Source organism: Bacteroides sp. ET225 (assembly GCF_024733745.1).
In the GTDB taxonomy this organism is placed as follows: Bacteria; Bacteroidota; Bacteroidia; order Bacteroidales; family Bacteroidaceae; genus Phocaeicola; species Phocaeicola excrementipullorum.
Genome location: NZ_JANRHN010000025.1, coordinates 1 through 49,296, shown reverse-complemented (window position 1 = coordinate 49,296; position 49,296 = coordinate 1). Strand labels below are relative to the sequence as shown.

General features: G+C 49.6%; 45 protein-coding genes, 2 tRNA genes and 1 pseudogene. 30 read left to right on the top strand and 18 right to left on the bottom strand.

Annotated elements, in window-relative coordinates; genetic code table 11:
- Nucleotides 1–67 precede the first annotated feature (67 nt).
- The gene (locus NW212_RS11110; RefSeq protein WP_258338708.1) at nucleotides 68–1,522 is read right to left on the bottom strand and encodes a TolC family protein; all 1,455 of its coding nucleotides are present in this window, start codon (nucleotides 1,520–1,522) and stop codon (nucleotides 68–70) included.
- Between the two features lie 187 nt (nucleotides 1,523–1,709).
- On the opposite strand from NW212_RS11110, the gene NW212_RS11105 reads away from it, so the two are divergent.
- Nucleotides 1,710–3,077 (top strand): sigma-54 dependent transcriptional regulator, encoded by a 1,368-nt coding sequence (locus NW212_RS11105; protein ID WP_258338707.1) that lies wholly within the window; start codon nucleotides 1,710–1,712, stop codon nucleotides 3,075–3,077.
- Nucleotides 3,074–4,348: a PAS domain-containing sensor histidine kinase gene (locus NW212_RS11100; protein WP_258338706.1), complete on the top strand. Its 1,275-nt coding sequence runs from the start codon at nucleotides 3,074–3,076 to the stop codon at nucleotides 4,346–4,348. Before NW212_RS11105 ends, NW212_RS11100 begins: the two co-directional genes overlap by 4 nt.
- On the opposite strand, the gene NW212_RS11095 is transcribed toward NW212_RS11100, so the two are convergent.
- The 8 genes from NW212_RS11095 to ruvX form a co-directional block, all read right to left on the bottom strand.
- A complete protein-coding gene (locus NW212_RS11095) occupies nucleotides 4,326–5,090 on the bottom strand; it encodes an EFR1 family ferrodoxin (protein ID WP_258338705.1) in 765 nt (254 codons plus the stop codon). The two genes, NW212_RS11100 and NW212_RS11095, sit on opposite strands and share 23 nt — an antisense overlap.
- A 359-nt stretch (nucleotides 5,091–5,449) precedes the next feature.
- A complete protein-coding gene (gene rplT / locus NW212_RS11090) occupies nucleotides 5,450–5,800 on the bottom strand; it encodes a 50S ribosomal protein L20 (protein WP_258338704.1) in 351 nt (116 codons plus the stop codon).
- A gap of 104 nt (nucleotides 5,801–5,904) precedes the next feature.
- Nucleotides 5,905–6,102: a 50S ribosomal protein L35 gene (gene rpmI, locus NW212_RS11085; protein ID WP_258338703.1), complete on the bottom strand. Its 198-nt coding sequence runs from the start codon at nucleotides 6,100–6,102 to the stop codon at nucleotides 5,905–5,907.
- Nucleotides 6,103–6,157: 55 nt separating this feature from the next.
- The gene (infC, locus tag NW212_RS11080) at nucleotides 6,158–6,745 is read right to left on the bottom strand and encodes a translation initiation factor IF-3 (RefSeq protein WP_258338702.1); all 588 of its coding nucleotides are present in this window, start codon (nucleotides 6,743–6,745) and stop codon (nucleotides 6,158–6,160) included.
- A gap of 101 nt (nucleotides 6,746–6,846) precedes the next feature.
- Nucleotides 6,847–8,790: a threonine--tRNA ligase gene (thrS, locus tag NW212_RS11075; protein ID WP_258338701.1), complete on the bottom strand. Its 1,944-nt coding sequence runs from the start codon at nucleotides 8,788–8,790 to the stop codon at nucleotides 6,847–6,849.
- Between the two features lie 70 nt (nucleotides 8,791–8,860).
- Nucleotides 8,861–10,870 carry a tetratricopeptide repeat protein gene (locus tag NW212_RS11070; protein WP_258338700.1) on the bottom strand — a complete coding sequence of 670 codons (2,010 nt, stop codon included), beginning with the start codon at nucleotides 10,868–10,870 and terminating at the stop codon, nucleotides 8,861–8,863.
- A complete protein-coding gene (gene def / locus NW212_RS11065; RefSeq protein ID WP_258338699.1) occupies nucleotides 10,867–11,421 on the bottom strand; it encodes a peptide deformylase in 555 nt (184 codons plus the stop codon). The genes NW212_RS11070 and def overlap by 4 nt, the downstream gene beginning before the upstream one ends.
- A 28-nt stretch (nucleotides 11,422–11,449) precedes the next feature.
- A complete protein-coding gene (gene ruvX / locus NW212_RS11060; RefSeq protein ID WP_258338698.1) occupies nucleotides 11,450–11,866 on the bottom strand; it encodes a Holliday junction resolvase RuvX in 417 nt (138 codons plus the stop codon).
- A 123-nt stretch (nucleotides 11,867–11,989) separates the two neighbouring features.
- Between ruvX and NW212_RS15300 the strand changes: the two genes are divergently transcribed.
- The gene (locus NW212_RS15300; RefSeq protein WP_309148252.1) at nucleotides 11,990–12,442 is read left to right on the top strand and encodes a DUF362 domain-containing protein; all 453 of its coding nucleotides are present in this window, start codon (nucleotides 11,990–11,992) and stop codon (nucleotides 12,440–12,442) included.
- A gap of 16 nt (nucleotides 12,443–12,458) precedes the next feature.
- Complete coding sequence (locus NW212_RS11050) at nucleotides 12,459–12,737, top strand: hypothetical protein (RefSeq protein WP_258338697.1); 279 nt, start codon at nucleotides 12,459–12,461, stop codon at nucleotides 12,735–12,737.
- Nucleotides 12,738–12,867: 130 nt separating this feature from the next.
- Here the strand turns inward: NW212_RS11050 and nhaD are convergent, their stop codons facing one another.
- Complete coding sequence (gene nhaD / locus NW212_RS11045; protein ID WP_258338696.1) at nucleotides 12,868–14,205, bottom strand: sodium:proton antiporter NhaD; 1,338 nt, start codon at nucleotides 14,203–14,205, stop codon at nucleotides 12,868–12,870.
- 223 nt (nucleotides 14,206–14,428) lie between these two features.
- Between nhaD and NW212_RS11040 the strand changes: the two genes are divergently transcribed.
- On the top strand, nucleotides 14,429–15,235 hold the full coding sequence (locus tag NW212_RS11040; protein WP_258338695.1) for an MBL fold metallo-hydrolase: 807 nt from the start codon (nucleotides 14,429–14,431) through the stop codon (nucleotides 15,233–15,235).
- A gap of 140 nt (nucleotides 15,236–15,375) precedes the next feature.
- Here the strand turns inward: NW212_RS11040 and NW212_RS11035 are convergent.
- Nucleotides 15,376–15,451: transfer RNA gene (locus NW212_RS11035), tRNA-Lys, on the bottom strand.
- Between the two features lie 33 nt (nucleotides 15,452–15,484).
- A tRNA-Lys gene (locus tag NW212_RS11030) sits at nucleotides 15,485–15,557 on the bottom strand.
- Nucleotides 15,558–16,100: 543 nt separating this feature from the next.
- On the opposite strand from NW212_RS11030, the gene NW212_RS11025 reads away from it, so the two are divergent.
- Both NW212_RS11025 and NW212_RS11020 read left to right on the top strand, forming a co-directional pair.
- Complete coding sequence (locus NW212_RS11025; protein ID WP_258338694.1) at nucleotides 16,101–16,868, top strand: carboxymuconolactone decarboxylase family protein; 768 nt, start codon at nucleotides 16,101–16,103, stop codon at nucleotides 16,866–16,868.
- Between the two features lie 240 nt (nucleotides 16,869–17,108).
- Nucleotides 17,109–17,795: an SGNH/GDSL hydrolase family protein gene (locus NW212_RS11020; protein ID WP_258338693.1), complete on the top strand. Its 687-nt coding sequence runs from the start codon at nucleotides 17,109–17,111 to the stop codon at nucleotides 17,793–17,795.
- 14 nt (nucleotides 17,796–17,809) lie between these two features.
- Here the strand turns inward: NW212_RS11020 and lipB are convergent, their stop codons facing one another.
- Nucleotides 17,810–18,493: a lipoyl(octanoyl) transferase LipB gene (gene lipB, locus NW212_RS11015; protein ID WP_258338692.1), complete on the bottom strand. Its 684-nt coding sequence runs from the start codon at nucleotides 18,491–18,493 to the stop codon at nucleotides 17,810–17,812.
- 174 nt (nucleotides 18,494–18,667) lie between these two features.
- Here lipB and NW212_RS11010 point away from each other — a divergent pair, with 174 nt between their 5' ends.
- The 6 genes from NW212_RS11010 to NW212_RS10985 all read left to right on the top strand — a co-directional run bounded on the left by NW212_RS11010 (nucleotide 18,668) and on the right by NW212_RS10985 (nucleotide 25,651).
- Entirely contained in the window at nucleotides 18,668–19,525 is an 858-nt protein-coding gene (locus tag NW212_RS11010) for an RsiV family protein (RefSeq protein WP_258338691.1), read from the top strand.
- 4 nt (nucleotides 19,526–19,529) lie between these two features.
- Nucleotides 19,530–20,153, top strand: a complete 624-nt coding sequence (rsmG, locus tag NW212_RS11005) for a 16S rRNA (guanine(527)-N(7))-methyltransferase RsmG (protein ID WP_258338690.1) — start codon at nucleotides 19,530–19,532, stop codon at nucleotides 20,151–20,153.
- 15 nt (nucleotides 20,154–20,168) lie between these two features.
- Entirely contained in the window at nucleotides 20,169–20,807 is a 639-nt protein-coding gene (locus NW212_RS11000) for an MBL fold metallo-hydrolase (RefSeq protein WP_258338689.1), read from the top strand.
- A 42-nt stretch (nucleotides 20,808–20,849) separates the two neighbouring features.
- Nucleotides 20,850–23,699, top strand: coding sequence for an aminomethyl-transferring glycine dehydrogenase (gene gcvP, locus NW212_RS10995; protein ID WP_258338688.1), 2,850 nt, complete (start codon nucleotides 20,850–20,852; stop codon nucleotides 23,697–23,699).
- Nucleotides 23,700–23,897: 198 nt separating this feature from the next.
- Nucleotides 23,898–25,196 carry a phenylacetate--CoA ligase family protein gene (locus NW212_RS10990; protein WP_258338710.1) on the top strand — a complete coding sequence of 433 codons (1,299 nt, stop codon included), beginning with the start codon at nucleotides 23,898–23,900 and terminating at the stop codon, nucleotides 25,194–25,196.
- Between the two features lie 26 nt (nucleotides 25,197–25,222).
- Complete coding sequence (locus NW212_RS10985) at nucleotides 25,223–25,651, top strand: amino acid-binding protein (RefSeq protein ID WP_258338687.1); 429 nt, start codon at nucleotides 25,223–25,225, stop codon at nucleotides 25,649–25,651.
- Here NW212_RS10985 and NW212_RS10980 read toward each other — a convergent pair.
- On the bottom strand, nucleotides 25,648–26,037 hold the full coding sequence (locus tag NW212_RS10980) for a GtrA family protein (RefSeq protein WP_258338686.1): 390 nt from the start codon (nucleotides 26,035–26,037) through the stop codon (nucleotides 25,648–25,650). The genes NW212_RS10985 and NW212_RS10980 overlap by 4 nt on opposite strands.
- A 19-nt stretch (nucleotides 26,038–26,056) precedes the next feature.
- Entirely contained in the window at nucleotides 26,057–27,814 is a 1,758-nt protein-coding gene (aspS, locus tag NW212_RS10975) for an aspartate--tRNA ligase (RefSeq protein ID WP_258338685.1), read from the bottom strand.
- Nucleotides 27,815–28,292: 478 nt separating this feature from the next.
- Here aspS and trxB point away from each other — a divergent pair, with 478 nt between their 5' ends.
- The 6 genes from trxB (at nucleotide 28,293) to NW212_RS10945 (ending at nucleotide 35,891) form a co-directional block, all read left to right on the top strand.
- Nucleotides 28,293–29,240 (top strand): thioredoxin-disulfide reductase, encoded by a 948-nt coding sequence (gene trxB / locus NW212_RS10970; RefSeq protein ID WP_258338684.1) that lies wholly within the window; start codon nucleotides 28,293–28,295, stop codon nucleotides 29,238–29,240.
- A gap of 34 nt (nucleotides 29,241–29,274) precedes the next feature.
- Nucleotides 29,275–32,088 carry a pitrilysin family protein gene (locus tag NW212_RS10965; RefSeq protein WP_258338683.1) on the top strand — a complete coding sequence of 938 codons (2,814 nt, stop codon included), beginning with the start codon at nucleotides 29,275–29,277 and terminating at the stop codon, nucleotides 32,086–32,088.
- 6 nt (nucleotides 32,089–32,094) lie between these two features.
- The gene (locus NW212_RS10960) at nucleotides 32,095–33,585 is read left to right on the top strand and encodes a DUF5687 family protein (protein ID WP_258338682.1); all 1,491 of its coding nucleotides are present in this window, start codon (nucleotides 32,095–32,097) and stop codon (nucleotides 33,583–33,585) included.
- Nucleotides 33,586–33,606: 21 nt separating this feature from the next.
- Nucleotides 33,607–34,338 carry an ABC transporter ATP-binding protein gene (locus NW212_RS10955; protein ID WP_258338681.1) on the top strand — a complete coding sequence of 244 codons (732 nt, stop codon included), beginning with the start codon at nucleotides 33,607–33,609 and terminating at the stop codon, nucleotides 34,336–34,338.
- Between the two features lie 81 nt (nucleotides 34,339–34,419).
- Entirely contained in the window at nucleotides 34,420–34,953 is a 534-nt protein-coding gene (locus tag NW212_RS10950) for a C40 family peptidase (protein WP_258338680.1), read from the top strand.
- Nucleotides 34,950–35,891, top strand: coding sequence for a DUF4858 domain-containing protein (locus NW212_RS10945; protein WP_258338679.1), 942 nt, complete (start codon nucleotides 34,950–34,952; stop codon nucleotides 35,889–35,891). Before NW212_RS10950 ends, NW212_RS10945 begins: the two co-directional genes overlap by 4 nt.
- Nucleotides 35,892–35,896: 5 nt before the next feature.
- Here NW212_RS10945 and NW212_RS10940 read toward each other — a convergent pair whose 3' ends face one another.
- Both NW212_RS10940 and NW212_RS10935 read right to left on the bottom strand, forming a co-directional pair.
- Nucleotides 35,897–36,271 carry a DMT family protein gene (locus NW212_RS10940; protein ID WP_258338678.1) on the bottom strand — a complete coding sequence of 125 codons (375 nt, stop codon included), beginning with the start codon at nucleotides 36,269–36,271 and terminating at the stop codon, nucleotides 35,897–35,899.
- 37 nt (nucleotides 36,272–36,308) lie between these two features.
- Nucleotides 36,309–37,043 (bottom strand): tRNA 2-thiocytidine biosynthesis TtcA family protein, encoded by a 735-nt coding sequence (locus NW212_RS10935; RefSeq protein ID WP_258338677.1) that lies wholly within the window; start codon nucleotides 37,041–37,043, stop codon nucleotides 36,309–36,311.
- A gap of 312 nt (nucleotides 37,044–37,355) precedes the next feature.
- Between NW212_RS10935 and NW212_RS10930 the strand changes: the two genes are divergently transcribed.
- From NW212_RS10930 to NW212_RS10880, 11 genes are all read left to right on the top strand, one after another.
- Nucleotides 37,356–38,774 (top strand): CDC27 family protein, encoded by a 1,419-nt coding sequence (locus tag NW212_RS10930; protein ID WP_258338709.1) that lies wholly within the window; start codon nucleotides 37,356–37,358, stop codon nucleotides 38,772–38,774.
- 13 nt (nucleotides 38,775–38,787) lie between these two features.
- Entirely contained in the window at nucleotides 38,788–39,258 is a 471-nt protein-coding gene (locus NW212_RS10925) for an NfeD family protein (protein WP_258338676.1), read from the top strand.
- A 51-nt stretch (nucleotides 39,259–39,309) separates the two neighbouring features.
- Complete coding sequence (gene floA / locus NW212_RS10920; protein ID WP_258338675.1) at nucleotides 39,310–40,314, top strand: flotillin-like protein FloA; 1,005 nt, start codon at nucleotides 39,310–39,312, stop codon at nucleotides 40,312–40,314.
- 71 nt (nucleotides 40,315–40,385) lie between these two features.
- A complete protein-coding gene (locus NW212_RS10915) occupies nucleotides 40,386–41,270 on the top strand; it encodes a nucleoside phosphorylase (RefSeq protein ID WP_258338674.1) in 885 nt (294 codons plus the stop codon).
- Between the two features lie 22 nt (nucleotides 41,271–41,292).
- The gene (locus tag NW212_RS10910) at nucleotides 41,293–41,778 is read left to right on the top strand and encodes a GAF domain-containing protein (protein ID WP_258338673.1); all 486 of its coding nucleotides are present in this window, start codon (nucleotides 41,293–41,295) and stop codon (nucleotides 41,776–41,778) included.
- 73 nt (nucleotides 41,779–41,851) lie between these two features.
- The gene (mnmE, locus tag NW212_RS10905; RefSeq protein WP_258338672.1) at nucleotides 41,852–43,255 is read left to right on the top strand and encodes a tRNA uridine-5-carboxymethylaminomethyl(34) synthesis GTPase MnmE; all 1,404 of its coding nucleotides are present in this window, start codon (nucleotides 41,852–41,854) and stop codon (nucleotides 43,253–43,255) included.
- A 281-nt stretch (nucleotides 43,256–43,536) separates the two neighbouring features.
- Nucleotides 43,537–44,442 (top strand): helix-turn-helix domain-containing protein, encoded by a 906-nt coding sequence (locus tag NW212_RS10900; protein ID WP_258338671.1) that lies wholly within the window; start codon nucleotides 43,537–43,539, stop codon nucleotides 44,440–44,442.
- Nucleotides 44,443–44,567: 125 nt separating this feature from the next.
- A complete protein-coding gene (locus tag NW212_RS10895; RefSeq protein ID WP_117699877.1) occupies nucleotides 44,568–45,677 on the top strand; it encodes a site-specific integrase in 1,110 nt (369 codons plus the stop codon).
- A gap of 461 nt (nucleotides 45,678–46,138) precedes the next feature.
- Nucleotides 46,139–46,762, top strand: coding sequence for a mobilization protein (locus tag NW212_RS10890; protein WP_258338670.1), 624 nt, complete (start codon nucleotides 46,139–46,141; stop codon nucleotides 46,760–46,762).
- Between the two features lie 91 nt (nucleotides 46,763–46,853).
- A complete protein-coding gene (locus NW212_RS10885; RefSeq protein WP_012055862.1) occupies nucleotides 46,854–47,228 on the top strand; it encodes a helix-turn-helix domain-containing protein in 375 nt (124 codons plus the stop codon).
- Nucleotides 47,213–48,436, top strand: coding sequence for a primase-helicase family protein (locus NW212_RS10880; protein ID WP_258338669.1), 1,224 nt, complete (start codon nucleotides 47,213–47,215; stop codon nucleotides 48,434–48,436). The genes NW212_RS10885 and NW212_RS10880 overlap by 16 nt, the downstream gene beginning before the upstream one ends.
- Nucleotides 48,437–49,101: 665 nt before the next feature.
- On the opposite strand, the pseudogene NW212_RS10875 reads toward NW212_RS10880, so the two are convergent.
- Nucleotides 49,102–49,296: pseudogene (locus NW212_RS10875) on the bottom strand (hypothetical protein); the annotation flags it as partial.

Genomic DNA, 49,296 nt, shown 5'->3' with positions numbered 1-49,296 from the left:
GTGAAGAGGTGATCGCAACGGCTTGGAATCCTCATTCCAGCCGCCTGTCCCTCTCCGCCCATCAGAATCATATTTCGGGCAGACGCTCCGTCAGAGGGCAGTCATGCTCGAAGTCGTATTGCGTCATGCTGCGCAAACCGTAATAAAGCGTCCAATAGATTTTCATCGCTTCGATGCAGTTGCGCCGTGCCGTATCCTTTTCGCTGATAGCCGCATTCAGATCAAGAACGGTCGACTTTCCCATCAGATACAGGCGGAGAGCCACTTCATAACGGCGGCGGGCTGTTTCGTCCGTGCGCGCTGCCACCTCTACCTGACGGGCCTGCAAGTTGAACTGACGCACCATCTTGCGCACGTTCAGCTCAAAGTCGTTCATGCCCTGCTCTGTCTGCGTTTCCACCAGCGACACGTTCGACTTGGCCACACGCACCTTTCCCCGTCCGCGCCCCCAGTCGAGAATGGGAACGACAAGCGAGAGACTCACGTATTGCTGGTCAAGCGGATCGCGCCACGAATCAGCCAGCCGTCCGGCAGTCTGCGACAGGCCGAACCGCAGATACAGATCGGCTTTCAGTCCCCTGTCCGCCCGCGCCTGAGCCAGCGAGCTTTTGCTTTCGAGATTCATTCTCCGGTAGGTGTCAGGCTCCGGACTGTGGCGGTACGCCTGTTCCATCGCTTCGGTCAAAGGCACCTCGAACCGGGGTATGCTGTCCTCAGGCACAGCCTCAATAACGGTTTCTTCCCTGATTCCCAAAAACGAACGGAAGGTGAGCATGGCATCCTCTACCTCAATCTGCGCCTTCATCATGTTCGTTTCCTCGTTCAGCCTGTTCACTTCCAGCTGAAGCATTTCATTTTCCGTGATGCTCCCGATGTCGTACCGTCCTTTGGCATACCGGTAGAGCGTATCTGCCGAGGCATAGTTCGATCGGGCAATGTCGAGGTTCGCCTGTGCCGCAGCCAGGCTGAAAAACAGTTCGCACGTTCTGGCGGCAATCAGCTCCAGCGTTTCGGCATACGTCTTTTTCGCTTCCCGAAAGCGCACCGGCTCGATGCGGCGGTTCCATTTCAACGAATTGTATCCGAAAAGCGACTGCCGGTAGCCAATGGTTACAGGCAACGAATTGTATGCGGTTGTGTGGCTTCCGAACTCGTCCATCCGCTGGGTGGAGGTCTGCACAAACAGGTTGCCGCCCGTAAACCATACGTTCTGGCTGATTTGCAGTCCCAAATCCGTAATCAACTGGTTCTGCCGCACAAACAGCTCCGTTCCGTCGGGTTGCGTCACCCGGTTGATCTGGCGGTTCAGGTAAGGCTCCGACACCAGATTCACTTCCGGAAGATAGTTGGCACGGAACGAACGGTAGCTCCAGTAGGCGGCCCGGTAAGTATGTTCGGCCGCCTGCGCTTCCGGCGAATGGGCTTGGGCCATACGTATGGCATCGCCCAGCGTCAGCCGTTCGGCTCCGGCATTCCCCGAAAGGGAGGCGGCAAAGAATATCGTCAAAAACACATGCTTCATATCCTGCTGATAATAAACCTCTTTCAGACAATCAAAACCTGTGCCATAAGTGCAATATACTGTAATTCAGCGAAATGTTCTGAAAAGGGATTGACTTCCGGTGTGCGCAACCACACATTTTCCGTGCGGAAACGCACATACAGCGCAAGCAGAAAATCGCTATCTTTGCATATCAATATCATGCAAAATGGAAGAGAAAGGAAAAATATTGATCATAGACGACAACGAGGACGTGCTTTTCGCCCTCAATCTGCTGCTTGAGCCTTATATGGAAAAGATAAAGGTGACCACGCAGCCTTCGCGTATCGAACACTTCATGACTACTTTCCGTCCCGACGTCATCCTGCTCGACATGAATTTCCGGCGGGACGCCATCAGCGGGCAGGAAGGCTTCGACTGTCTGGCACAGATCCTGCAAACCGACCCTCAGGCGGTGGTGGTGTTCATGACTGCCTACGCTGATACCGACAAGGCGGTGCGGGCCATCAAGGAAGGAGCCACTGATTTTGTGTCGAAGCCGTGGGAAAAAGAAAAGCTGCTTGCCACACTCTCCTCGGCCTTGAAACTGAGCCGCTCGCGCAGGGAAGTGGGAAAGTTGCAGGCGCAGATGCTCGCCCTTAAAGGCGATGACGGATTGCCCGAACTCATCGGAAACTCACCTGCCATGCAGAAAGTGAAAGAAACTGTCGGCAAGCTTTCAAATACCGACGCAAATATTCTTATATTGGGGGAAAACGGAACGGGAAAGGATCTCATCGCGCGGATGCTGAAGTATTTCTCTCCCCGGCAGGATGCGGCTTTCGTGGCCATCGACCTGGGAAGCATACCGGAACAGCTGTTCGAAAGTGAACTGTTCGGCTATGAAAAGGGGGCTTTTACGGATGCCCGGAAAGCCAAACCGGGAAGGATGGAAATCGCTTCGGGAGGCACGCTCTTTTTGGACGAAATCGGCAATCTTTCGCTCCCGATGCAGGCCAAATTGCTGACAGCCATCGAGAAGCGGCAGATTGTACGTCTGGGGGCGATAGAGCCGACTCCCATCGACGTGCGGCTGATCTGTGCCACCAATGCCGACTTGCATCAGCGGGTGGCCGAGGGCGGTTTCCGACAGGACCTGCTCTACCGCATCAATACCATCGAACTCCGCATACCGCCGCTGAGGGAACGGGGAGAAGATATCTTGCTGCTGGCTGAACATTTCCTGACAGGATATAACCGGAAATACCACAAAGAAATAAAGGGACTGACCCGCGAAGCGAAAAACAAGCTGCTGAAATACAGCTGGCCAGGCAATGTGCGCGAACTGCAACATACGCTGGAACGGGCGGTGATACTGAGCGAGAATCTTCTGCTCCGCCCAAGCGACTTCTTTTTCCCTTCGGCCGCAAGCGAGGTTCATGAGGAGGCTGGCGAAGAACTGAATCTGGAGAAACTGGAACGGAAGGCAGTGGAAAAGGCGTTGCGCGCCAGCAACGGCAACATGAGCCGTGCCGCAGAATTGTTGGGCATCACCCGCTTTGCCTTATATCGGAAAATAGAAAAACTGGGATTATGAAAAGTTACGCTTCTTCACTTGTTCTGCACATCCTCAGTCTGGTGCTGCTTGCCGCGTCAGGCGTATATGCGGCAATGCACGGCCTGTGGTTCTGCACCGCGGCTTCTGCCGGAGTCATTGCCGGAATCGGAATCAGTCTTTACCGGATGCAGACCCGGCAGGTGCAGACCATGAAGCGCATTGTGGATTGCATGAAAAACAACGATCTCTCGCAACTGGCCTGCCCTGCCTTCAGCGACAGGAACATGCAGATGCTGGCAGAGGATCTTTCTGCCGCCCTGAAAACAATCCGCACGCATTTGAATGAGGAAGAAACAAAACATCAGTATTACGAAAGTCTGCTGAACAGGGTTGATACGGCGGTGCTGGTCTGCTGCGAGAATGGCCGCATGGAGTGGATGAACAAAGCCGCGCAGAAACTGGTGGGCAACTGCAACATCCTGCCCGAGGAAATCAGTGGAGCGCTCAAGAATCAGCAGGCTGTAGCCCGCCTGCAGAGCCGGCCCATACCGGCTGAACTGGCAGTAACGGCCACGCAAATCCAACTGAAGGGAAAAACATTTTGGCTCGTCAGCCTGAAAAATATCCATACCGCACTGGAACAGACCGAAATGGAGGCATGGCAAAAGCTTATCCGGGTGCTGACTCATGAGATCATGAATTCCATCACGCCGATCATCTCCCTGGCCGATACGCTGAGCGAACGCAACATGACAGACTCAGCCGACAACTTTACGGGCCGGCAGATGCAGCAAGGACTGCAAGTCATCCGCCGCCGCAGCAAGAGCCTGCTGGAATTCGTGGAAAACTACAGGAAACTGACCCGCATCGCTCCTCCGGCAAAAACAGACATTGACGTGCATGATTTCTTCAACGGCCTGCAGCAGCTTTTCGCCGGCAAACCCTTTCTCTCCTTCAAATTGCCCGACAACCTCCCCCGCTGGAAAGCCGACAGGGGACAGATGGAGCAGGTGTTCATCAATCTGATAAAGAATGAACTGGAAGCTTGTGAGCATACTGCCGACGCATCAGTCTGCATCAGCGTTTCGGCAACAGGAAAAGAATGGAACTTTCAGGTAACCGACAACGGCGAAGGCATACTCCCTGAAGTCACCGAACGGATTTTCGTCCCGTTCTTCACCACCAAATCCGGCGGTTCCGGAATCGGACTGGCGATTTGCAAGCAGATTGTCCTGCTTCACGGCGGTCAAATCTCCGTGGAGTCACAACCGAACAAGGGAAGCCGCTTTATCCTTTCTTTTCCGGCGTAAACTGTCCCTTGCCTCTTGTCATGCCGCCGTATGCAACAGCGTGTTTCGGACAATGATGGTAACAGGCGAGGCAGAGCGCACAGTCCGCTCCCCAGACAGGACGTCTGTCAACCAGCCGGATATTGTGCATCGGACACACTTGCTCGCACTTGCCGCACGATATGCAAATATCTTCCGCATGGAAAGGTTTCGGAGAAGTCATGTAACGGTTGAAAAGCGGACGTATCACATAAGACTTCAGGCGGGGAAATGCCCCTTCATGGCAATCCCACTTGCGCTCGCGGTTCCTGATGCACGATGCGACAAATTCCACCCTGCCTTTCATGCTGTTCAGCTTCAGGTTTGCCAGACGGCTGGAGTCTACATTAAAGCCTGGCAGACAGACATATGTATTGGGCATCGTCACAGAAAAGCCGGCATGACACTCCCACCCTTTGCGCCTGACAGCCTTTCTGAATATGTCGGCTGTCTTTCCGGTATCATCCCCGCAGGTACAGATAAAATACACATATGCCGGAATGGAAGACAGATGCAGCCTCTCCAACGCGCCGAGCACCACGGCCGGCGGTCCCCATGAGTAGACCGGAAACACAAAGCCCAAAGTCTCATTAGCCTGAAGAACAAGGGCATCTCTTTTATTGCCAACAGCTTCTGTCAGCGGAAAAACAGTTTCGCCCAACATCTTGCCCGCACATTCAGCGACCTTGCGCGAATTGCCGACACCGGAAAAATACAGAATCATAACAGCCAGAATTAAAAGGGCGAAGAACCTTGACCACATGAAAAACAAGATTCTTCGCCTTACAATTAAGAAAAAGAGAAGCCGCACCCGAGGCGTGACGAAACTCCGATAAACAAGATTTGAGTGCTCACCCCCTTTGTAATCCACCGGCATAAATGCTACCCGAAGGCGTGGCCCGCCATTGGAGGTTGAAGCTGTTCTCGGTATTTCATATAATTTGATGAGTTTCCCGATTCTGCAAGTACGGCTTCAATTTTGTATTACAAATGTACGACAATTATTTGAATAAACAAAATATCAGCCATAAAAAAAGGTACCGCAATACGGTACCTTTTATAAAATCATTACTTTCGGCCTTATCAAGCGGCTTTAGCTTTTGCAACTACTGCCTTGAATGCTTCAGGGTGGTTCATCGCTAAGTCAGCCAAAACCTTGCGGTTGATTTCGATGCCTGCTTTGTGCAGCGCACCCATCAGCTTAGAATATGACATACCTTCCAGGCGTGCAGCAGCGTTGATACGCTGGATCCACAATGCGCGGAAGTTACGTTTTTTGTTCTTGCGGTCACGATAGGCATAAGTCAAACCTTTTTCCCAAGTATTCTTGGCAACGGTCCAAACATTTTTTCTTGCACCAAAGTAACCTCTGGTCAATTTCAAAATTTTCTTTCTTCTTGCTCTAGAAGCAACATGATTTACTGATCTTGGCATAGTTTTAATTAGTTTTTGAATGATAGCGCCGAATATCGCATCCGGACTTAAAGCTAATGCATTCGGTTAATAAATTAAATGATACTTTTACGCTTCTCAAAGACTCAACGCAGACACAGAAGTTCCTTAACAGCTTTCTTGTTGGCATCGTTTACCAATCCCATGTGAACAAGATTTCTTTTCTGCTTTTTAGTCTTCTTAGTCAGGATGTGACTGTGATAAGCATGTTTTCTCTTAATTTTACCCGTTCCGGTAAGAGCGAATCTTTTTTTGGCACCGGAGTTAGTTTTAACTTTTGGCATTTTGTTTAATATTTAATTATTACTAAATATAATGGCAACGCACTATACCGGCGCGTTACTCATTTGTCTTTTCTGTTTTCTGAACAGGCTCAGCGGCCGGTTTCGAAGGCTTCTTTGCCCCGGGCTTCTTGGGAGAAAGGGCGATGGTCATACGCTTTCCTTCCAGCAGCGGCATTTGCTCAACCTTCGCATAGTCTTCCAGATCATTGGCAAAACGCAGCAGAAGCACTTCACCCTGTTCCTTGAACAAAATCGAACGGCCCTTGAAGAACACGTATGCCTTTACCTTGTCGCCGTTCTGAAGGAAGCCAATCGCATGTTTCAGCTTGAAGTTGTAGTCGTGTTCGTCCGTCTGAGGACCGAAGCGGATTTCCTTCACATTTACTTTAACCTGCTTTGCTTTCTGTTCCTTTGCACGTTTCTTTAACTGATAAAGGAATTTAGAATAATCTATAATTCTGCAAACCGGAGGAACAGCGTTGGGTGAAATTTCAACTAAGTCGGCTTCATGTTCCTCAGCAATCTTTAAAGCTTGAGCTATCGGATACACTGCCGATTCAATGTTATCTCCAACGATACGTACTTCTTTGGCGCGAATCTGTTCATTGATTCGATGTTGCCCTTTCAAAGAGTCATTTTTCATTAAAATCTTTTCTTCCTGTTTGTTTTTAAGAGTTATAAATTATTTTGCTCACCGCCTTGCAGCAAAGATTTTTTACCTTTTTCCACAAAGCGGTTGCAAATTTACCATTTATTTATCATATTATGAACTTCTTCTGCAATATTTTTTGCAAAATCTTCGATTTTCATCGAACCTTGGTCGCCTTCACCCTGCTTGCGAACCGAAACTTCGCCGTTTTCGGCTTCTTTTTCGCCCACAATCAACATGTAAGGGATGCGTTTCATTTCATTGTCGCGGATCTTGCGGCCAATCTTCTCATTGCGTTCGTCTACGATTGCACGAATGTCATATTTCTTGAGTTCTATGCGCACCTTATCCGCATATTCGTTGAACTTTTCTGAAATCGGCAGAATAGCTACCTGATCGGGAGTCAGCCACAGCGGGAATTTTCCGGCTGTATGTTCGATAAGCACGGCCACGAAGCGCTCCATCGAACCGAACGGCGCACGGTGAATCATTACCGGACGGTGCTTCTGGTTGTCAGACCCCATATATTCCAGTTCAAAACGCTCCGGCAAGTTATAGTCAACCTGGATTGTACCCAACTGCCAGCGGCGGCCGATGGCATCCTTCACCATGAAGTCCAGTTTCGGGCCATAGAATGCAGCCTCTCCGTATTCAACCTTTGCCTTCAGACCTTTTTCCTGGCAGGCTTCCACAATCGCCTGCTCAGCCTTTTCCCAGTTCTCGTCGCTTCCGATGTATTTCTCGCGGTTCACTTTATCACGCAAAGAAATCTGTGCCTCGAAGTTTTCGAAATTCATTGACTTGAACACGATTGAGATGATGTCCATCACGCGGAGAAATTCATCCTTCACCTGATCCGGGCGGCAGAAGATGTGCGCATCATCCTGTGTAAAGCTGCGCACGCGAGTCAGCCCATGCAGTTCGCCGCTCTGTTCATAACGGCAGACCGTACCGAATTCTGCGATACGCAACGGCAGGTCGCGGTATGAGCGGGGAGAATTCTTATAGATTGTACAGTGGTGAGGACAGTTCATCGGTTTCAGGAAGTACTCTTCTCCTTCTTCCGGCGTATGAATCGGCTGGAACGAATCCTTGCCATATTTGGCATAGTGCCCGGAAGTCACATACAGCATCTTGTTTCCGATGGGCGGACACATCACTTCCTGATAATCGTAGCGGGCCTGGATGCGGCGCAGAAAATCCTGAAGGCGAATGCGCAGCGCAGTGCCTTTCGGCAGCCACATCGGCAGTCCCTTGCCCACCATGTCGGAGAACATGAACAAATCCATTTCCTTGCCGATTTTGCGGTGGTCGCGCTTCTTGGCTTCCTCCAGCAATACCAGATACTCATCAAGCATCTTCTTCTTAGGGAAAGTGATGCCGTAAATGCGGGTCATCTGCTTGCGGTCTTCCTGTCCCCTCCAATAGGCTCCGGCCACCGACAGCAGCTTGACAGCCTTGATGGGAGCGGTAGACAGCAAGTGAGGTCCACGGCAAAGATCGGTAAAGCTGCCCTGCGTATATGTGGTGATGTGGCCGTCTTCCAGTTCGGAAATCAGTTCACACTTGTAAGTTTCGCCTCTGTCGCCGAACATCTTCAAAGCATCTGCCTTGGCTATGCTCTTGCGCACAAGCTCCTCCTTGCGTGCAGCCAGTTCAACCATTTTCTTTTCGATGGCAGGCAGATCGCTCTCTTTGATTGCCACGCCATCCCCCGGATCAACGTCGTAATAGAATCCGTTCTCAATGGCAGGACCGATACCGAACTGAATGCCCGGATAAAGTTCCTGCAAAGCCTCTGCCAGCAGGTGCGCGCTTGTATGCCAGAAAGCGTGCTTGCCCTGCTCGTCTTCCCATTTATAAAGAACGAAGTCGGCATCTTCGTTTATCGGACGATTCAAATCAACCGTTTCGCCGTTCACGCCGCAGGCCAGTACATCCTGTGCCAGACGCGAACTGATGCTTTCTGCAATCTGCAGACCGGTAACTCCGTCATTGTATTCACGGACGGAGCCATCAGGAAAAGTTATCTTTACCATAATGTTCAATATTTATCTGTTATTGTGTACAAAATTATATAAAACTTTTTATTTAACCTCGGCTTCAACCTTATTTTTCCGGAACAGACGTAAACCGCTTGATGATATTATATGCCGAGAATATTCCAAGCTCGCCCGCCTTGCTCAGGTCACGTATGCCCTGCGCATTGTTCCCGAGGAAGATGTTTGTCAGCCCCCTGTTGAAGTAAGCGTCGCCGAAACGCGGATCAATCTCAATCGCCTTCGAGTAATCGGCAAGCGCCGCACGGTAATCCTTCATGGCAGTCAGGATATTTCCGCGGTTATAGTAGGCGTGAACAAAATCAGGAGCCAGGCGTATCACTTCATCCAGATCCTCCTTAATCCGATTGTAGTCGTAAGCATGAACCTGCATGTCGCCGTCGGGCATCTTGACTTCCACCTCATAGTTCTTGTCGCGCTTCATATACTCCAGCTGCTTATAATGGATAAGCGCACGGCTGAAATAAGCAGGCATGAAGGTCGAATCCCGGCGAATCGCTTCATCCAGGTCGCTCAACGCATTGTCGAAATCCTGAACCAGATAGAAGTCGATGGCACGCGCGTAATAATGGAGCACGTTCTCCGGTTCCTTCACGATGACCGCACTCTGCGCGTCGATCGAAGCGAAGTGCTGCTTCACCTGTTCCTCGTCCAGCGAAGCCTCGCTGTTGGTGATCAGCAAGCGCTGCGGAAGTTCGTGACGGGCATTCATGTCGTCAATCCCCTTGTAGTAGTTCACCTGGCGTTTCACTTCATCCTGCCGCTCGTAATAAGTAAGGGCAAACATCGGCTGCGGAAGAATGTTCACGTTGCGGTCCTGCACACGTCCGCGGTAGTCTGTCTTATACTTGCTGCTGTCGTCTTCATCGTCGGCCACCATAATCTTGCGGTAATTCTCAACGTTCTTGTCCGACTGCTTGCGGGTCTTTTCGTCGTTCGAGGCAGTCTGCGGCTTCTTTCCGTTCTGCGCGTCAAGCTGTGCCTTCAGCACCTTGAACTCGTCGGCATCGGCTCCCTTCAGGTCACCGATTTTCCGGCGCGCGGCAGCACGGTACTGGTATCCGGCCAGGAAATTCGGATATTCATCCAGCACAGCCGTATAATCGTCGATTGCCCCGGAATAGTCGCCGGTACGGTCGCGCAGCAGGCCGCGGTTGAACGTAGCCATCATGTTGTCCGGCTCCACCTTGAGCACAAAGTCGAAGTCCTCGATAGCCCGGTTGTCATCGCCCACCTGCGCACGCAGCAATCCGCGGTTGTAGTGTCCGATAAAGTTGTTAGGGTCTACATCCAGAGCCAGGTCATAATCCGACATCGCCCCCCGCAGGTTGTTCTGGTGGTAACGCGCCAGCGCGCGGTTGATATAAGCGCTTGAGTTGCGCACCGAAAGGCGGATGGCCTCGGTCAGGTCCGATTCGGCGTCACTGTATTTTTCCCGCTGAAGAAAAAGCATCCCCCTCGAAGTCCAGGTATCGGGATTGTAGCGGTCAATTTCAATCGCCTTGTCGGCATCCGTCATGGCCTGCAGCGTATCCTTCTGCTTCAGGGAAACCTCCGTGCGCATCAGGTAAGCGTCGGTATAGCGCGGCGCTATCCGGATAAGCGTATCCAGTTCGGCACGCGCCACAGGATATTCTTCTTCATGCATCCGGCACAAGGCAAGATTATGCCAAAGGCTGATGTTCTCAGGATCCAGCTTCAAGGCCCTCTGATAATCCCCGATGGCATCCTTGTATTTCCCCTGGCGTATGCGCGAGATGCCTCTTACCTGATAGGCGTTCACCACAAACGGGTTTCTCTTCAACGCTTCGCTGCAGTCCGACTCAGCGCCCTGATAGTCGTCAAGATTCATCTTGGCAAGACCGCGGTAGAAGAAAGGCTCCGCCATGTAAGGCTTTGCGTTAATTACTTGATTGAAATATTGAATGGACAGCACATAGTCCTCAAAATAGAGCGCGTTCTTTCCGATGGTCATCACCCGTTCGGCATTGATCTGTGCCGCTGATGCCACCGGAAAGCACATACCTATATATAATATGTATAGGAACTTCTTTATCATTTTACAGTTTTCACCTTATACGAACAGCGGGCTTTTCCTTTCACCATACTGTTCAGTTTTCCGCGGATCATCTGCTTGCGGAGAGCAGACAGATGGTCGATGAACATCACTCCGTCCAGATGGTCGAACTCATGCTGCATCACGCGGGCCAAATAACCTTCCACCCATTCGTCGTGGGGTTTCATCTCTTCGTCAAGATACTGCACATGGATGCGGTCCGGACGCTTTACGCTTTCGTGAATGCCGGGCAGACTCAGACACCCCTCCTCCATCGCAACCAGATTGTCGCCGGCTTCAAGTATGTGCGGATTGATATAGGCGCGACGGAAGCCCTTGAACTCAGGCATGTCGTCGGCAAGCACATCAAGATCCACCACCACCACGCGGATGGGCAGACCGATCTGCGGAGCCGCAAGCCCCACCCCGTCGGCACGGTCCATCGTTTCAAACATGTTGGCGATAAGTTCTTTCAGGTTCGGATAATCCGGAGTAATGTCTTGTGCCTCTTCACGCAGGACAGGCTGACCATATACATAAATAGGTAAAATCATTTCGTTTCTGTAGTTTTATAATTCAGTTTTACATTCGTTTCGATTCCAGATAAGACTGCAAAATGATAGTCGCGCTGATTTCATCGACCAGTGCCTTGTTCTGGCGGTCTTTTTTCTTGAGTCCTCCCGCCAGCATAGCCTGATGCGCCAGCACGGAAGTGAAGCGTTCGTCCACCATTTCAAGCGGAACGTCGGGCAGCACCTTCTTGAGGCGGTTCACGAAAGGCACGATATACTTCATGCTTTCAGAATCCTGATTGTTCATCTGCTTGGGATGTCCGATAATGATACGCTCCACCTTCTCCCGCTTCATATAGTCCAGCAGGAAATCCATCAATTCGCCTGTCGGGACAGTAGTCAGTCCGTTCGCGATAATCTGCATCGGGTCGGTAACGGCAATCCCCGTGCGCTTCCTTCCGTAATCAATAGCTAAAATTCTGCTCATACGGCACAAAAGTACAAATTTATTCCTTTCCAGTTTCTATATAATGCTTAAAATATTTAAGGGCCCGGGCATTTCACCCGCAGCTTCCCCTGCCATTTCCCGGGCAACGGAGAAAAAGACTTCATCTCCAGGCTGAGGATATGTATCTCTAAGCTAAAGACATGTATCTTCAGGCTAAAGATTTGTATCTCTAACCTGGAGATAAAGAAATTTCCACGGCGAGCGGAAGAAGAAACACTGCCATTTCCTTCTAAACAGCCTGACTGCCAGACAGAAGCATACAGCGAAGCATATCAGGAGATCTGCATCAACGTGATGAACAACCTGTCGGTGGATTGCGACTGTGACTCCAGTCCTGCCGCGCCCGAAATGCAGGACATTGGCATCCTTGCCTCCGCCGACCCCGTGGCACTGGAGCAAGTCTGCCTTGATCTGGTCTACGCCGTAACGCCTGCGGACGGCAACAACAACCGCCCGCTCATCCAGCGCATTGAAAGCCGCGGAGAAGCGCACGTGGTGGAATATGCGGAGCGAATCGGACTGGGAAGCAGAAACTATGAAATCGTCCGGGTGTAAGCAAAGGGCCGGCAAGATGAAGAAAAATCCGTTTCAGATGCAACTGGCGGCGCAGGCTGTTCCCACCTCGTATGCAGTCGTTTCAGAAATGGTGGTGACAGACATCAAGCCCTCTGCCGACGCTATTCCTGTCCGCGAAGCCTTCGGCACGGAGCAGGCGCTCTCGGATGACGCAACCCTGTTTTTCGACAAAGACTTTTGGGGAAACTACAACATCATCAAGCCGGAAGAGTCGCTGGAGAAAGCTGTTGGGAAATTGAAGAAGATGCAAGGCGCGGAATCCGAAGGCAAATAAGCGCTGCATTTCTCTGAGCGGAAAGGGAAAAAAGAACCGTTCGGGGAACGAAGGAAAAGAAGTTGCGCCGTCCTCCCGTCTGACGGAGCGGCCGCATGGTGAAGTTGCGCCGCTCCCGGAACAATGATTGTCACAGCCCGACAACAGCCTTTTCGAGCCAGTAGGCCAGAATGCCGGCTACATAGCCGATAAAGGCAACCCATGTGATGCGCTTCATATACCAGCCGAAGGTGATCTTCTCCAGTCCCATCACAACGACACCTGCCGCCGAACCGATAATCAGCATCGAACCGCCCACTCCGGCACAATAAGCCAGAAGCTGCCAGAATATTCCGTCGCGGGCCATGTCGCCCACTTCGGCCAGCGGATACATGCCCATGCATCCGGCAACAAGCGGAACATTGTCGACAATGCTCGAAAGCACGCCGATGATGCCTGTAATGAGGTAATAGTTTCCGTTGAACGCATCGTCAAGCCCCTGGCCCACCGTTGCCAGGACACCCACTTCCTGCAGGCAGGCCACCGCCATCAGGATGCCGAGGAAAAACAGGATGGTGCTCATGTCAATGCGCGAGATGATGCCCGAAAGACGCTTCTGCGTGCTTTCGTCATGTTCGGCCTGCCCGCGGTAGAACAGTTCGGTCACCAGCCACAGCAGTCCCAAAACCAGCAGGATGCCGACAAACGGAGGCAGATGTGTGACCGACTTGAATACCGGCACAAACACCAGTCCGCCGACACCCACCCAGAACACGGTCTTGCGCTGCGCATCGGTAAGTCCGTTGCCGGTGGCAGACGTTTCCGGTTCTGCCGCGCCGGACACATTTCCCTTCAGCGACAGGGACAGGATATAGGCAGGCACAACAATCGATACAAGCGAAGGCACAAACAACTCCTTGATGACGCCCCCCGCGGTAATCAGACTCTTGTTCCAGAGCATGATGGTAGTCACGTCGCCGATGGGAGAAAACGCACCGCCCGAGTTGGCTGCAATGATGACGAGCGAGGCATAGATCAGACGGTCTTTGCGGTCGTCAACCAGCTTGCGCAGGATCATCACCATCACAATGGCCGTAGTCATGTTGTCGAGGATGGCCGAAAGGATGAACGTCATCGCCGTGATGCGCCACAGCAGTCCGCGCTTGCTCTTTGTCTTGAGCATGTTGCGCACGAAGTTGAAGCCGCCGTACTGGTCCACGGTTTCTACAATGGTCATCGCCCCCATCAGAAAGAACAGCGTTGTGGCCGTGCTTCCCAGATGTCCCTCAATGACCGAACCGGCAGCCGCGGCGATTCCGCCTGAAGAGATGCCGGGAAAGTTTCCGGGGTCGAACATGTAGAGCGTCCAGCACACTACCAGCATCAGCAAGGCTACAGCGGCCTTGTTGACCCGGGTTAAGGTTTCTAAAGCGATACATAAGTATCCGGCAATGAATGCGATGATGATTGTTACGGTTAAGGCTGACATAAAATTTATCTTTAAAAGGTCTTCAAATGGTTTTCCGAATCACAAATGTAATGGATTTTTCGACATCCGCCCCCTTCCCCGGCCGAAATATTTGACAGCAGGGCACTCCTTTCGCCTTTTCCGTCAGCTTTGTCAGAAACTTGCCTCCCGCCGCGAACGCATGAAGCCATCTTTTTAGTATATTTGCATTCCGTTTTTAAAAAGAAAGGAAAACAGAAGACCGATGAAAATAGAATTCATGAGCCTGGCAAGCGGAAGCAGCGGAAACTGCTATTACCTTGCTACAGACAACAACGCGATACTGATAGATGCAGGAATAGGCATACGCACCATAAAGAAAGTGTTCAAGGAACACGGGCTCAGCCTGGGAAAAGTGCGGGGCGTGCTGGTGACACACGACCATGCCGACCACATCAAAGCCGTAGGGCATCTGGGAGAAAAATACAACATTCCAGTCTATTCGACGGAAGAGATTCACGGCGGAATGCGCAAAAGCTACTGCATGACCGAGAAGCTCAGCGGAGAACACATACGCTTCATCCGGAAAAACGAAACGTTCCAACTGGCAGACTTCAACGTGACCTGCTTCGAAGTGCCGCATGACGGAACGGACAACGTGGGATACTGCATCACTGCGGAAGACAAGGTGTTTTCATTCCTCACGGACATCGGACACATCACTCCCGAGGCGGCGCGCTTCATCAGAGAGGCAAACTACCTCATCATCGAGGCAAACTATGACGAAACGATGCTTCAGATGGGACCGTATCCTCCGCACCTGAAAGCGCGCATAGCTGGCCCGAACGGGCACCTGAGCAACAGGGAGCTTGCCGACTATCTGGCGGAGAACTTTACGGACAGGCTGAAATATGTGTGGCTGTGCCATCTGAGCAAAGACAACAACCACCCCGAACTGGCACTGAAAACAGTAGAGCTGGCACTGAAAGAGAAGGGCATCACCGTCGGCAAAGACCTCCAGGTGGTTCCGCTGCGCCGTGTGCTTCCCTCAGACATGTATCATTTTGAATGAAAAGCAAGACATGCCGGGGATGCGCATGCGTGCCCCGGCAAAAAAAAGGAAGAGGAGAAAGAAAAAAGGCTCTCCAGGTCTGCACGACTTGAAGAGCCTTGTCTTTTTGGAGTTCCCTCACACCTCACGGCCGGGTCCTCTGGTACACCCTCAGGGATTCGAACCCTGGACCCACTGATTAAGAGTCAGTTGCTCTACCAACTGAGCTAAGAGTGCATCCATTAAATTGTCAAACTTTCCGAAAAATCGTACACCCTCAGGGATTCGAACCCTGGACCCACTGATTAAGAGTCAGTTGCTCTACCAACTGAGCTAAGAGTGCTTTTTCAATTGCGAGTGCAAAGGTAAGCTTTTCGGTTGAATCAGCCAAATAATTTCAAGAATAATTTGCAGATATAAATATTCATTTTTTGATAGTGGCTATTTCTCAGCGGTTTATGCCACACATAAAATACACGCATCTCCGCTGCCGCATAGCCTCCGAAGCCATCATCCGGCTTTTCTGAAAACGTGACGGGACATTTTGATGTGGATGATGGGACAAATAAAAAAAATGAGCCGTCATCCGCATCAAGATAACAGCTCATTTTTTCGGCCTCCGCCGGGATGCCTGAAGACACGCAGGCATTCCGGCGCATGAATGAAAACGCAAATCTGTAAATAAGGTACGATTATCCGTAATTTGGTTATGGCTGCATACAGCCCGAAACGCTACTTTTGTATCAGAATTATAAAAGCAGAATCATTTATGAATACGACCAGCAATCATGAAAATCGCTCCCACGGATGGCGCATCTTTGGGACAGACACAAAAAAACTTGTATTTTTAGTTCTGACTATTCCAGTATTTAACATTTATGCAACTATGGCACAAGAAAAAATTACACAGACCGCAGGACATGTGCAGTTGGGCGACTTCGCCCCAAAGTTCGCGGAACTGAACGATGATGTCCTCTTTGGAGAAGTGTGGAACCGCAAAGGGCTGAACCCGCACGACCGCAGCATGATAACGGTGGCCACGCTGATAGGAAAAGGTATCGTAGACTCTTCGCTGACCCACCACTTGCAGTTTGCGAAAAGCAACGGAGTGACGCGGACCGAAATTTCTGAACTGCTCACCCATATCGCCTTTTATGCCGGATGGCCCAACGCATGGGCTGCATTCCGCATGGCAAAAGACGTGTGGGCGGAAGATGTGTCTGCCGACGACAACGGGAAGGCGGCTTTTCAGAAAGAGATGATTTTCCCCATCGGCGAGCCTAATACGGCCTTCGCCAAATACTTCATCGGAAACAGCTATCTGGCACGGGTTTCTACCGAACAGGTTTCGTTCTCCAACGTCACCTTCGAGCCTCGCTGCCGCAACAACTGGCACATTCATCACGCAACGAAGGGCGGCGGGCAGATGCTGGTATGCGTAGCCGGACGGGGCTGGTATCAGGAAGAAGGAAAGCCGGCCGTTGAGATGCGCCCGGGCGATGTCATCCACATTCCGGCCAACGTAAAGCACTGGCATGGCGCGGCAGCCGACAGCTGGTTTGCGCATCTGGCATTTGAGATTCCGGGAGAAAACACTTCCAACGAATGGCTGGAGCCGGTCACCGACGAGGCTTACGACAAGCTCGGAAAGTAACTGTCCCAAATCCACAAGAAAAAGCCGCACAGGCAAACGCGGAAGCGCAGCGCACAAACGCTCTGTGCTTCCACGCTTTCGCATCTGCCTCACCGCCCTGTTGCCTGCAAGTATTCCTTCCTGAGGCGCATGCAGCTTGCCCTTCATACAAAAAACGCCGCCGGCGAAAAGAAAACGGACATGTCTTTCCGCATCTTGGATTTTATTCGTACCTTTATCGGCAGTTAAACGTTAGAAAACATGAAAAATATTTGCCTCTTCTTCCTTCTTTCATTGCTTGCATGCAGCCACAGCTTTGCACAGTACAAGAAATCCGTTTCCATCCTCGGCGACTCTTACTCTACATACGAGGGATATATTCCTGCGGGCAACGTTCCATGGTATTTCGACGCGACCCAACAGGGAAATGACGTGAACGACGTCACGCTTACATGGTGGCACAAATTCATCTCCGGAAACGGCCTCCGCCTCTGCATGAACAACTCTTATTCGGGGGCTACCGTCTGCAACACCGGATATGACAAGAAAGACTACTCCGACCGCTCGTTCATCACGCGGATGAGCAATCTGGGCGATCCGGATGTCATCTTCATCTTCGGAGGAACAAACGACAGCTGGGCCGGATCGCCTCTGGGAGAATACCAGTATGGAAAATGGAAGAAGGAGGACCTCTACAAATTCCGCCCGGCAATGGCTTACATGCTTGACTACATGACCAAACGGTACATCAATGTGGACATCTATTTTCTGATCAACACAGAGCTGAAGGAAGAGATAGACGAATCCGTCAAGACAATATGCAAGCATTACGGAGTGGAATACATCGAACTGCAAGATATCGACAAAATAGCAGGACATCCTTCTGTAAAAGGGATGCAGGAAATCAGCCGGCAAATAGAGGCCTATATGGCAGCCGCCCGGAAATGAAGCGGAAACCGGGCTCACCCCTTCACAGCCGCCGCTTCCTGCAGAAGGCTGCGCAACTCGTTCTCGAGCCTCGCTTCAACTTCTTCCAAAGGCACTTCGCGGCCTGTTTCCTGAGCCAAGGAAGTCACCCCTTTATCGATGAACCCGCAAGGATTGATATAACCGAAATACCGCAAGTCGGTATTCACGTTCAAGGCCAGACCGTGCATCGTGACGAAATGGCTGCTCCTCACTCCCATCGCGCAGATCTTCCGCTCGCGGGGAGAGCCGACATCCAGCCACACGCCCGTCGCTCCTTCCGCACGTCCGGCAGAAACGCCATACGAAGCGCACACACGGATCACCGCCTCCTCAAGCAAATGAAGATAGCTCTTCAGTCCCAGATGAAAGTCTTCCAGATTCAGCACCGGATAGCAAACCAGCTGCCCCGGTCCATGGAAAGTGATATCTCCTCCCCGGTCAATATGAAACAGTTCCGCGTGTACGGCAAGCAACTGTTCGCGGTTGAGCAGCATGTTCTGCTCTTTCCCGTGCTTTCCCAAGGTATATACGGGAGGATGCTGGCAAAAAACAATCCGGTTGACATACGCTGCGCCCTCCTGCTTTGCACGGACCAGCCCGTCAAACAGCGATTTCTGTCTGTCCCACGCAACGGCATAAGGGACCACTCCCCATCGTTCAAATTTGATCGTTTCCATCGTTTTATAAGATTGATGCAGACAAAGTAACAATTTTTCACCCAAAAGACAAAGGAAAACAAAAAAGAAGTGGCGTTTTATAGCTACAATACCCGATTTATACTATATTTGTAAGACAAAACGTTGATATGTGCGGGGCAGACCCGCACATGTCAGACAAAATTATCAAACGACATGAAAACAGAAAGAATTGTTCTCTCATCTCTTATCGCCTGCACGGGAGCCGGCATGCTGGTTACAGGATGCACCGACGGACAGGGCTATGGAGAGGCTGCGGTGAATGCCTGCATCACCGATACGACCGTATATCTGCTGGGCAATGACAAAGCGTCGCCCAACTGCCACATCAAGCTCAGCTTTGCCTACCTGAACCCTCATTCGGAAAAAGACACTGTTTCAGAAGCGGTCAACCACACGCTGAAGCAGATGTATTTCGGCGACCTCTATGCCAAACTGGCTCCGCAGACGTTCATAGATACCATCACGCACAATCTGATAAGCGACTACAGGCGCGATGTGCTCGAATCATACCGCACCGACCTTGAAAACGGAGTCAGTCCCGAAGACATGCCGTCGTGGTACAACTATGACTTTGAGATCACTTCCGAACTTGAAAAAGGACGCGACAGCATCTGGAACTACAAGGTGGTCACCTCGCAATATATGGGAGGAGCTCACCCCAACACGTGGGCGAAATGGGCGAACATCAACGCGCGGACAGGCAGACAGGTGAGCGAAAACGAAATTTTCGGAAAAGCGGACAAGAAAGGCATCTGCAAACTGCTCCTCGAAAAGATTATCGGCTCTGCCAACGAACGCCTGGAAACGGACACCATCACCTCGGTCGAAGGACTGCATGCCAACGGCATCCTGCTTGACGAAGAGGTGTTCATCCCCGAAAACTTCCTGTTGAAGGCCGACGGCATCGAATTCCTATACAATCCTTACGAAATAGCTCCCTATTATCTGGGAAGCTTCAAGCTGACAATATCAAACGAAGAAATAACACCTTATCTGAACGTAAAAAAATAAGGCAATGGAACTGATAAACAAATATTTTCAGGAACTTACCGACGAACAGAAGCAGCAGTTCGCTGCCCTCTACGACTTGTACACAGACTGGAACAGCAAAATCAACGTGATTTCGCGCAAAGACATCACGAACCTTTACGAACATCACGTGCTCCATTCGCTGGGTATAGCCAAAGTGATCAAATTCAGGCCGGGAACGGAAATTATGGACTTGGGTACCGGCGGAGGATTCCCTGGAATACCGCTCGCCATCATGTTTCCGGATTCGCACTTTCATCTCATCGACAGCATCGGGAAAAAAGTGAAAGTGGCAACAGAAGTAGCACAAGCTATCGGCCTGAAGAATGTAACCACCCGCCACTGCCGGGCTGAAGAAGAAAAGCAACAGTTTGACTTTGTTGTCAGCCGCGCAGTAATGCCGTTGGGAGATTTGATCAAGATCGTGAGGAAAAATATCAGGAAAGAGCAGAGCAACTCTTTCCCCAACGGCGTGTTCTGCCTGAAAGGAGGCGACCTCACACACGAAGTGGCGCCATTCAAGCACCGGGCGGAAGTCATTGCCCTGAGCGACATCTTCAGCGAAGAGTATTTCAAGACCAAGGAAGTGGTTTATGTCACTGTAAACTAAAAAACAGACACTGCCATGAAAATCAAACGCTTTGAATTCAATATGTTTCCGGTCAACTGCTACGTGCTGGCCGACGAATCATGTGAAACTGCCATCATAGACGCAGGATGCTATTACAAGGAAGAGCAGCAACGGCTGAAGGAATTTGTTGAGGGAAACAAACTCACGGTGAAGCATTTGCTCAACACACACCTGCATGCCGACCATCAGTTTGGAAACGCTTTTGCAGCACGCGAATTCGGCGTAAAGCCTGAAGCAAGCCAGCGTGACGAGTTCCTGCTCGCAGGACTTGCGACATTCTGCAAGTCATTCGGCTTCCCTATCAACGAAGACCCGGAACCATTGGGGCACCGCATCACCGACGGAGAAATCATCCGCTTCGGCGAAACGGAACTGGAAGCAATTTCCGTTCCGGGGCATTCGCCGGGAAGCATGGTCTTCTACTGCAAGAAAGAGCGCTGCCTTTTCAGCGGGGACACCCTGTTTAAAGGAAGCATCGGACGCGCAGACCTGGAAGGAGGAAACTTTGACGACCTGAGAGAAAGCATCGCGACCAAACTTTTTGTCCTGCCGGACGATACCGTAGTATATCCCGGACATGGAAACGAAACGACTATCGGCTATGAAAAGATGAACAATCCTTTCTTCCGCTGATAGCAGAAACTTGAAAAATCTGAACCTTAACATAAAATCGTTATGAGAACAACAACTTTTGCCAACAGACATATAGGCATAGGCGAAAAGGATCTTGCTGTCATGCTGGAAAAAATCGGCGTGGAGTCATTGGACGAACTGATAAACAAAACCATCCCTGCAAACATCCGACTGAAAGAAAAACTGAAACTTGAACCTGCAATGACCGAACGGGAGTTCTCCGAACACATCGCCCGGCTCGCATCGAAAAACAAGATATACAAGTCATATATCGGTGCCGGGTGGTATGATACCGTAACTCCCGCAGTAATCCAGCGCAATGTCTTTGAAAACCCGGTGTGGTATACTTCTTATACTCCCTACCAGGCCGAAATCTCTCAAGGCCGCCTGGAAGCGCTGCTGAACTTCCAGACCGTTGTATGCGATCTGACAGCTATGCCGCTGTCCAACTGTTCATTGCTGGACGAAGCGACAGCAGCAGCCGAAGCAGCCACCATGATGTTCGGTCTGCGCAGCCGCGCACAGCAGAAGGCAAATGCCAACACACTGTTTGTAGACGAAGAAATTTTTCCGCAAGTGCTGGCCGTTATCCGCACACGCGCCGTTCCGCAGGGAATTAACGTGAAAATCGGCAGCTACAAGACAGCCGCTTTCACTCCCGACATTTTCGGCTGCATCATCCAGTATCCAAACAACAGCGGCAGCGTGGAAGACTACCGTGCCTTTACAGAGCAGGCACATGCCGCCGGCTGCAAGGTTGCGGTAGGAGCCGACATCTTGTCCCTTGCCCTCCTGACACCTCCCGGCGAATGGGGCGCCGACATCGTTTACGGAAGCACACAGCGCCTGGGAATACCCATGTTCTATGGCGGACCTTCGGCTGCGTACTTCGCTACCCGCGACGAATACAAACGGAACATGCCGGGACGAATCATCGGGCTCTCGAAAGACAAGTACGGCCACATTTGCTACCGGATGGCCTTGCAGACACGCGAACAGCATATCAAGAGAGAACGCGCAACGTCGAATATCTGCACGGCGCAAGCACTGCTCGCAACAATGGCAGGATTCTATGCCGTATACCACGGAGCGGAGGGCATCAGAGAAATAGCCGGAAAGATTCATGCCAACGCCTCATGGCTCGCAACACAGCTGGCCGGACTGGGATATGCCATAAAGAATGAAACATTCTTCGACACCCTGCGGATTGGACTGCCTGAGCAGGTCACCGTACAGAAGCTGCGCACAATCGCATTAAGCAAAAACATCAACCTGCGCTATTTCGGAAACGGCGACATAGGCGTAAGCATAGATGAAACGACCACTCTGGCCGACTCGAACCTCCTCGTAACCGTTTTCGGCATTGCAGCGGAAAAGTCAACCCACGACGCAGCCGAGATACCAGACTCGGCATCTATCCCGGAAGGGCTGCGAAGACAGTCATCGTTCCTTACGCACGACATATTCAAAAAGTACCACACCGAAACGGAAATGATGCGGTACATCAAACGGCTTGAACGCAAGGATATTTCTCTGGCTCATTCCATGATTTCACTCGGTTCGTGTACGATGAAGCTGAACGCTGCCGCCGAAATGCTGCCGCTGAGCAATGCCGCGTGGATGAACATACACCCGCTGGTTCCGGAAGATCAGGCCGAAGGCTATCAGATCCTGATAAAAAACCTCTCCGCCCAACTGGAAACGATTACAGGATTCGCCGGCGTCACCTTACAGCCCAACTCAGGCGCGGCGGGAGAATACACCGGCTTGCGGATAATCCGCAGTTATCTTGAAAGCATCGGAGAAGGCCACCGGCATCTGGTGCTTATTCCGGCATCGGCTCATGGAACCAATCCGGCATCAGCGGTCCAGGCAGGCTACGAACCGCTGACCTGTGCCTGCGACGAGCACGGCAATGTCGACATCGAAGACCTGAAGGCAAAAGCGGAAGCCAACAAAGAGAATCTGGCCGCACTGATGATCACTTATCCGTCGACCCATGGCATTTTTGAAGAAGACATCGCCGAAATCTGCCGGATCATCCACCGCTGCGGGGCGCAGGTATACATGGACGGAGCAAACATGAATGCACAAGTCGGACTGACCAACCCTGCCACTATCGGCGCTGATTTGTGCCATCTGAACCTCCACAAGACATTTGCCAGTCCGCACGGAGGAGGAGGCCCGGGCGTCGGTCCCGTCTGCGTTTCAGAACATCTGCTGCCATTCCTTCCGGGACACGTGTCTTTCGGGAATGAACAAAACGAAGTTTCGGCAGCTCCCTACGGAAGTGCCGGCATTCTTCCGATCACCTATGCATATATCTGCATGATGGGCGAAGAAGGGCTGCGGCATGCAACAGAAGCAGCAATACTTAACGCAAACTATCTGGCCGCCTGCCTTAAAGACACCTACGGCATCGTTTACCACGGAAGCAAAGGCTTTGTAGGACACGAAATGATTCTTGAATGCAGAAAAATCCACGAAGAAAGCGGAATATCAGAAAATGACATATCCAAGCGTCTGATGGATTTCGGCTACCATGCCCCTACCCTGTCATTCCCCGTACATGGAACGCTGATGATCGAACCCACAGAAAGCGAAAGCCTGGCCGAACTGGACCGCTTCGTAAACGCTATGCTGACCATTTGGGATGAAATAGAAGAAATCAAGAATGGCGACGCATCAAAAGAAGACAATGTGCTTCTCAATGCCCCGCATCCGGAATATGAAGTGGTGGGAAACAAATGGCAGCACATGTACAGCCGCGAAAAGGCTGCTTATCCGACAGAAGATGTACGCGAAAACAAATTCTGGATCAATGTGGCGCGCATAGACAACACATTGGGAGATCGGAAACTGCTGCCGACACGCTACGGTTCGTTTGACTGACCCTGCGGTCATTTTAAAAGCGAAAATCCGCATCCGGTAAATATTTGAAAGTTTTTGTTGGCTCTATCTTAATTATTTCTATATTTGCAGCTAGAACAACAATATAAATGACAAATGATTCTGGTCGGATGCAGCAATGGAAAAACGGCTGCATCCGACACAGACAATTTTACCGCAGAACCCATGAAAAACGAACAGATGTATTTGCATCCGGAGCTGGAAACCATGTCCCGCCCGGAGATAGAGAAGCTTCAACTGGAGAGATTGCAGCAAACAATCCGCCGCTGCATGCATTCTCCCTTCTATAAACAACGCTTTGATGAAGCAGGACTGAAACCGGAAGATATCCGGTCATTGGACGACCTGCAGAAAATCCCCTTCACCACCAAACAAGACTTGCGCGATCATTATCCCTTCGGACTTTCAGCCGTGCCGCTGGAGAATGTCGTGCGCCTGCATTCGTCAAGCGGAACAACCGGAACACCGACGGTCATCCTGCATACGCAGCACGACCTCGACGAATGGGCCAACGCTGTGGCGCGCTGCCTCTATATGGTAGGTCTGCGCAAGGGGGACATCTTCCAGAATTCGTCAGGATACGGCATGTTTACAGGCGGACTGGGATTTCAGTACGGAGCCGAGCGTTTGGGTATGCTGACTGTCCCTGCTGCTGCCGGAAACACCAAACGGCAGATCAAATTCATTACTGATTTCGGAACAACCGCCCTGCACGCCATTCCCAGCTACGCAGGAAGGCTTTACGAAGTGATGGAAGAGATGGGAATAGATCCTCGCAGAGATACCAGGCTGCATACGCTGATAATCGGAGCCGAACCTCACTCCGACAAGCAGCGCAAGCGCATCGAAGAAATGCTGGGAGTGAAAGCCTACAATTCGTTCGGCATGTCTGAGATGTGCGGACCGGGAGTGGCTTTCGAATGTCCGGAACAGAACGGACTGCATATATGGGAAGATTATTATATCGTGGAAATCGTGGATCCGAACACACTGGAGCCCGTACCGGAAGGAGAAGTGGGCGAACTGGTTCTGACAACGATCAACAGGGAGGCCATGCCGCTGCTCAGATACAGAACGCGCGACCTCACACGCATACTGCCCGGCGACTGCCCGTGCGGAAGACACCACAAGCGCCTCGACCGCATGAAAGGAAGAAGCGACGACATGATGATTCTGAAGGGGGTAAACATTTTCCCGATACAGATTGAGAACATCCTCATGCAGTTTAAGGAACTGGGCAATGAGTATCTGATTACCCTCACCAATCTTGAAGCGAATGACGAGATGACGGTAGAGGTTGAGCTCAACGACTTTACCGACGACTATGCATTCTTGCAGAATCTGACAAAAGAAATCACGCGGCAACTGAAAGACGAGATCCTCATCACTCCGAGAGTCAAGCTCATCCCTAAAGGCAGCCTGCCCAAGCAGGAAGGAAAAGCCGTCCGCGTGAAAGACCTGCGAAAAACATTAATCTAAGCATAATCTCAAAAAGAATGATACCTATGACCGTACATCAATTGTCTGTATTTATAGAGAACAAGTCCGGAACACTTCTGCGAGTGCTCGAACTGCTTAAGGAAGCGAGAATCCAGCTGATCGCCTCCACCATCTCGGACACGGTGGAATATGGAATTTACCGCATCATCTGTTCTGAACCGATGCGGGCTTACGAAACGCTCAGGCAGGCAGGAATATCCGCGAATCTGTCTGACGTGTTCGCCATCATGCTCGACAACCGTCCGGGACGGGCCGCCGACGCCATACGCAGCTTCAGTGAAGCCGGCATAGGGATTTCTTATCTCTATTCATTCCTGCTGTCGGGCAAAGGAATACTGGTGTTCCGCACCGACAATCCGGATCTGACACGTCAGGTGATTCTGGAAAAGGGACTGAACTACATCGAAGAACAGCACCTCATTGAAATGGCCTAACGGAACGTAACGTGCTTGTTGGTCATGAAGTTGACTGCACCGTAGATGAAAAGACCGAGAAACTGCGCCAGGTATTCATTGCAATGCAGCAGCTCGACAAGCATGAGAAGAAACAAGAACTGCGCGCTGTAGGCCAGCAGGAAAGCTCCGGCAAAAAATAGCATCTGATGCCAGATGCTATTTTTTTTGTCGCCGGACTCCAAAGGAAATATCCAGTATTTGCACCAGATAAAATTATGGATCTGCGCAATGACATATGCAATGATGTTGGCGGTAATGTAGCTCTCTCCCTCAATGTGCATCAGCAACCATACGACCAGGGCCGTGATCAAAGCATTGAGGGTGCCCACCATTGCAAAGCGGAAAATACGCACAGATTCTTTCATCCGGTATTTCGGTTTCTGATTATTCTTCAATATCCACTTTCAGGTGCAGCTCATCCAACTGTTTCTGGTCGAGATAACCCGGAGCATCCAGCATCACGTCGCGGCCCGAGTTGTTCTTCGGGAATGCGATGCAGTCACGGATCGAGTCAAGGCCTGCAAACAGAGAAACCCAACGGTCAAGGCCGTATGCCAGACCTCCGTGAGGAGGAGCACCGAACTTGAAGGCATTCATCAGGAAGCCGAACTGCTCGCGGGCCTTTTCCGGCGTGAATCCCAGAATCTCGAACATCTTTTCCTGAAGCGCGGAGTCGTGGATACGGATAGAGCCGCCTCCCACTTCTACGCCGTTCACAACCATATCGTATGCGTCTGCACGCACGGCAGCCGGATTTGTATCCAGCAAAGGAATGTCTTCATCCTTCGGATGAGTGAACGGATGATGCATGGCCATCAGGCGGCCTTCCTCTTCGCTCCATTCAAACATCGGGAAGTCAACAACCCACAGGCAGGCAAACTTGTTCTTGTCGCGCAGTCCCAGCTGGTTGCCCATTTCCAGACGCAGCTCGCACAACTGCTTGCGCGTCTTCATCGCATCGTCGCCGCTAAGGATGAGAATCAGGTCGCCCGGCTTCGCGCCGAAGGCTTCCTTCATCTGCTGAAGCACATCCTGGCTGTAGAACTTGTCGACGCTTGACTTAACCGTGCCGTCAGCCTCGATACGTGCATAGACCATGCCCTTCGCGCCGATCTGCGGCCGCTTGACGAAATCGGTCAGATGGTCAAGCTGCTTGCGCGTATAGTGTGCCGCGCCTTCCGCACAGATACCTCCGATATAGGCAGCATTGTCAAACACTGAGAAGCCGTAGCCCTTCAGCACATCCATCAGTTCCACGAACTTCATGCCGAAACGCAGGTCGGGCTTGTCGCTTCCGTAATATTTCATCGCGTCCGCCCACGGCATCCGCTGGAAAGGCTCTGAAAGCTCAACGCCGCGCAGTTCCTTGAAAAGATGCTTGGCCATGCCTTCGAACGTCTGGATAATGTCTTCCTGTTCAACAAAGCTCATTTCGCAGTCAATCTGGGTAAACTCCGGCTGGCGGTCGGCGCGGAGATCCTCGTCGCGGAAACATTTCACGATCTGGAAATAGCGGTCGAAGCCCGAAACCATCAGCAGCTGCTTGAGCGTCTGCGGAGATTGCGGCAGCGCATAGAACTGCCCCGGATTCATGCGCGAAGGAACGACAAAGTCGCGGGCGCCTTCGGGAGTCGACCCGATAAGCATCGGGGTTTCCACTTCAAGAAAGCCTTTGCTGTCGAGATAACGGCGAACCTCCATCGTCATGCGGTGGCGGAGTTCCAGGTTCTTGCGCACTGCCGTACGCCGCAAGTCCAGATAACGGTACTTCATGCGCAGGTCATCTCCGCCGTCCGTATTGTCTTCGATAGTGAACGGAGGAGTCTGAGCGGCATTCAGCACATTCAGTTCCGAAACGATGATTTCGATTTCCCCGGTAGGAATATTGGCATTCTTGCTTGAACGTTCGCTTACAGTCCCTTTTGCCTGAATCACAAATTCACGGCCCAAGTGATTGGCGCGTTCACAAAGTTCGGCATTCACTTCCGCATTGAAAACAAGTTGGGTGATGCCGTAACGGTCGCGGAGATCCACAAAGGTCATCCCTCCCATTTTACGCGAACGCTGCACCCATCCGGCCAGCGTCACGTTTTTGCCTGCATCGGCAAGTCGCAACTCGCCGCAAGTATGACTTCTGAACATATTATTTTATAAATGTTGGTTTTTTTAATTTTATTGACCGACAAAGTTAGCATCATTTTTTGATTTATGCAACATGCGGCAGCCACTTTGTGCGATTCCCGCACGAGGCACAGGCCCCGGCAAGCCGCACCGGAGAAACCGGATGCCAAACACGGGAAAGGCCGGAATGTTCCGAAACATTCTTCATCTCCAGCCTGAAGACAGACATCCTCAAGCTAGAGATGTGCATCTTCAGGCAGGAGATATACATTTCCAGGCTAGAGATACAGAATCTGTCACGAAAACCGGCCTTCCCGCCTGCTCCGGAAAACAATCCCGGCTATCAGAAACACAAAGAAAAAGGAAGGAAAAACAACAAATCTCGCCTCCCTCCTGAACAAAATGCGCAAATTATTACATTCTAAAGCAAAAAAAGACCTATTTTTGTCATAATTTTCCATACGGAAAAGAACATCAACATTAAACATTCAAACGAATTATGGCAACAGAACATGTAAAATGCTTGATTATCGGTTCGGGACCTGCCGGATATACAGCAGCAATCTATGCGGGACGTGCAAACATCGCTCCCGTCATGTACGAAGGTCTTCAGCCCGGAGGGCAGCTGACCACCACAACCGAAGTGGAGAATTTCCCGGGTTATCCGGAAGGTGTAACCGGTCCTGTGCTGATGGACGACCTGCGCAAACAGGCCGAACGTTTCGGAGCAGACATCCGGCGAGGAATCGTCACAAAGGCCGACCTCAGCAAAGCTCCCTATACCTTTATTATAGATGAGGAAAAAGAAATCACGGCCGACACGGTTATCATCTCGACCGGCGCCACAGCCAAATACCTCGGACTGGAAGACGAGAAGAAATACGCCGGCATGGGAGTCAGCGCCTGCGCCACCTGCGACGGATTCTTCTACCGCAAAAAGACGGTAGCTGTCGTGGGCGGAGGGGATACTGCCTGCGAAGAGGCTGTCTATCTGGCCGGACTTGCCAGCAAGGTGTACGTGGTGGTGCGCAAGCCCTATCTGCGCGCGTCCAAGATCATGCAGGAACGGGTGATGAACCATCCGAACATCACCGTGCTCTTCGAACACAATGCCGTAGGGCTTTACGGCGACAACGGCGTGGAGGGAATGCATGTGGTGAAACGCATGGGACAGCCCGACGAAGAACGCTACGACGTAGCCATCGACGGATTCTTCCTCGCCATCGGCCACAAGCCCAATTCGGACATCTTCAAGCCGTGGGTAAAGACTGATGAAACCGGATACATCATTACAGAACCGGGCACCCCGCGCACCGGCGTTCCGGGCGTTTTTGCAGCCGGCGACGTGGCCGACCCGCACTACCGCCAGGCCGTTACAGCAGCAGGAAGCGGATGCAAGGCCGCCATCGAGGCCGAACGTTACCTTTCGGCCGAAGGAATGCTCTGAACCAAAGAACGGAAAACTAACCATCATTTGTCATATGAAAAACTTTTTTAGAAAAACTCTCATCGCCGTCTTCCTTATGGGAAGCGCGGGAGCGGCATTTGCCCAGCAGATGCCTCCGATTCCGACAGATCCGAACGTGCGCATCGGCAAACTCGACAACGGGCTGACCTACTATATCCGCCACAACGAACTGCCGGAAAACCAGGTTGACTTTTACATCGCCCAGAAAGTGGGCTCTATTCTTGAAGATGACAACCAGAGGGGACTGGCTCATTTTCTGGAACACATGTGCTTCAACGGGACAACGAACTTCCCGGGAGATCTGCTCCGTGAATATCTTGAACAGAACGGCGTAAAGTTCGGAGTAAACCTCAACGCCTACACGTCGGTAGACGAAACGGTCTACAACATCACGAACGTGCCCGTCCGCGAAAGCCTCGTTGACTCCTGTCTGCTCATCCTGCACGACTGGGCCAACGACCTCACCCTCGACCCGAAAGAAATCGACAAGGAGCGCGGCGTGATCCATGAAGAATGGCGCACCCGCTCAAGCGCCATGATGCGCATGTACGAAAAGGTGTTCCCCGTGATCTACAAAGGCAGCAAATATGCCTACCGCCTGCCTATCGGAACGATGGAAGTGATAGACAACTTCCCCTACCAGGCTCTCCGCGACTACTATGAGAAATGGTACCGCCCCGACCAGCAGGGAATCATCGTTGTCGGCGATATCGATGTGGACAAGATCGAGCAGAAAATCAAGTCCGTCTTCTCCTCCATCGAAATGCCAGCCAATGCAGCCACGCGCGAATACTTCCCCGTGTCGGACAACGACGAACCGATTGTGGCCATCGCAAAAGACAAGGAGCAGGTGGTTCCCATCATCTATCTGTTCCACAAGCACGATGCGTTCCCGAACGACCAGAAGAGCAACATGAGCTACCTGGTTGTGAACTACATGAAGTATATGATCGCCAGCATGCTGAACGCCCGCCTGAGCGAACTGACACAGCAGGCAAACCCGCCCTTCCTGCAAGCGCAGGCATACGACGGAGAATTCCTGGTGGCCAAGACGAAAGGCGCATTCATCGGACTCGCCGTAGCCAAAGAAGACGGGGTGCTGACCTCAACAGAGGCTCTCATGAAGGAAATCGAACGTGTCCGCCAGTTCGGGTTCACTGCAAGCGAATATGCACGCGCCAAGGCCGACTATCTGAGAATGCTGGAAGTAGCCTACAACGAGCGTGACAAACAGAAGACAGGCACATACGTACAGGAATATGTCAGACACTTCATCGACAACGAGCCGATTCCGGGCATCGAGAATGAGTATGCCATCATGAACCAGATTGTCCCCAACATTCCGGTTGAGGCAGTCAACGAATTCATGAAGCAGCTCATCAAGGAAAACAACATCGTGCTCTGCGCCTTCTGCCCCGAAAAAGAGGGCATGAAATATCCGACTGAGGCCGAACTGAAAGGCGTTATCGACAAAGTGCGCGCCGAAAAGTTGGAACCGTATGCCGACAAAGTATCCGACGAACCGCTCATGAAAGAGAAACCGCAGGCTGGCAAGGTGGTGAAGACAGAAGCGGGACAGTTCGGATCGACTGTCCTGACCTTGAGCAACGGCGTGCGCGTCATCGTGAAGCCGACAGACTTCAAGGCCGACGAAATCCGCATGAGCGCATACAGCCCGGGCGGAAACTCCCTGTTCAACGACAGCGACGTGCTTCAGTACAGCCTGCTGAACGATATCGTATCAGTGGGCGGCCTCGGCAACTTCAGCAGCGTTGACCTCGACAAGGTGCTGGCTGGCAAGGTAGCTTCTGCCAATGCCTGGGTAAACACGCTTACCGAAACCCTTTCCGGAAGCTGCTCGCCGAAAGATCTGGAAACGATGCTCCAGCTTACCTATCTGCGCTTCACGGCGCCGCGCATGGACCAGGCTGCCTACACTTCGTTCATCCAGCGTATGAAAGCTTCTCTGAGCAACCAGGAGGCCAACCCGATGGCTGCATTCAGCGATACATTGAGAGTGGCTCTCTACAACAACCACCCGCGTGCGCTCGACTTGCAGGCTGATATGCTCGACAAGATTGACTATAACAAAGTCATGTCGCTCTATAAAGACCGTTTTGCCGAAGCGGGCGACTTCACCTTCGTTCTGGTCGGCAACATCGACCTCGCCGCGGCAACCCCGCTCATCGAGCAGTATCTTGGCGGACTGCCTACCATCAAGCGTCAGGAGAGTTTCCGCGACAACAAGATGGATATCCGCCAGGGCATCTACAACAACGACTTCGTGCGCAACCTGGAAACCCCGAAATCAACCGTCATCATCCTCAACAGCGGCAAGTGCGCATATACGCAGAAGAACAGCATCATGATGAGCATTATGGCCCAATTGCTGGACATCCTCTACACGCAGACTGTACGCGAAGAGGCCGGAGGAACATACGGAGTAAGCTGTAACGGAGGCATCGAAAAATATCCGAAGGAAGAAGGAAGATTCCAGATTTATTTCGACACGGATCCTGCAAGACGCGAAGCAATGGTCGGACTGATCAAAAAAGGCATCAGCGACTTCATCGCCGACGGTCCGAAGGAAGACGACCTGAACAAGGTGAAGGAATACATGCTGAAGACCTACCAGCAGAACCAGAAGGAAAACGGTTACTGGGTGAACAGAATCATAGAATACTACTGGGAAAATCTGGACATGAACACCGGCTACGAAGATACGGTGAAGAGCATCACGGCAAACGACCTGAAGGCTTTCGCCAAAGCATTCTTCGGACAGAACAACCAGATTGAAGTAAGCATGAGTTCTCCCGTAAACAAATAAAGGAAAATGTTACTGAAAACAATCCGGCACAACCAACGCCTGGCCGAACGGAGAAGTCCGATCTACGACAAAAACCGGTATGCCAAGGCGCTGGTTTATGTGTTTGTCGCATTCTGGGCAGCATACCTCGCATTTATCGGGGTATCGCTGTCCTTTGCGTTTAAAGAAGTACGGCATCTCGAAGCATACGACATGATGAACGGCGGACTGACCATTTTCCTGTTCATCGACTTCCTCGTCCGGTTCATGCTTCCCCTGCCCTCTCAGGAAATAAAGCCGTATCTGCTCCTCCCTGTCCCGAAGCAGAAAATCATGAACGTGCTGCTTCTGCAGACAGGGCTGAAACTCTTCAATCTGTTCTGGCTCTTCCTGTTCGTTCCTTTCGGCTTCCTCACCGTCGCCCGATACTTCGGCATCTCCGGGATGGCCGGCTATGCGCTGGGCATCTGGCTGCTGACAGTGATGAACGCCTACTGGTCGGTGCTGGCACGCACGCTGATACGTTCGCACGTCATCTGGATTCTGCTGCCTGTCCTGCTCTACGCAGGACTGCTGGTTGCCGAACTGGCGACCGGAGGAGGCGTCAGCAGCGCGAGCATGTGGCTTGGCGACGCGATGATCCGATGGAATCCGCTGGCATTCCTGTCCGTGCTGGCTGCCATCGTCCTGCTATGGTATCTGAACAGTTCCGTCCAGCATAAGGCAATCTACAACGAGCTGGCCCGCAAAGAAGATACGCGCGTAAAGCACGTCAGACAGTTCGGCTGGCTGGACAAGTTCGGCGAAACGGGCGAATTCATGCGGCTGGAGATGAAGCTCATCACCCGCAACAAGGCAACAAGCGCCAACTTCAAGACGCTGACAGTATGCATTGTGCTTTTCGCCGCCATGCTGTTCGGGATGACATCCGATGACGAACAGGCCCAGTCCCCGTTCATGGTCTATTTCTACTGTGTGTATTGCTTCTGCTCGTATGGCGTGGCCATTCTTTCCCGCATCATGGCTTATGAGGGAAACTATCTTGACGGAATCATGGCAAGGAAAGGCTCGCTCTACAACCTGCTGAAGGGAAAATACTACATGCACTGCCTTCTGCTGGTAGTTCCGCTGGCTTGCCTGCTTCCTTCCTGCATATGGAGCAGCCTGCCGTTCGCTTATGTCATGGGGCAGCTCTTCTTCACGGCGGGAATTACACTGCCGATGCTGATGTGCCTGGCCATATTCAACGACAAGACAGCCCCTCTGACCGCCTCCCTGTGGGGAAAAGGACAATGGAACACAGCCTATCAGTCGGTGACCGTTGCCGTCGCGCTGTTCCTTCCTATTCTGCTGTCCAAGGTACTGCCAATCGTTGTGGGCGATGCAGCCGGAAACCGGATCTGTCTTGCTGCCGGCCTTGGCGGAATGATCATGCAGCCTGTATGGCTCAAGGCCATCTACCGGCAGATCATGAAAAGGCGATACCATACAATGGAAAGCCTGAGAAATACACGATAACTTCTGATAAACGTAAAAAGCATGAAAATACAGATAGAACAACTGAAAAAAAGCTACGGCGAAAAAACTGCCGTCGACATCGCCGAATACCGGATTCCCGAAGGGGAAATGCTGGGACTTGTAGGCAACAACGGAGCCGGAAAGACCACGCTTTTCCGGCTGATGCTGGATCTGCTGAAAGCCGATGACGGACGCATTCTGATCGACGGAGAGGATGTAAGCCGAAACGAGCGGTGGAAAGAAACGACCGGAGCCTATATGGACGAAAGCTTTCTGATAGACTATCTCACGCCTGACGAATATTTCCAGTTCATAGGAAAAGCATACAGACTTGACAAGGCAACGGTTCAGGAACGCACCGACCGGTTCGAGCGCTTCATGAACGGAGAGATAAAAGGACAGAAGACTTACATCCGAAACCTGTCGGCGGGCAACAAGCAGAAGGTGGGCATTATCGGGGCACTGATTCACAATCCGTCCCTGCTCATCCTCGACGAACCGTTCAACTTTCTCGACCCGACTTCGCAATCCGCACTCAAGTACCTGCTCAAAGAGTATAACCAGACAACCGGAGCAACCATACTGGTTTCAAGCCACAACTTGCTGCATACGGTTGAAATCAGTTCGCGCATCGCTTTGCTTGAACACGGCACCATTATCCGCGACCTGACCAACAACAGCGGAGAGGCAGAAAAGGAACTCGAAAGCTACTTCGAATGGAAAGAAGACGGCGAAGCGGAGAAAGAAAACTGATTTTCCTTTAAAATAGTCTAAACGAAAGCGTGACACAGGCAGAATTTCGCTACTTTTGTCTGAATGAAAATGCTCCGAAGTATGTACAGACTTTCTACACTGACAAAATATCTGTTGTTTGCAATCGTGGTGCTGGCTTTGTCTTCCTGCAAGACAACGGCACCACGATTGAACTATTACCAGCTTGCACATGCGGCTATCTGCCTCGACATGGACATCGAAATGGACGATTATCATCCGCTCTACATCGAATCGGCCAAATGGATAGGCACGCCCTACCGATACGGCGGAAACTCGATCCGGGGAGTGGACTGCTCGGGTCTTACTTATGCCATCTACAAAAAAGTATATCACAAGAAGCTTAACCGAAGCTCGGAAGACCAGCGCACAAAAGACTGCCGGCGGGTGTCCAGAAACAGACTGCAGGAAGGCGACCTCGTGTTCTTTCATGACGGGCAGAGAAAAAGAAAGGCCAACCATGTGGGCATATACCTGAAGGAAGGACGATTCATACATGCCAGTTCCAGCCAGGGAGTCATCGTGAGCAGCCTGAGCGAACCCTATTACAAGAAGTGCTGGATGCAAGGCGGAAGAGTAGACAAAAAACGCCGATGAAACATTCCATCTCCTATAGACACCGCTTCCGGACACAGATTTCCATCTTGTTTTGTCTGGCAGAACTGCTTCCCCTTTCCGCACAGGAACAGAAAGAGGACAAGGAGATACGTCTGAACATGGATGCGGTGAAGATGATCCAGTTTGACTTCAACGGAAATTCTCCCGAGCGGAAGGAAACGCCCAAAGAAGCGCCGGTGGAAAAAAGCTGGATGAAGTTTAAAGAGTTCACAAGCATACCGAGAAGCCTGACGGACAGCTCCATCTTGTGGAAACCGACCGGCTGGTTCCGCTTCGAGCCGTACACCATCTGGACAAAGTTCGGCGAAGACCCCATCTATGACAAACTCGTGGCGGGACGTCCCCAAAAGCTGGAGATTTCATGGACACTCAATCCTTACGCACCGTACTACGACGAATACGGACTAAGCATCGCTCCCTCAACAGGAGCGATGTACCGGCGTGCCACAGGCGGAGCCGGAGGTCCGCTCGGAGCATCAGCCGTCATCGGAGGGCTGGATTTCATAGCCTTCCTCTACAGCACCCTGAGTCCTCACGGACGCATACTGGCACACAACAAGAAGCATGCAAACGCCTGGAAAACATACAAGGACTACAAGCCTACAAAAGAAGACAGCCTGAAAATGCCCAACTTTTACCGCTTGTTGCCCGTCTATTCCACGAAAGATACGGACAGCATTGCACAGGCTGTGCCAGCCGACACGCTGAAAATGCCCGCCCGCCCCGACGGAAACAAGAAGCAAAAAGAAAAAAAGCCCTCACCGCAAAGCAGTGAAGGCAATCTGTATGAATACATCCGGCGCAAACAGACGGAAGATTCCATCAGCCATCAGAAGAAAAAACGCGGAAAGGAAATGCACACCAACCCGTACGACGTGCAGCGGCAAATCCGGCGGCTGCGCGAAATGAGCGACTGAACAGCTTATTTCTTGAACACAAAATATACGGCAAGCACCAGACAGACAAACGCGGCCAGGTGATTCCATTTCAGCTCTACCTTGAAGGCAATCATCGAGAACACCGTAAACACGGCAAGCGTTATCACTTCCTGAATCACCTTCAGCTGCATGATGTCGAACGGTCCTCCGCTGTCTTTGAATCCCAAGCGGTTGGCAGGAACCTGCAGACAATATTCAAAAAACGCGATCGCCCAACTGAAAGCGATGACTCCGATAAGCGGCAGAGCCGCAAACCAACTGAACTCTTCACGCATCTTCAGATGCCCGTACCAGGCGAATGTCATGAAGATATTCGAGAATACCAATAAAATTACAGCATAAATACCATGCGTCCACATAAATTATAGCGAATAGTTAATAATTATACATTCCGAATCAAGGCAACAGATCTTCCTGGACATTTCCCATGCTCCCCCAAAGGCTGTAGCGCGCTTCGGGGTTCATCTCCTCCAGCCTGCGAAGCACTTCCTTCATATCCGAACGGTGGGAATCCCTTTCATACGGACAGTTCTTTATCTGCTTCCTGTAGCCTCTCAGCGCCGACAGCTCCTTCAGGTCTGACTCGTGTACCAGACACAGCGGACGGATCACCGTCATATCGAACTTGCGCATTTCAAGACGCGGAGGCATCGTGCTGAAAGCCCCCTGGAAAGTCATGTTCATGAGCAGCGTTTCCAGTATGTCATCCATGTGATGCCCCAGCGCAATCTTGTTGCACCCGTGTTCCTTGGCGAGCGTGAACAAAGCCTTGCGGCGGTTCCACGAGCAGAGAAAACAGGGCGATTTCCGGCTGTCGGTCGACGGATCGAACGACGTTTCCTCGCAGACGAAAGGCACTCCCCTCTCCTCTGCAAACGCCTTCAGGTAACCGAGGTCCGACTCGTAGGCGATGTTCTTCATGACCACATGCGCCGCCACCACCGAAAACTTCGGCTTGTAGATGCGCGAACGCTCTGCCAGCAACTCCAGCAAAGCCAGCGAGTCCTTGCCTCCCGACAATCCGATCAGTATCCTGTCGCCATCCTCAATCAGTCCGTACTGGCAGATGCCCTTCATCAGGCGTGTGCGGACGCGCTTCAAAAGCCTCATCTCTTCCGTATTCTTCTTCATTTGCTCCAATCAAAAAAAAGTCCGTCGCGTGGCGTTCCGTCCCCCTCCAAAAAATGACCCGTTATCTTAATTAAAATAAGCCGTCATCTCAATCCGAATGAGCCGTTATCTTCATCAAGACAAGCCGTCATTTTTCCGGCGGCATCATTCTGAACCAGACCGTCCAAATCCACACTCCGGCAAAACCGGCGCAAAAATACATCAAAAGAATCATTTCATGAAAAATTTCGGAAAATAGAATACAGAAAAAGCCGTCATTCCAAAGAAAGATTGTATATTTGAATCATAAAAACTGAAAAACGGCAGAATATGATGATAAAAAGATATAACATGCTGATTCTGGCCCTCTGCTGCGGAGGAGGAGTCTTTGCACAGACACTCGCACAAGCCAAGAAATGGTTTGCCGAGGGAGAATTCGGAAAAGCGAAACCGGTGTTCGAGCGGCTGGTCAGACAAGCGCCGTCGAACGCAAGCTACAACTTCTGGTATGGCGCCTGCTGCTACGAAACCGGCGAACTGCAAAAATCCGTCCCCTATCTGGAGAAAAGCGCCGAACGCAAATACATCGACGGATACCTCTATCTGAGCAAGGCCTGCTACGATCTCTACCGGTTTGACGAAGCCATCGAGAACCTGGAAGAACACATCTACTGGCTGGAACGCAAGAAGCGCGACACTTCCTTCACCGATGAGCTGATGGAAAAATACCGCATGGGAGCCAGAATGATACGCGGGGTGGAAAACGTGACCGTAATAGACAGTTTTGTCGTAGACAAGAACGAACTGCTCAAAGCCTACAAGCTCAGCGAAGCGGCCGGAACGGTCGGCGCGCTGGATGATATGCAGGGAACATATTACGCCGACGAATGGGGCGACAAGATGATTCTGCCGCAAACCGACGCGGCGGGAAAGACCCATCTCTACACGCGCACCAAACTGGGAGAATCCTGGAGCTCGCCCCAGCCGCTGGACGGCGTGAACGAAGCGGAATGCAGCCAGAACTATCCGTTCTTGAATTCGGACGGAATCACGCTCTACTTCGCCTCGGAGGGAAAAGAAAGCATGGGGGGATACGACATATTCATAACCAGATACGATACGGAAGACGGAACGTATCTGAAGCCTGACAACGTGGGCTTCCCGTTCAACTCGCCGTTCAACGACTATCTCTATGTCATCGACGACTTCAACCAGCTGGGATGGTTCGCTTCCGACCGCTATCAGCCGGAAGGAAAAGCGTGCGTTTATGTGTTCGTCCCGAACACGTCGAAGATTGTCTACGACTACGAAGCCACCGACCCCGACAAGCTGAGAGACCTTGCCCGGATGAGCAGCATCAGAAGCACGTGGGGAAACGCCGAACAGCTCCGCAACGGAAAACAGCGTCTGGCGCAGGCCACCTACGGCAACGAACAGAAGCAGCATGAAGGCGACTTTGAGTTTGTTGTCAACGACAATTCCGTCTACCGCAAGCTGGGCGACTTCCGGTCTGCACAGGCTCTGAAACTCTTCACCCAACTGCAGCAAAAGCAGAAAGATCTGGCCGCTCTGAAGAAATCGCTCGAAGATGCACGCTACAGTTATACCCAGGCCGTCAATCCCGCCGACAGGCAGCGGATGGCTCCGGGCATCCTCGACAAAGAAAAGAGAGTGAACGAGCTGCAGAAAGAAATCAGCAGCCTGACCGTTGAAGTCCGGAACACGGAAATCAAAGCAATAAAACATCTTTAAAAACCTATCTGCCATGTCTACATTAATCATCATCGCACTGATTGCAGGCGGACTCATCCTGTTTGCCATCGAAGTGTTTCTCATTCCAGGCATCAGCGTAGCCGGACTGAGTGCAGCATGCTGCATTCTCTTTGCAATCTATTATGCCTTTGCCAATGTGGGCTTTATGGCAGGATGGATCACGGTCGGAGCTTCCGCCGCAGGTGTCGCCATGGTAACCGCCTGGTTCATGCGCTCCAAGACGGTCGACAGGCTGGCATTGAAGAAGACGCTCAACTTCAAGCCCGAACCGCTGAAGGGACTCGACCTGAAACCGGGCGACACGGGGGTTTCCGTGACAAGGCTCACGCTCATCGGAAACGCCGACTTCAACGGAAAGATTATCGAAGTGCAGTCGGCCGACGGGTTCATTGACGAGAAATCCCAAATCGAAATTGTACGCATTGACAACGGCACCGTTTATGTGAAACGCCTTCAGGCGTAAAAGCACGCTTTTTCAAGACCTTATTCAATAACCTTTAAAACAACCAATCTTATGTTCAGTTCCGGTATTCTGCCACTTGCCGTCATGGCCGTAGGAGCCATTATCCTGCTGGCAATCTTTTTCCATTATGTTCCCTTCTTCCTCTGGCTCTCCGCCAAAGTGTCGGGCGTAAGCATCTCGCTCATACAGCTTTTCCTGATGCGCATCCGCAACGTGCCGCCGCACACCATCGTGCCGGCCATGATCGAAGCGCACAAGGCAGGGCTGAGCAACATCACCCGCGACGAACTTGAAGCCCACTACATGGCAGGCGGACACGTGGAGAAAGTCGTCCACGCCCTGGTTTCCGCATCGAAAGCCAATATCGAGCTTTCCTTCCAGATGGCTACAGGAATCGACCTTGCGGGACGCGACGTATTCGAAGCCGTCCAAATGTCGGTCAACCCGAAAGTGATTGACACCCCTCCGGTGACAGCCGTGGCAAAAGACGGAATCCAGCTGATAGCCAAAGCCCGCGTGACGGTTCGCGCCAACATCCGCCAGCTTGTGGGAGGAGCCGGCGAAGACACCGTTCTGGCGCGTGTAGGCGAAGGCATCGTTTCGTCGATCGGCTCATCCGAAAACCACAAGTCGGTGCTCGAAAACCCGGACTCCATCTCAAAGCTTGTGCTCCGCAAAGGCCTTGACGCCGGCACAGCTTTCGAGATTCTCTCCATCGACATCGCCGACATCGACATAGGTCGCAACATCGGAGCATCCCTCCAGATAGACCAGGCCAACGCAGACAAGAACATAGCCCAGGCAAAAGCCGAAGAGCGCCGCGCCATGGCCGTGGCTCTGGAACAGGAAATGAAAGCCAAGGCAGAAGAAGCGCGGGCCAACGTCATACAGGCGGAAGCCGAAGTGCCCAAAGCAATGGCCGACGCATTCCGCAGCGGAAACCTCGGCATCATGGACTACTACCGGATGAAGAACATACAGGCGGACACCGAAATGCGCAACAGCATAGCCCGCCCCGACTCGCATCCGGCAAACAACGACCCGATAGGAAAATAATTATAACCACAGCAGACTGCACAGAAGCTCATGCGGGCACGCTGTGCGGTCTGAAATAAAAACTACAACTTATGAACACAAAAACATACTTTCCTCCTTCTGAACTGATAATCAATGAAGACGGATCCATATTCCACTTGCATGTACGCCCCGACCAGCTTGCTTCCAAGGTGATTCTCGTAGGCGATCCCGGACGTGTGGACCTGGTTGCGTCGCATTTTGAATCGAAAGAGTGTGACATCCAGAGCCGCGAATTCCATACGGTCACCGGCACATACCAGGGCAAACGGATTACGGCAATGTCAACCGGAATCGGCTGTGACAACATCGACATCGTAATGAACGAACTGGATGCATTGGCAAACATCGACTTCCTGACGCGCAAGGAGAAAGATACGTTCCAGCAACTGGAGCTGGTGCGCATCGGCACCTGCGGAGGGCTGCAGCACTATACGCCCGCAGGCACTTTCATCTGCTCGGAAACTTCCATCGGATTGGACGGGCTGCTCAACTTTTACGAAGGACGCAACGCCGTATGCGACCTGCCTCTTGAGCGTGCCCTGCTCAACCATCTGGGATGGAGCGGCAACCTCTGCTCTCCTGCCCTTTACGCCGCGCATGCCGACAAAGAACTGACGGAACGCATCGCGGAAAAAGACCTGGTGCGGGGCATCACCGTGGCCTGCGGAGGCTTTTTCGGCCCCCAAGGAAGACGGCTGCGCATCCCCCTTGCCGATCCGCACCAGAACGAAAAGATTGAAAGCTTCGAATACCAGGGCAAGCACATCACCAACTACGAGATGGAAAGCTCTGCACTGGCGGGACTGGCGCGCCTGCTCGGGCACAAAGCTACCACGGTATGCATGGTCATCGCCAACCGCGTAAAGAAAGAAGCTGATACGGGCTACAAGACGCACATCGACGATCTGATCCAGCTTGTACTCAACCGAATTTAATCTAACATAAGACAACTGCAAAATGGAAGCAAGTTTCAAGCAGAATAACATCACAGACAAAACGGAACGATATAAGGTTTTTCTTGAGCAATTCGCCTCTCTTATCAAAGACGAGCCGCACGAGGTAAGCGTGCTTGCCAACGCTTCTGCCGCTCTCAAGGAAGCTTTCGGATTTTTCTGGGTCGGCTTTTACCTGGTGCAAAACAATGCGCTTATACTCGGACCCTTCCAGGGAAGCGTGGCCTGCTACAGCATCCGCAAAGGGCGAGGCGTATGCGGAACGGCATGGGCGGAAGGCCGCACTGTCGTAGTGCCCGACGTAGACCAGTTTCCCGGCCACATCGCCTGCAGCTCCCTCTCCCGCTCGGAGATTGTGGTGCCGCTCATCGCAAACGGAGAAGTAAAGGGTGTGCTCGACATCGATTCAGACCGCTTGGATGACTTCGACGAAACGGACAAGAAATACCTCGAAGAAACCGTCCGCCTGCTGGTCAGCGAACTGTATTAATTATCAAATAAGGGACGGAAGGTCCGGCTATGACTTTCCCCGTCCCATAAAGCCAATTATCTGCAACTGAAGAATGAATATACAAGATACCATCTGCGCCATAGCAACTGCACAGGGAGGTGCCATAGGAACGATCCGTGTGTCAGGACCGGAAGCCATCCTTATAACCGACCGCATTTTCACTCCTGCCGGTTCGTCTGTACCGCTGGCAGAACGCAAGCCTTATACACTGACTTTCGGCCACATCAAAGACAGCCGGGGAGAAATTATCGACGAAGTGCTGGTAAGCCTTTTCCGCGCCCCTCATTCATACACGGGAGAAGATTCTACTGAAATATCCTGTCATGGTTCTTCTTATATTCTCCAAAAAGTGATGCAACTGCTCATCGACCATGGCTGCCGCGCTGCCGGTCCGGGCGAATATACCCAACGTGCTTTTCTGAACGGCAAGATGGACCTGAGCCAGGCAGAGGCCGTAGCCGACCTTATCGCCTCAACCTCTGAAGCTACCCACCGTCTTGCCATGAACCAAATGCGCGGGGGATTCAGCCGTGAGCTGGCGAACCTCCGCAACCAGCTGCTCCACCTGACTTCGCTCATGGAGCTTGAACTGGACTTCAGCGACCACGAGGAACTGGAATTTGCCGACCGCTCGGAACTGCAGTCGCTTGCCGCCCGGATAGAACATCTCATAAGCAGGCTGGCCGATTCGTTCAGCACGGGCAACGCCATCAAGAATGGCGTTCCTGTTGCCATTATCGGAGAAACCAATGCCGGCAAGTCAACCCTCCTCAATGCGCTGGTGGGTGAAGACCGTGCCATCGTAAGTGACATTCACGGCACCACCCGTGATGTGATAGAAGACACGATGAACATCCGCGGCATCACTTTCCGTTGCATCGACACTGCGGGCATCCGTCAAACGAGCGACACGATTGAAGCCATGGGCATCGAACGGAGCTTCAAAGCGCTGGATCAGGCACAGATCGTCATTCTGATGTACGATCTTACACGTTCTCTCAACGACTTCCGCACTTTTTACGAAAAAGTGCGCCCGCATCTTGCACACAAGCAGGTTGTTCTCGCCATGAACAAATGCGATGCAGCAGGGTGTTTGCCCGACCGTCTGCCTGACTTCATCGATACAGCTTCCGGCAGCAACTGGCACATGATTGCGATTTCTGCCAGACAGAGGCTCCATATCGACCGCCTGCAATCGCTGCTTGTCGACCTCGTCCACCTGCCAGACATCCGACAGGGCGACATTATCGTAACGAATATCCGCCACTACGAAGCTCTCGCCCACGCCCTTAAAGCAATACGCCGCGTACAAGACGGTCTGTCGGCAAACCTTTCCGGGGACTTCATATCTCAAGATCTCCGTGAATGTATCTTCCACCTGAATGATATCATAGGAGAAGTTACAACAGACGATGTGCTGGGGAATATTTTTAAGCATTTTTGCATCGGAAAATAAGGTAGTATTACAAACCATAAACATCTATCATATTTAATTAGTAAGGCGTTCATTTTGAGCGCCTTTTCTTTTTGCCATCTACCATATAATAATGGTTTCTAATGGTTTTTCATTCATTTTTTGTGTCGATTTTGTACCGCATGGGCTGATTTGGGTATTTTGCGATTTGCAAGGTAGTAGAGAGATTTCAATATGGTACAATATAGTTCAATATGATACAACTATTTGCGTCCATAATTGGAGTAATAAATATAGTGTTTAACATAAAAAATGAATGTAAAATGGCAGCAAGCAAAATTAGAATTAAGAAAATCTGCGAATACTGCGGACAAGAATTTTATGCCTTGAAAACATCTACACGCTTTTGTTCAAAATCATGTAATGATAGGGCGTATAAAATGAGACAGAGAGTCAATACTGTTAAAAAGGCAGAATCAGAAAATCTAACAGTATCTCAAGAACATACCTTTAGTGTAATTAATCAAAAAGAATATCTTTCAATAAAAGAAGTTGGAATACTTCTAGGAATCACATCAAGAGCAGTATATAATTATATTTATAGTGGACAACTGAAGGCAATAAAATTGAGTACAAGACTTACCATTATACATAAGTCTGACATAGACTCAATGATGAGTTCTACCCCTTATGTAAAACGAAATAGAATCTCTCACACTCCTATTACTGATTTTTATACTACCGCTGAAGTTGCAAGTAAATATGGAGTAAACGAATCGTGGATATTTAAAGTAGGGAAAGAACAAAATATACCCAAAGTTTTCAAGAGAGGAAAAACATACTGGAGTGCCAAGCATTTTGATAAATATTTTGCATCTAAAGCAGCGGACTCCAACATTACGGAATGGTATTCTGTAGAAGATCTAACGGAAAAGTTTAGAATGACAACAAGTGCAATATATTCTTTTGTTTCACGATTTGCTATTCCTAAGAAAAAAATCAAGCGACAGGTATTCTATTCAAAAAAGCATGTAGATATTGCCAAAGGTCTTGCTAAGGCTGAACCAGAATATTATACGACAGCCGAAGCTATGGAAAAATACAACCTCACACGTGACCAATTGTATCACTATGTAAAATGGCATCATATCAGTAAAGTGCAGGAGGGAAAATATATCAAGATATCGCGCAAAGAGCTTGATGATCTGCTTGCTCCACCTTCGATTTAATGTTATTTACTGGTTATCCTGTGGTTAACTTTAAGATAACCACACCACCAGAAATACACTTGTTTATTTTGCTATCACTACAATAAGAATTAAACCTGAATATAAATTTTAATACATTATATATTATGAGACAACAAACATGTACTACTGTAACATTAAGACAACGCCCTATAAGAAACGGACGAATCTCTCTTTATTTGGACTACTACCCTGCTGTACGTAATCCTAAAACAATGAAACTGAGCAGACGTGAATATTTAGGATTTTACATTTATGCAACCCCAAAGAATGCAATTGAGCTAGATTACAATAATGAAATCCTAGCTAAAGCCGAACTTATCAGATGCCGCCGACAAGAGGCTGTAATCAATGAAGAATTTGGATTTATGGACAGACACAAAATGAGAGCCGATTTTATGGCATATTTCAAAGAAGTATGTCGTAAGAAAGATCATAAATGGCATATCGTTTATCTGCACTTTGAGAAATTTGTCAATGGCAAATGTATGTTTGGAGAAATCACTGTTGACCTATGTAACCGCTTCCGAGACTATCTTCTCCATGCAAGGCAACTAAAGCATACTGATAAAATGGTTTCCCGTAATTCAGCTGCCAGTTATTTCTCATTATTCAGAGGAGTTTTGAAACTTGCATATAGAGATAAATATTTACGTGAAAATCCCAATGATTTTCTTGAAAAGATAGAAAGTAGGGATATTCATAAAGAGTTTTTAACACAAGATGAATTAAAGACTCTGGCTTCAACTCCATGCGATATACCTGTATTAAGAAATGCATCCCTTTTCTCATGTCTTACCGGATTACGCATCAGTGATATATTGAATCTCAAGTGGGAAAACTTATGCACAGCCCCCGATCTGGGACATTGTATTCGTCTTCGAACGCAAAAGACACAGACAGAAGCCTTACTACCTATCAGTTATGAAGCATATGCACTTTGTGGGGAACCGGGCACAGGTAAAGTGTTCAAAGAACTGCGACGTTGCATGACTGGATATCCTCTTAAAGCATGGATAAAGAAAGCTGGTATTCAAAAACATATAACATTCCACTGCTTTAGGCACACGTACGCTACACTACAGATCGCAGCCGGTACGGATATCTTCACAGTGTCAAAAATGCTTACTCATAAGAATGTTGCAACAACACAAATCTATGCTGAATTAGTAAGTGAAAAGAAAAGAGAAACTGTCGATAAGATATCACTAAAGTAATATGCAATAAAATTGCATATCTGAAATAAACATGCAACAGTGATCAAAAGTTTTTATATGTATAGCCGTTGGGAAAATCGAAGTTTCCCAACGGCTTTTTGATTTATGTAGCAATACAAAATACGGTTAAAAATGTAAATTTTCTTTGTTCGCTTTTTTATAAGTATGATTGGCGATTTCATGAAGTATGATACTTATATTATATTAAAAACCAGACATTTTGTAATCTTTTCCTTTAATTTCTGATACTTCAAAAATATATTTGCATCAAAATCAATAACAAAAAATCACTAATTATGAAAAGATTAAATTTATTCCATTTTGCTGTAATATATGTAACTGCAATATGTTCAATTACCTCAATTCCCAGATATCTGATATTGAAAGGAAACTCTCCACATAGTCTGGATCTTGTATTATACTCACTTTTCACTACCCTACTTTTTATAACAATCATATTTATGGTTGAAACAGCTTACTGTAAATATATTGTACCTACAATATGTAATTTTATTGATGTATTACAAGATCAAAGAAGTAAAAGGATTAACAAAATACAGGGAAATACGAAAAGGAATGGTAGACTATCGATGAACCTATTTCATAAAACCATTGATGACAATAAAGAAAAGACAGAAAATTCTATATTGTACTCTCATGAAGAAGAAGTAAGATTGGATAGAGAACGTATCAAAAAAGAAAAAGATGATACAATAAAAGAAGTCATGTCTTATTTTGAAGCTACTTTCAAAGATATACTGACAAGCAATGAAATGAGTGTCATGAAAGAAAATATTATGGCCTTAAACAATAAAACAGAAATAAAGACAGCTGTATTACGTCGTTTGAATGGAGTTACATCAAAAGATTTATACCATTTAGCTAGAAATATCGGAAAGCGGTTAGGATGCTCAAACATGCAAATAGCACATTTCATCAAAAAAAGTTTTCAGCTCATGCTTGAAGATACAGAGATACTGACCATTTCCAGCAAACTCACCTGTAATGAAGGACGGTTTACGATAAAAATTATTCCTATCGGAACACCGCTCGTTGCACAGTCTCTTCCCTTTTCAAAAGATTAACAAAGAAAAAACATTACTATCCATTGGTTAACTTATAATCCACCAGTTAACCAATAATACACCATCTTTCTTTGCTGAAAATCAATTTAAAATGATGAAGATGAAATTAAATTTCGAGGAATTACCTCAAGCCACAGCTTTTCTATTGGAGAAGGTGGAAGAACTGACGATTTCTATTAATGAGATGAAGCAGTTATTAAAGAGACAGACAGCAGCAAAAGAAGAAATGATTGGTATTAACGAGGCTTGTGAGATACTCAGTCTGGCTAAGCCAACGGTTTATGCTCTTGTTCAGGCAAATAAAATTCCCTATTATCAACCTGGGAAAATGCTTAAATTCAAACGTACCGAACTTATGGAGTGGATGGAAAAAAGCAGGAAAAAACCGATTGACAAAGAGAGCCTATACAAAGAGATACAAAAAGGAGTAAAACATAAACCAAAATCAGGATGGGAGGAATTTTAGATATGGGAAAAATTGAAATGACAGATGAATACGTAAGAGTTGGTACCACACTCTATAAAATAGTTTTTCAACCTCTTATTAATGGTACATTTGCCAAGCGTAGAGTCCCTTGGAGTATGGGGACTTTACGTTATGATCATGGGAAAGACTTCATAGCAAGTGTTCCTAAATACGATGGTTTCTGCACGGTACCAAGTCACGTAGATTATAAGAGGAATATTGGCTCGTTCCTTAATCTGTATGAGCCGATTACTCATACCCCACAAAAAGGGAAGTTTCCACATATACAAGAACTTATTCTTCATATTTTCGGGGAACATTATGAGTTAGGTATGGATTACTTTCAGCTTCTTTATCTCAATCCAGTACAGAAACTACCAATTCTACTTTTGGTTTCTCAGGAAAGAAATACCGGTAAAAGTACTTTCCTGAATTTTCTGAAAGCAATCTTTCAGGATAATGTCACATTTAACACCAACGAAGATTTTCGTAGCCAGTTCAATGCTGATTGGGCCGGCAAATTACTCATTGGAGTTGACGAAGTGTTGCTTAACCGTAGAGAGGATTCTGAACGATTAAAGAATCTAAGTACAGCAAGTGTATACAAGATTGAAGCAAAGGGTAAAGACCGCTGTGAAGTGCAATTTTTTGGTAAATTCATCATGTGTTCCAATAATGAAGATACTCCTGTTCTTATAGAACCGGGAGAAACACGTTATTGGGTGCGAAAAATTAATCCTCTCAAAAATGACGATACGAGTTTTCTTCAAAAACTAATCACGGAAATTCCAGCATTCCTTTACTTTCTTCAACACCGTCAACTTACTACGGACAAAGAAAGTAGAATGTGGTTCAATCCACAACAGATACATACGCCAGCTCTCGACAGAATTATCAATTGTAGCAGGAATCATACAGAAATAGATCTCGCTGAAATCTGCATAAATATCATGGATACCATGAGCCAGGATAAATTGACTTTCTGTATTAATGACATTCAGCAGTTATTATTACTTAGTAATATCAAGGTTGAAACCTATCAGATTCGAAACATTTTAAAAAGGAACTGGAAACTTACACCTACTGACAATTCTCTTGCTTATTCAACCTTTATAAAAAACTTCCCTCCAGACCCTCCGTATCGAGAAGAAAAGAAAACTGGCCGCTACTATACCATTACAAAAGAATTTCTTAAAAAGTTCCGATGATTTGATGAAATGATGAATATTGTTGTTAAACAATAGGGAATGAATGATTTATAATTCATCAAATTTTCATCATAATTCAGAAAAAAGACTCAATGTTTCTTTATTTGAGGCATTGAGCCTTTTTCTTCCCTATTGTAAATAGGATATACTAGAGTGAATACGATAGATTAGAACTACTCTTCTCAGGAAAATGTACTGAACAATGCCGGGTGCGTCAGAATCTTTACGCACAAAATCTCCGGAAAGGAGTCCAAGCGTGATTGTCCTGACAGCTTACATAGATTACCTACGTTCCGGTGATGGATTTGTCATTTTCCACCTGGATAAACTAAACCGGTCCATCAGAAAAGCTCAACTTTTGTGCCAAATTTGATGAAGCACAATTGGCCATCTGTGCATTTTAATTGTGTTTCGATGTATTTATTTCACCAAAGTTCTGATTGTGTTCATTTGATTGAATAAAAAGTTTTAAATCTTTTATTTGTCGAAAATCTACATATACATTATATACCCCAACATCTTGTTTTTTTCAGAAAATCTAGACATACAATACATTCGTTATTATATAATTGAATCATTTTTAATTGAATGTTTACAATTTATTTTACTAAAAAGATAAATTCAACAATATTGGACATTGAAATTATTTTTAAATAAAAAATCATTTATAATTTAGGCTTATCATTCGTAATGCCAGATATATAATTTAGAATTTTTGGTAAATCATCAAAGTTATTAAACCAAATCACATTTAAACCAAAATCTGACATCATGTATTCCATTTCCTTCCAATGTTCCTCATTTACCTCCTCGGATGCTTCTCCTTTTAATGGCGTTTTCTTCAAAAATACATAATGAGG

What these genes read in the sequence shown, in the direction of transcription:
- floA (WP_258338675.1), top strand. Translation starts at nt 39,310, where the DNA reads ATGTTCAGTTCCGGTATTCTGCCACTTGCCGTCATGGCCGTAGGAGCC.
- NW212_RS10990 (WP_258338710.1), top strand. Translation starts at nt 23,898, where the DNA reads ATGTATTTGCATCCGGAGCTGGAAACCATGTCCCGCCCGGAGATAGAG.
- NW212_RS11020 (WP_258338693.1), top strand. Translation starts at nt 17,109, where the DNA reads ATGAAAAATATTTGCCTCTTCTTCCTTCTTTCATTGCTTGCATGCAGC.
- rplT (WP_258338704.1), bottom strand. Translation starts at nt 5,800, where the DNA reads ATGCCAAGATCAGTAAATCATGTTGCTTCTAGAGCAAGAAGAAAGAAA.
- NW212_RS11025 (WP_258338694.1), top strand. Translation starts at nt 16,101, where the DNA reads ATGGCACAAGAAAAAATTACACAGACCGCAGGACATGTGCAGTTGGGC.
- NW212_RS11095 (WP_258338705.1), bottom strand. Translation starts at nt 5,090, where the DNA reads ATGATTCTGTATTTTTCCGGTGTCGGCAATTCGCGCAAGGTCGCTGAA.
- NW212_RS10965 (WP_258338683.1), top strand. Translation starts at nt 29,275, where the DNA reads ATGAAAAACTTTTTTAGAAAAACTCTCATCGCCGTCTTCCTTATGGGA.
- NW212_RS10925 (WP_258338676.1), top strand. Translation starts at nt 38,788, where the DNA reads ATGTCTACATTAATCATCATCGCACTGATTGCAGGCGGACTCATCCTG.
- gcvP (WP_258338688.1), top strand. Translation starts at nt 20,850, where the DNA reads ATGAGAACAACAACTTTTGCCAACAGACATATAGGCATAGGCGAAAAG.
- infC (WP_258338702.1), bottom strand. Translation starts at nt 6,745, where the DNA reads ATGAAAAATGACTCTTTGAAAGGGCAACATCGAATCAATGAACAGATT.
- nhaD (WP_258338696.1), bottom strand. Translation starts at nt 14,205, where the DNA reads ATGTCAGCCTTAACCGTAACAATCATCATCGCATTCATTGCCGGATAC.
- trxB (WP_258338684.1), top strand. Translation starts at nt 28,293, where the DNA reads ATGGCAACAGAACATGTAAAATGCTTGATTATCGGTTCGGGACCTGCC.
- NW212_RS11010 (WP_258338691.1), top strand. Translation starts at nt 18,668, where the DNA reads ATGAAAACAGAAAGAATTGTTCTCTCATCTCTTATCGCCTGCACGGGA.
- aspS (WP_258338685.1), bottom strand. Translation starts at nt 27,814, where the DNA reads ATGTTCAGAAGTCATACTTGCGGCGAGTTGCGACTTGCCGATGCAGGC.
- NW212_RS10895 (WP_117699877.1), top strand. Translation starts at nt 44,568, where the DNA reads ATGAGACAACAAACATGTACTACTGTAACATTAAGACAACGCCCTATA.
- thrS (WP_258338701.1), bottom strand. Translation starts at nt 8,790, where the DNA reads ATGGTAAAGATAACTTTTCCTGATGGCTCCGTCCGTGAATACAATGAC.
- NW212_RS10910 (WP_258338673.1), top strand. Translation starts at nt 41,293, where the DNA reads ATGGAAGCAAGTTTCAAGCAGAATAACATCACAGACAAAACGGAACGA.
- NW212_RS11070 (WP_258338700.1), bottom strand. Translation starts at nt 10,870, where the DNA reads ATGATAAAGAAGTTCCTATACATATTATATATAGGTATGTGCTTTCCG.
- NW212_RS10900 (WP_258338671.1), top strand. Translation starts at nt 43,537, where the DNA reads ATGGCAGCAAGCAAAATTAGAATTAAGAAAATCTGCGAATACTGCGGA.
- ruvX (WP_258338698.1), bottom strand. Translation starts at nt 11,866, where the DNA reads ATGAGCAGAATTTTAGCTATTGATTACGGAAGGAAGCGCACGGGGATT.
- NW212_RS10955 (WP_258338681.1), top strand. Translation starts at nt 33,607, where the DNA reads ATGAAAATACAGATAGAACAACTGAAAAAAAGCTACGGCGAAAAAACT.
- rsmG (WP_258338690.1), top strand. Translation starts at nt 19,530, where the DNA reads ATGGAACTGATAAACAAATATTTTCAGGAACTTACCGACGAACAGAAG.
- NW212_RS10930 (WP_258338709.1), top strand. Translation starts at nt 37,356, where the DNA reads ATGATAAAAAGATATAACATGCTGATTCTGGCCCTCTGCTGCGGAGGA.
- NW212_RS10945 (WP_258338679.1), top strand. Translation starts at nt 34,950, where the DNA reads ATGAAACATTCCATCTCCTATAGACACCGCTTCCGGACACAGATTTCC.
- NW212_RS10915 (WP_258338674.1), top strand. Translation starts at nt 40,386, where the DNA reads ATGAACACAAAAACATACTTTCCTCCTTCTGAACTGATAATCAATGAA.
- NW212_RS10880 (WP_258338669.1), top strand. Translation starts at nt 47,213, where the DNA reads ATGGGAGGAATTTTAGATATGGGAAAAATTGAAATGACAGATGAATAC.
- mnmE (WP_258338672.1), top strand. Translation starts at nt 41,852, where the DNA reads ATGAATATACAAGATACCATCTGCGCCATAGCAACTGCACAGGGAGGT.
- NW212_RS10960 (WP_258338682.1), top strand. Translation starts at nt 32,095, where the DNA reads ATGTTACTGAAAACAATCCGGCACAACCAACGCCTGGCCGAACGGAGA.
- NW212_RS11050 (WP_258338697.1), top strand. Translation starts at nt 12,459, where the DNA reads ATGAAGAAAAATCCGTTTCAGATGCAACTGGCGGCGCAGGCTGTTCCC.
- NW212_RS11100 (WP_258338706.1), top strand. Translation starts at nt 3,074, where the DNA reads ATGAAAAGTTACGCTTCTTCACTTGTTCTGCACATCCTCAGTCTGGTG.
- NW212_RS11110 (WP_258338708.1), bottom strand. Translation starts at nt 1,522, where the DNA reads ATGAAGCATGTGTTTTTGACGATATTCTTTGCCGCCTCCCTTTCGGGG.
- lipB (WP_258338692.1), bottom strand. Translation starts at nt 18,493, where the DNA reads ATGGAAACGATCAAATTTGAACGATGGGGAGTGGTCCCTTATGCCGTT.
- NW212_RS11105 (WP_258338707.1), top strand. Translation starts at nt 1,710, where the DNA reads ATGGAAGAGAAAGGAAAAATATTGATCATAGACGACAACGAGGACGTG.
- NW212_RS10885 (WP_012055862.1), top strand. Translation starts at nt 46,854, where the DNA reads ATGATGAAGATGAAATTAAATTTCGAGGAATTACCTCAAGCCACAGCT.
- NW212_RS10950 (WP_258338680.1), top strand. Translation starts at nt 34,420, where the DNA reads ATGTACAGACTTTCTACACTGACAAAATATCTGTTGTTTGCAATCGTG.
- NW212_RS10940 (WP_258338678.1), bottom strand. Translation starts at nt 36,271, where the DNA reads ATGTGGACGCATGGTATTTATGCTGTAATTTTATTGGTATTCTCGAAT.
- NW212_RS10985 (WP_258338687.1), top strand. Translation starts at nt 25,223, where the DNA reads ATGACCGTACATCAATTGTCTGTATTTATAGAGAACAAGTCCGGAACA.
- NW212_RS10980 (WP_258338686.1), bottom strand. Translation starts at nt 26,037, where the DNA reads ATGAAAGAATCTGTGCGTATTTTCCGCTTTGCAATGGTGGGCACCCTC.
- def (WP_258338699.1), bottom strand. Translation starts at nt 11,421, where the DNA reads ATGATTTTACCTATTTATGTATATGGTCAGCCTGTCCTGCGTGAAGAG.
- NW212_RS11040 (WP_258338695.1), top strand. Translation starts at nt 14,429, where the DNA reads ATGAAAATAGAATTCATGAGCCTGGCAAGCGGAAGCAGCGGAAACTGC.
- NW212_RS10935 (WP_258338677.1), bottom strand. Translation starts at nt 37,043, where the DNA reads ATGAAGAAGAATACGGAAGAGATGAGGCTTTTGAAGCGCGTCCGCACA.
- NW212_RS11000 (WP_258338689.1), top strand. Translation starts at nt 20,169, where the DNA reads ATGAAAATCAAACGCTTTGAATTCAATATGTTTCCGGTCAACTGCTAC.
- rpmI (WP_258338703.1), bottom strand. Translation starts at nt 6,102, where the DNA reads ATGCCAAAAGTTAAAACTAACTCCGGTGCCAAAAAAAGATTCGCTCTT.
- NW212_RS10890 (WP_258338670.1), top strand. Translation starts at nt 46,139, where the DNA reads ATGGTTGAAACAGCTTACTGTAAATATATTGTACCTACAATATGTAAT.